General features: G+C 60.6%; 58 protein-coding genes and 2 pseudogenes (1 of these 60 only partly in view). 24 read left to right on the top strand and 36 right to left on the bottom strand.

Annotated elements, in window-relative coordinates:
- Positions 1-64: 64 nt before the first annotated feature.
- Together AX724_RS08065 and AX724_RS24720 are read left to right on the top strand one after the other, a co-directional pair.
- Positions 65-928: an MFS transporter gene (locus tag AX724_RS08065; protein ID WP_082733440.1), complete on the top strand. Its 864-nt coding sequence runs from the start codon at positions 65-67 to the stop codon at positions 926-928.
- Positions 929-1,079: 151 nt separating this feature from the next.
- Complete coding sequence (locus AX724_RS24720; protein ID WP_082733441.1) at positions 1,080-1,298, top strand: transposase; 219 nt, start codon at positions 1,080-1,082, stop codon at positions 1,296-1,298.
- 12 nt (positions 1,299-1,310) lie between these two features.
- Here AX724_RS24720 and AX724_RS08075 read toward each other — a convergent pair whose 3' ends face one another.
- The 12 genes from AX724_RS08075 to AX724_RS08130 all read right to left on the bottom strand — a co-directional run bounded on the left by AX724_RS08075 (position 1,311) and on the right by AX724_RS08130 (position 15,057).
- Positions 1,311-2,411 carry an FUSC family protein gene (locus AX724_RS08075; protein WP_066765205.1) on the bottom strand — a complete coding sequence of 367 codons (1,101 nt, stop codon included), beginning with the start codon at positions 2,409-2,411 and terminating at the stop codon, positions 1,311-1,313.
- Between the two features lie 30 nt (positions 2,412-2,441).
- Positions 2,442-3,344: a LysR family transcriptional regulator gene (locus AX724_RS08080; RefSeq protein ID WP_066765206.1), complete on the bottom strand. Its 903-nt coding sequence runs from the start codon at positions 3,342-3,344 to the stop codon at positions 2,442-2,444.
- 112 nt (positions 3,345-3,456) lie between these two features.
- Positions 3,457-5,625 carry an outer membrane protein assembly factor BamB family protein gene (locus AX724_RS08085; protein WP_066765208.1) on the bottom strand — a complete coding sequence of 723 codons (2,169 nt, stop codon included), beginning with the start codon at positions 5,623-5,625 and terminating at the stop codon, positions 3,457-3,459.
- Positions 5,626-5,650: 25 nt separating this feature from the next.
- The gene (locus tag AX724_RS08090; RefSeq protein ID WP_231736574.1) at positions 5,651-6,994 is read right to left on the bottom strand and encodes a carbohydrate porin; all 1,344 of its coding nucleotides are present in this window, start codon (positions 6,992-6,994) and stop codon (positions 5,651-5,653) included.
- Between the two features lie 35 nt (positions 6,995-7,029).
- Positions 7,030-9,453: a membrane-bound PQQ-dependent dehydrogenase, glucose/quinate/shikimate family gene (locus AX724_RS08095; protein WP_231736576.1), complete on the bottom strand. Its 2,424-nt coding sequence runs from the start codon at positions 9,451-9,453 to the stop codon at positions 7,030-7,032.
- Entirely contained in the window at positions 9,453-10,073 is a 621-nt protein-coding gene (locus AX724_RS08100) for an alpha/beta hydrolase (RefSeq protein WP_066765211.1), read from the bottom strand. The genes AX724_RS08095 and AX724_RS08100 overlap by 1 nt, the downstream gene beginning before the upstream one ends.
- Positions 10,070-11,059: a glutathione S-transferase family protein gene (locus AX724_RS08105; RefSeq protein WP_066765212.1), complete on the bottom strand. Its 990-nt coding sequence runs from the start codon at positions 11,057-11,059 to the stop codon at positions 10,070-10,072. Before AX724_RS08105 ends, AX724_RS08100 begins: the two co-directional genes overlap by 4 nt.
- A gap of 14 nt (positions 11,060-11,073) precedes the next feature.
- On the bottom strand, positions 11,074-11,844 hold the full coding sequence (locus AX724_RS08110; RefSeq protein WP_066765213.1) for an isochorismatase family protein: 771 nt from the start codon (positions 11,842-11,844) through the stop codon (positions 11,074-11,076).
- 49 nt (positions 11,845-11,893) lie between these two features.
- Positions 11,894-12,310: a DoxX family protein gene (locus AX724_RS08115; RefSeq protein ID WP_066765215.1), complete on the bottom strand. Its 417-nt coding sequence runs from the start codon at positions 12,308-12,310 to the stop codon at positions 11,894-11,896.
- Between the two features lie 151 nt (positions 12,311-12,461).
- Positions 12,462-13,079, bottom strand: coding sequence for a UbiX family flavin prenyltransferase (locus AX724_RS08120; RefSeq protein ID WP_066765216.1), 618 nt, complete (start codon positions 13,077-13,079; stop codon positions 12,462-12,464).
- Positions 13,076-14,638: a UbiD family decarboxylase gene (locus AX724_RS08125; protein WP_082733443.1), complete on the bottom strand. Its 1,563-nt coding sequence runs from the start codon at positions 14,636-14,638 to the stop codon at positions 13,076-13,078. The genes AX724_RS08120 and AX724_RS08125 overlap by 4 nt, the downstream gene beginning before the upstream one ends.
- A 17-nt stretch (positions 14,639-14,655) precedes the next feature.
- Positions 14,656-15,057: an SRPBCC family protein gene (locus AX724_RS08130; RefSeq protein ID WP_066765218.1), complete on the bottom strand. Its 402-nt coding sequence runs from the start codon at positions 15,055-15,057 to the stop codon at positions 14,656-14,658.
- Positions 15,058-15,237: 180 nt separating this feature from the next.
- On the opposite strand from AX724_RS08130, the gene AX724_RS08135 reads away from it, so the two are divergent.
- Positions 15,238-16,164, top strand: coding sequence for a LysR family transcriptional regulator (locus AX724_RS08135; RefSeq protein ID WP_066765220.1), 927 nt, complete (start codon positions 15,238-15,240; stop codon positions 16,162-16,164).
- 45 nt (positions 16,165-16,209) lie between these two features.
- Here AX724_RS08135 and AX724_RS08140 read toward each other — a convergent pair whose 3' ends face one another.
- Positions 16,210-17,103 (bottom strand): LysR family transcriptional regulator, encoded by an 894-nt coding sequence (locus tag AX724_RS08140; RefSeq protein WP_082733445.1) that lies wholly within the window; start codon positions 17,101-17,103, stop codon positions 16,210-16,212.
- Between the two features lie 113 nt (positions 17,104-17,216).
- Between AX724_RS08140 and AX724_RS08145 the strand changes: the two genes are divergently transcribed.
- The 5 genes and pseudogenes from AX724_RS08145 to AX724_RS08170 all read left to right on the top strand — a co-directional run bounded on the left by AX724_RS08145 (position 17,217) and on the right by AX724_RS08170 (position 21,169).
- Positions 17,217-17,990 (top strand): DODA-type extradiol aromatic ring-opening family dioxygenase, encoded by a 774-nt coding sequence (locus AX724_RS08145; RefSeq protein ID WP_066765223.1) that lies wholly within the window; start codon positions 17,217-17,219, stop codon positions 17,988-17,990.
- Between the two features lie 22 nt (positions 17,991-18,012).
- On the top strand, positions 18,013-18,600 hold the full coding sequence (locus AX724_RS08150) for an FMN-dependent NADH-azoreductase (RefSeq protein WP_066765225.1): 588 nt from the start codon (positions 18,013-18,015) through the stop codon (positions 18,598-18,600).
- 29 nt (positions 18,601-18,629) lie between these two features.
- Positions 18,630-19,247, top strand: coding sequence for a YceI family protein (locus AX724_RS08155; protein WP_066765227.1), 618 nt, complete (start codon positions 18,630-18,632; stop codon positions 19,245-19,247).
- Positions 19,248-19,357: 110 nt separating this feature from the next.
- Positions 19,358-20,053 (top strand): annotated as a pseudogene (locus tag AX724_RS08160) (dienelactone hydrolase family protein).
- A 420-nt stretch (positions 20,054-20,473) separates the two neighbouring features.
- Complete coding sequence (locus AX724_RS08170; protein ID WP_066765231.1) at positions 20,474-21,169, top strand: alpha/beta fold hydrolase; 696 nt, start codon at positions 20,474-20,476, stop codon at positions 21,167-21,169.
- Between the two features lie 430 nt (positions 21,170-21,599).
- Here the strand turns inward: AX724_RS08170 and AX724_RS08175 are convergent, their stop codons facing one another.
- On the bottom strand, positions 21,600-22,313 hold the full coding sequence (locus AX724_RS08175) for an alpha/beta fold hydrolase (protein ID WP_066765236.1): 714 nt from the start codon (positions 22,311-22,313) through the stop codon (positions 21,600-21,602).
- Between the two features lie 88 nt (positions 22,314-22,401).
- Positions 22,402-23,286 (bottom strand): transporter, encoded by an 885-nt coding sequence (locus tag AX724_RS08180; protein WP_066765237.1) that lies wholly within the window; start codon positions 23,284-23,286, stop codon positions 22,402-22,404.
- 403 nt (positions 23,287-23,689) lie between these two features.
- Here AX724_RS08180 and AX724_RS08185 point away from each other — a divergent pair, with 403 nt between their 5' ends.
- On the top strand, positions 23,690-25,306 hold the full coding sequence (locus AX724_RS08185) for a GMC family oxidoreductase (protein WP_066765238.1): 1,617 nt from the start codon (positions 23,690-23,692) through the stop codon (positions 25,304-25,306).
- A gap of 102 nt (positions 25,307-25,408) precedes the next feature.
- Here the strand turns inward: AX724_RS08185 and AX724_RS08190 are convergent, their stop codons facing one another.
- The 13 genes from AX724_RS08190 to AX724_RS08250 all read right to left on the bottom strand — a co-directional run bounded on the left by AX724_RS08190 (position 25,409) and on the right by AX724_RS08250 (position 37,717).
- Complete coding sequence (locus tag AX724_RS08190; protein ID WP_066765240.1) at positions 25,409-26,368, bottom strand: alpha/beta hydrolase; 960 nt, start codon at positions 26,366-26,368, stop codon at positions 25,409-25,411.
- Between the two features lie 102 nt (positions 26,369-26,470).
- Positions 26,471-27,679 (bottom strand): 3-oxoadipyl-CoA thiolase, encoded by a 1,209-nt coding sequence (gene pcaF, locus AX724_RS08195; RefSeq protein ID WP_066765242.1) that lies wholly within the window; start codon positions 27,677-27,679, stop codon positions 26,471-26,473.
- A 12-nt stretch (positions 27,680-27,691) separates the two neighbouring features.
- Entirely contained in the window at positions 27,692-28,345 is a 654-nt protein-coding gene (locus tag AX724_RS08200) for a 3-oxoacid CoA-transferase subunit B (RefSeq protein WP_066765243.1), read from the bottom strand.
- A gap of 14 nt (positions 28,346-28,359) precedes the next feature.
- Positions 28,360-29,049, bottom strand: a complete 690-nt coding sequence (locus tag AX724_RS08205; RefSeq protein WP_066765245.1) for a 3-oxoacid CoA-transferase subunit A — start codon at positions 29,047-29,049, stop codon at positions 28,360-28,362.
- A gap of 74 nt (positions 29,050-29,123) precedes the next feature.
- The gene (locus AX724_RS08210) at positions 29,124-30,587 is read right to left on the bottom strand and encodes a benzaldehyde dehydrogenase (RefSeq protein ID WP_066765247.1); all 1,464 of its coding nucleotides are present in this window, start codon (positions 30,585-30,587) and stop codon (positions 29,124-29,126) included.
- Positions 30,584-31,432, bottom strand: coding sequence for a 3-oxoadipate enol-lactonase (gene pcaD / locus AX724_RS08215; protein ID WP_082733446.1), 849 nt, complete (start codon positions 31,430-31,432; stop codon positions 30,584-30,586). The genes AX724_RS08210 and pcaD overlap by 4 nt, the downstream gene beginning before the upstream one ends.
- 130 nt (positions 31,433-31,562) lie before the next feature.
- Positions 31,563-32,339, bottom strand: a complete 777-nt coding sequence (gene benD / locus AX724_RS08220; RefSeq protein ID WP_197421511.1) for a benzoate diol dehydrogenase BenD — start codon at positions 32,337-32,339, stop codon at positions 31,563-31,565.
- The gene (gene benC / locus AX724_RS08225; protein ID WP_066765249.1) at positions 32,336-33,358 is read right to left on the bottom strand and encodes a benzoate 1,2-dioxygenase electron transfer component BenC; all 1,023 of its coding nucleotides are present in this window, start codon (positions 33,356-33,358) and stop codon (positions 32,336-32,338) included. Before benC ends, benD begins: the two co-directional genes overlap by 4 nt.
- A gap of 32 nt (positions 33,359-33,390) precedes the next feature.
- Complete coding sequence (gene benB, locus AX724_RS08230) at positions 33,391-33,897, bottom strand: benzoate 1,2-dioxygenase small subunit (protein WP_066765251.1); 507 nt, start codon at positions 33,895-33,897, stop codon at positions 33,391-33,393.
- Positions 33,894-35,273, bottom strand: a complete 1,380-nt coding sequence (locus AX724_RS08235) for a Rieske 2Fe-2S domain-containing protein (protein WP_066765252.1) — start codon at positions 35,271-35,273, stop codon at positions 33,894-33,896. The genes benB and AX724_RS08235 overlap by 4 nt, the downstream gene beginning before the upstream one ends.
- Before the next feature lie 27 nt (positions 35,274-35,300).
- A complete protein-coding gene (locus tag AX724_RS08240; protein WP_066765253.1) occupies positions 35,301-36,212 on the bottom strand; it encodes a dioxygenase family protein in 912 nt (303 codons plus the stop codon).
- Positions 36,213-36,265: 53 nt separating this feature from the next.
- Entirely contained in the window at positions 36,266-36,556 is a 291-nt protein-coding gene (gene catC, locus AX724_RS08245; protein WP_066765254.1) for a muconolactone Delta-isomerase, read from the bottom strand.
- Between the two features lie 3 nt (positions 36,557-36,559).
- On the bottom strand, positions 36,560-37,717 hold the full coding sequence (locus tag AX724_RS08250) for a muconate/chloromuconate family cycloisomerase (protein ID WP_066765345.1): 1,158 nt from the start codon (positions 37,715-37,717) through the stop codon (positions 36,560-36,562).
- Between the two features lie 111 nt (positions 37,718-37,828).
- Between AX724_RS08250 and AX724_RS08255 the strand changes: the two genes are divergently transcribed.
- The 4 genes from AX724_RS08255 to AX724_RS24425 all read left to right on the top strand — a co-directional run bounded on the left by AX724_RS08255 (position 37,829) and on the right by AX724_RS24425 (position 40,937).
- Positions 37,829-38,761 (top strand): LysR family transcriptional regulator, encoded by a 933-nt coding sequence (locus tag AX724_RS08255; protein ID WP_066765256.1) that lies wholly within the window; start codon positions 37,829-37,831, stop codon positions 38,759-38,761.
- 223 nt (positions 38,762-38,984) lie between these two features.
- On the top strand, positions 38,985-40,139 hold the full coding sequence (locus AX724_RS08260) for an NAD(P)-dependent alcohol dehydrogenase (RefSeq protein ID WP_269454131.1): 1,155 nt from the start codon (positions 38,985-38,987) through the stop codon (positions 40,137-40,139).
- A 137-nt stretch (positions 40,140-40,276) separates the two neighbouring features.
- Positions 40,277-40,552: an FAD-dependent oxidoreductase gene (locus tag AX724_RS24420; protein WP_231736588.1), complete on the top strand. Its 276-nt coding sequence runs from the start codon at positions 40,277-40,279 to the stop codon at positions 40,550-40,552.
- 130 nt (positions 40,553-40,682) lie between these two features.
- A complete protein-coding gene (locus AX724_RS24425) occupies positions 40,683-40,937 on the top strand; it encodes an oxidoreductase C-terminal domain-containing protein (RefSeq protein WP_231736577.1) in 255 nt (84 codons plus the stop codon).
- A gap of 83 nt (positions 40,938-41,020) precedes the next feature.
- Here the strand turns inward: AX724_RS24425 and AX724_RS08270 are convergent, their stop codons facing one another.
- Positions 41,021-41,875 carry an SDR family oxidoreductase gene (locus AX724_RS08270; protein ID WP_066765263.1) on the bottom strand — a complete coding sequence of 285 codons (855 nt, stop codon included), beginning with the start codon at positions 41,873-41,875 and terminating at the stop codon, positions 41,021-41,023.
- A gap of 86 nt (positions 41,876-41,961) precedes the next feature.
- Here AX724_RS08270 and AX724_RS08275 point away from each other — a divergent pair, with 86 nt between their 5' ends.
- The 3 genes from AX724_RS08275 (at position 41,962) to AX724_RS23980 (ending at position 43,098) form a co-directional block, all read left to right on the top strand.
- Positions 41,962-42,450 carry a winged helix-turn-helix transcriptional regulator gene (locus AX724_RS08275; RefSeq protein ID WP_231736579.1) on the top strand — a complete coding sequence of 163 codons (489 nt, stop codon included), beginning with the start codon at positions 41,962-41,964 and terminating at the stop codon, positions 42,448-42,450.
- A gap of 70 nt (positions 42,451-42,520) precedes the next feature.
- Positions 42,521-42,820 (top strand): YHS domain-containing protein, encoded by a 300-nt coding sequence (locus AX724_RS22735; RefSeq protein ID WP_082733447.1) that lies wholly within the window; start codon positions 42,521-42,523, stop codon positions 42,818-42,820.
- A gap of 110 nt (positions 42,821-42,930) precedes the next feature.
- Complete coding sequence (locus AX724_RS23980) at positions 42,931-43,098, top strand: hypothetical protein (protein WP_197421512.1); 168 nt, start codon at positions 42,931-42,933, stop codon at positions 43,096-43,098.
- 61 nt (positions 43,099-43,159) lie between these two features.
- Here AX724_RS23980 and AX724_RS08280 read toward each other — a convergent pair whose 3' ends face one another.
- Complete coding sequence (locus AX724_RS08280; protein WP_066765265.1) at positions 43,160-44,122, bottom strand: helix-turn-helix domain-containing protein; 963 nt, start codon at positions 44,120-44,122, stop codon at positions 43,160-43,162.
- A gap of 281 nt (positions 44,123-44,403) precedes the next feature.
- Here AX724_RS08280 and AX724_RS08285 point away from each other — a divergent pair, with 281 nt between their 5' ends.
- The 6 genes from AX724_RS08285 (at position 44,404) to AX724_RS08310 (ending at position 51,432) form a co-directional block, all read left to right on the top strand.
- A complete protein-coding gene (locus tag AX724_RS08285; RefSeq protein ID WP_197421513.1) occupies positions 44,404-45,981 on the top strand; it encodes a phytoene desaturase family protein in 1,578 nt (525 codons plus the stop codon).
- The gene (locus AX724_RS08290; RefSeq protein ID WP_156448024.1) at positions 45,978-46,256 is read left to right on the top strand and encodes a hypothetical protein; all 279 of its coding nucleotides are present in this window, start codon (positions 45,978-45,980) and stop codon (positions 46,254-46,256) included. The genes AX724_RS08285 and AX724_RS08290 overlap by 4 nt, the downstream gene beginning before the upstream one ends.
- On the top strand, positions 46,253-47,344 hold the full coding sequence (locus AX724_RS08295; protein WP_066765270.1) for a Zn-dependent alcohol dehydrogenase: 1,092 nt from the start codon (positions 46,253-46,255) through the stop codon (positions 47,342-47,344). Before AX724_RS08290 ends, AX724_RS08295 begins: the two co-directional genes overlap by 4 nt.
- A 59-nt stretch (positions 47,345-47,403) precedes the next feature.
- Positions 47,404-48,852, top strand: coding sequence for a coniferyl aldehyde dehydrogenase (locus AX724_RS08300; RefSeq protein ID WP_066765272.1), 1,449 nt, complete (start codon positions 47,404-47,406; stop codon positions 48,850-48,852).
- Positions 48,853-48,968: 116 nt separating this feature from the next.
- A complete protein-coding gene (locus AX724_RS08305; RefSeq protein WP_156448025.1) occupies positions 48,969-50,303 on the top strand; it encodes an NAD(P)/FAD-dependent oxidoreductase in 1,335 nt (444 codons plus the stop codon).
- Between the two features lie 121 nt (positions 50,304-50,424).
- Positions 50,425-51,432, top strand: a complete 1,008-nt coding sequence (locus AX724_RS08310; protein ID WP_066765274.1) for a zinc-dependent alcohol dehydrogenase family protein — start codon at positions 50,425-50,427, stop codon at positions 51,430-51,432.
- 140 nt (positions 51,433-51,572) lie between these two features.
- Here AX724_RS08310 and AX724_RS08315 read toward each other — a convergent pair whose 3' ends face one another.
- Together AX724_RS08315 and AX724_RS08320 are read right to left on the bottom strand one after the other, a co-directional pair.
- Complete coding sequence (locus AX724_RS08315; protein WP_066765346.1) at positions 51,573-52,259, bottom strand: alpha/beta fold hydrolase; 687 nt, start codon at positions 52,257-52,259, stop codon at positions 51,573-51,575.
- A gap of 165 nt (positions 52,260-52,424) precedes the next feature.
- Positions 52,425-52,625, bottom strand: coding sequence for a DUF2274 domain-containing protein (locus tag AX724_RS08320; RefSeq protein WP_066765277.1), 201 nt, complete (start codon positions 52,623-52,625; stop codon positions 52,425-52,427).
- Between the two features lie 612 nt (positions 52,626-53,237).
- Here AX724_RS08320 and AX724_RS08325 point away from each other — a divergent pair.
- A complete protein-coding gene (locus AX724_RS08325; RefSeq protein WP_066765279.1) occupies positions 53,238-53,477 on the top strand; it encodes a hypothetical protein in 240 nt (79 codons plus the stop codon).
- Between the two features lie 29 nt (positions 53,478-53,506).
- Here AX724_RS08325 and AX724_RS22745 read toward each other — a convergent pair whose 3' ends face one another.
- Both AX724_RS22745 and AX724_RS08330 read right to left on the bottom strand, forming a co-directional pair.
- The gene (locus tag AX724_RS22745) at positions 53,507-53,680 is read right to left on the bottom strand and encodes a helix-turn-helix domain-containing protein (RefSeq protein ID WP_082733448.1); all 174 of its coding nucleotides are present in this window, start codon (positions 53,678-53,680) and stop codon (positions 53,507-53,509) included.
- A 9-nt stretch (positions 53,681-53,689) separates the two neighbouring features.
- The gene (locus AX724_RS08330; protein ID WP_066765284.1) at positions 53,690-54,655 is read right to left on the bottom strand and encodes an SDR family NAD(P)-dependent oxidoreductase; all 966 of its coding nucleotides are present in this window, start codon (positions 54,653-54,655) and stop codon (positions 53,690-53,692) included.
- 140 nt (positions 54,656-54,795) lie between these two features.
- Here AX724_RS08330 and AX724_RS08335 point away from each other — a divergent pair, with 140 nt between their 5' ends.
- On the top strand, positions 54,796-55,671 hold the full coding sequence (locus AX724_RS08335; RefSeq protein WP_269454132.1) for an AraC family transcriptional regulator: 876 nt from the start codon (positions 54,796-54,798) through the stop codon (positions 55,669-55,671).
- A 153-nt stretch (positions 55,672-55,824) separates the two neighbouring features.
- On the opposite strand, the gene AX724_RS08340 is transcribed toward AX724_RS08335, so the two are convergent.
- Complete coding sequence (locus AX724_RS08340) at positions 55,825-56,235, bottom strand: MFS transporter (RefSeq protein ID WP_066765286.1); 411 nt, start codon at positions 56,233-56,235, stop codon at positions 55,825-55,827.
- A gap of 28 nt (positions 56,236-56,263) precedes the next feature.
- Positions 56,264-56,379: pseudogene (locus AX724_RS08345) on the bottom strand (IS21 family transposase) (its annotated part continues 371 nt past the right edge of the window); the annotation flags it as partial.

A 56,379-nucleotide genomic window follows, 5' to 3' on the forward strand; every position in this document is an offset into this window, starting at 1 on the left:
ACCGACACATCAAACCCGGCACGCCCCAGTGCAGCGGGCTCATGAATAAGCCGGGCTAAGTGAAATTGCCACCAAGGGACGGCGCGGCTTTTTTGGATCGCTGCAATATACAACAATCATCGCCGGTCAGTTATTGGCCCTGCTCACTATCATAATCCTGCAGCAACTGCTGAGCGCGACGCAGCTCTCCGAATGGGGCTGGCGCATCCCCTTCTTAATGGGGGCGATGGGCGCAGTGGTCGTATTCTACCTTCGCCGGGGCATGGTCGAAACAGCTTCGAAGAAAAGTATGAACCGCGAAGGCGCGGGCACGCTTGGCGCGCTTATGCAGCACAAGCGCGCAGTGGTTCTCACGCTTATCTTTACGATCGGTGGATCCCTATACTTCTACACTTTCACCACCTACATGCAGAAATTCCTGGTTCTCTCAGGCGTGGTCGATACGCGCACCGCCAGTGTGGTGATGGGCATCTCCCTGGTCGTTTTCATGGTGATGCAGCCGATCTTCGGTGCATTGAGCGACCGCTTGGGAATCCGCACACATATGCGGGTGTTCACAGGTCTGGCGGCTATCTTTGTCGTGCCGATCCTCTTTGGCATTCAAGCTAGCCGGGATCCTTGGATTGCAGGCATGCTGGTTGTCGCAGGTCTGACCATCGCAGCCTTTTACACCCCGATCGCGGGGCTGTTGAAAGCAGACATGTTCCCCGTGGAGATTCGAGCATTGGGCGTAGGTTTCCCATACGCTATAGGTAATGCCCTGTTCGGGGGAACGGCCGAATATGTTGCTTTGCGACTAAGAGAGGCGAACATCGAGAGCACATATTTCTATTATGTGGCGGTCGTATGCGTTATCGCCTTCATCGCTGCACTGGTAATGCCCGATCTGCGTAAGAAAGGATATCTCGACGGTGCAGGGCAAGTCTGACCAGGTGGAGTTGCCGTTCCCAGTTTGGAGTCGATGGACTTGGACAAGTGCCCGCGGTGAAATTAGATGACGTTACTTTTCACAGAAAGCGGGTGACCTGCTCTCCGGAAATCATGGCATGGTAAGTTAGCTCGACAGATGACGACGAGGGATGTGGCGAGGCCGCTTTGCCGAGGATCAGATCAGTGGCGTGTTGCGCGAGCACGAGGCTGGCGTGAAGACTGCGGAGCTATGCCGGAAGCACAGCATCCACCCCATCAGTTCAGAGCGATATCGAAGCTGGGTAATCGGCAATCTGCAGCGCCACGCTAACGCCTTCGGCTTATCCCTCCAGCAGCTGCCGCCAAAACCAGAGATAGCTGCTTCTTAGGAAGGAAGATGATCACGCGTTCCGACTCTCAGCGAGACGGGCCGCGAGATCGTGAAAATCCTGCCGCATCCTGCGCAGCGTGTAAGCGAGGCCAAAGACGCGCCCGACCGTATCGAAGGGCATGCCGCGAGCGACGTCCGAGTGCTGCAGGCTCACAAAGGCGGTCTCGAAGACGTCGGCGGCGTCCGCTTCATGATCTGACGCTATGGTGCTGTTGTCCGCCATGGCGTCCGCACAGGCCCGCGCGAAACGCGCCTGCGAGTACAGCATCTCCGCAGCCGCAATCCCTACGGCATCCCGGACAGGCAGAGGGAAAGGGTGCTCGAGCAGGCCTCCCATCTGCGAGATGGAGTTGCGCAGGCGCCACAAGGTGCGGGGAATGGCGTCGGAGACATCGTCGCGGACCAGCCCCAGCTTTTTCTCGCGCTGGGCATCGACGAAAATTGTCTCGGCCACCATCAGCGATTTGCGCAAGGCGATATTGGCCTCGGACACCGACAGCGCCTCGCCGCTCTCAAGGGCGATGCCCTGGGCATCGAGCAGATCGGCCATGGCACCCAGTACGGCGCGGAACCGCTCGATCATCCTGTTGCGTGAGCGGACAGGCAGGACGAAGCGGCTCGCCAGCACCCCGGCAACGCCGCCCAACGAGATTTCGATGATGCGATCCACCACGAAGGCGCCTACCGGAAAATCGGGCGTGCGCGTGAGCAACACTATAGCGGCAGTAAGAGCGGCACCGCGCATGCGCGGTTGACGCACCGCCCCGAAGGTTAGAACTCCCGACACGAGGACCAGGGAAAGACCTGTCGCCAGCGGGGTGTGTGGCATCGCCAACACCACCAGGCCACCCAGGACTGCCCCCGCGATCGTCGCGATCAGGCGATCGATTGCGGCGCCTGCGGTGGCGCCTGCCGACCCTTGCATCACGATAAGTAGGGTGAAGATCGCCCAGGCGCCTTGCCGCAGCCCGAGATACTCGACGATTCCATAGGTGACCAGGCAGGCCACCATGACGCGGATCGCTTGTGCGATCGCTGGCGAGAGAGAGGGAGCCGGCTTTGTGTCGCGCAGAAGTCCGGCTGACACTTCAGGACGATGCAAATGGGGCATGGACTTCTTTCACGGGCGAGACAGTGTTGTTCACGGTGATGGCCTGCTGCCGAAGGAGGACACCAGGAAATCGATCAGCACGCGCACCTTGAGCGCGAGCTGACGCGCAGGCGGATATATGGCGTAGATGGTGAAGGTCGCGTCTTCCCAGTCTGGCAACAAGCGCACGACACGCCCGGCCTCCAGGCTGTCCTGCGCGATGAAGTCGGGCACGATGCCTACGCCGAGACCCGCCTCGATCGCGGTCAGGCAGGCTTCGCCATCGGAGACCCGCATCACCGGCGCGACGACAGTGACCTGCGTCTTACCGCTGTCCGGCTCGCGAAACCGCCAGTTGAGCGGTTCGCGGAAATTGGTGTCGATGATGCAGTCGTGATGGTGGATATCCTTGGGCTGGGATAAGGGCTCCCGGCTTTCGAGATAGGCTGGCGCGGCGAGCAGCAGGTTGCGCGCCTCGTGTAGCTTGCGGGCGATCAGGCTGCTGTCGGCAGGGCGTCCGACCCGCACGGCGATGTCATAGCCGTCATGGATCAGGTCGCGAGCGTCGTCGGAAAGATCGATGTCGAGTTCGATCTCACTATAGTTCCGTGCAAAATCGACGAGCAGCGGCATCAGTCGCAACTTGCCGAAGGACAAGGGGATCGTGAGCCGCAGCCGGCCGCGCGGCGTTCCCGAGGAGGTACGCACCGAGGCATCGAGTTCATCGATATCCTCGACCAGGGTCTTCATCCGCGCATGATAGGCCATGCCGATTTCGGTCAGCGACAGGGCGCGGGTCGTACGGCGCAAAAGCTGGACGCCAAGATTCTGCTCGAGCTTCTGAACCAGCTTTGACGCCTGTCCACTGCTGATCCCGAGCTTTTGTGCGGCCCCAGCAAAACTGCCTGCTTCGACGACGGTCAGAAAGGCCCGGTCGCATTCCAGTCTGTTCATCGATCCTCCCTTCTGCTTCCAGGCACCAGGTCCGGGCTTGCATCATTTCATTCGAATGGTCGGCGAGCCGCCATGAACCATCGTCCATAACAGCCCGCCAACCCTTATGGCATCAGGTGACGATGATCTTGCCGGTATTCTGCGGGTAAAGCGGGTCGTTGAAGAAATATTCGCCCGGACTGTCGAGCCGGTGCGAGGATGACTGCCCTGGCATCAGGACGCCCGTGTCGAAGACCGGATCGAAAAAGGCCGCCGCGCCATGCGCCGATGTGCTGTCCGCCGGGTTCAGGAAGGTCACGGTCGTGCCCGCAGGCACGCGCAGCACCTGGGGCGCCATCGCGTTTTCGGCCGTGAAATTTTCTTTGCCCGCAGGCGCATTGGCTTTCGTATCCCATTGCCGACCCAGCACGACGCGGTTCTGCACCGCAGCGCCCTCGACCGGCGCGGCCAGTATGTCGCGGCGTTTCGCCGGTGCGCGCGGCGCCTTGGCGGGGGGCAGGGTCCCGCCCAGCTTGAACGCCCAGAGATGGTCACCCTTTGGGCTGTCGGCATAGGGGTAATATTGGCCGCCCGCCAGGACCGCGACATATTGTTCGCCGTCAACTTCATAGGTGATCGGGCTGGTATGTACACCCGCGCCCGTCTGGAATGTCCAGAGCGTGCGGCCGTCGCGCGCATCCATGACGTGCAGCAGCCCGTCGGGATGCCCCTGCATCATCAGGCCGCCTGCCGTGGTGACGATATTGTTGCCATGCGCCAGCGCCCATTCGCTTTCCTTGCGCCACACCACCTGATTGGTGCGCGGATCGAAGGTGACGATGCCGCCGGAAAAGGCTTCGCCATAAGGGCGCGACGTGTTGATGCCACCGCCGCGAACATTGGTGTAGCTGGACGAAATCAGCCCATAGCCCACCGTGATCCAGCCCGTATCCGGGTTGAAGGACGGATAGGCCCAGTCCATGCCGCCCGCCGCGCCGGGAAAGATCGATGTCGGCCGGTCCCAGAAAGCGGTGAACAGGCCGCCCGCCCGATAGAATGGCACGGGCCGCGTGGAATTGGCATAGTCGGGCGCCTGATGAACCAGCGCGCCTCCATCCTTGGGGAAGGGCTGGGTCGGCGATGTTTTCTGGCGGGGCTCCTGCGGAACGGGGCGCTCCTCGACGGCGTGGATCGGCTCGCCGGTCACGCGGTCCAGCACGAAATAATGGCCGACCTTGCTGCCATAGATCACCGCCTTGCGCAGCTTGCCGCCGACCTCGATGTCGACCAGCGGCGGCGCCATCACATTGTCATAGTCCCAGATGTCGTGATGGACCGACTGGAAATGCCAGCGGCGCTTGCCCGTCTTTGCATCGATCGCGACGATGCAGTTGGCGAACAGATTGTTGCCCGGCCGCGCCGAGCCATCGGTGCGCGAATAGGGATTGCCGAACGTCCAGTAGACCAGCCCCAGATCCGGGTCGATCGACGGATGAATCCACGGCACCGCGCCGCCGGTCTTCCAGGCGTCGCCACCCTCCCAGCTTTCATGGCCGAACTCGCCGGGACCGGGCACGGTCCAGAAGGTCCAGACGACCTTGCCGGTCGCGGCGTCCAGCGCATAGGCGCGTCCGCGCACGCCGTTGGTGGACCCTTCCATGCCGACATAGATGAGGCCGTCCCAATGGACGATCGCGCCCGCCAGCGTGGCGTCGGGCAGTCCCTTGAACAGGTCGTCGCCGGGCCGGGTGGTGACGAGGTTCGCGCCCTCCTCTTCCGGCGTCAGCAGCGGCGTCTTCCAGACCGGCTTGCCCGTTTTGCGATCCAGCGCATAAACGAAATTGTCGCCCGAGGTGGTGAAGACCTTGTCGCCCGCGACCGCGACGCCGCGCATGTTGGTGGTGCGCTTGCCGACATTGGTTTTCCACAGGGTCGCGCCCGTCTTGCCGTCGACAGCGAAGACATTCTGCTGGGTGGTCTGGACATAGAGCACGCCATCGACCGCCACGATCGAGGATTGCTGGTTCTTCGTCGTGTCGCCGCCTTCCAGCGAGACATGCCAGGCGCCGCCGAGACGCCCGACATTGTCACGGTTGATACGGCTCAGAACCGAATGGTTATGGTTGGCGAGATTGCCGCCGACCTTGGGATAGTCCTTCCCCGCGATGCCAAGACTGGCGGGCTGGGGCTGCGCTTTGCCGACCTGCGATACCGCAGCTTCGCCCTTCGTGGCGGCCAACGCCATCACGCCTGCCGCGCCTAGTCCCGCACTGCCCAGAAAGTGGCGTCTTTTCATGTCCATGTCTTTGTCTCCTGTGCTTGATCTGTCAGAATTGCATCTTGACCTGGCCACCGAGCGCCAGGGCATTCTTGATCGGACGATTGCTGAAGGCGCCGGGGTTGACGATGTACTGAATGTCGGGCCGGACCAGCAGCCAGTGGTTGACCTGCACGCCGTAGCTCAGCTCGATCGCAGTCTCGCCCGAGGGCGGAATCCCAACCCCAACCGGATCGAGCGTATCGACGTAGGTTGCGCGGATGCGCGGGTTGAGGGTCGCGTGGACGAAGCCCAGCCCGAGCGTGTCGGCGTCACGGCCCCTGAACGTGCCGGTCTGGATTAGCCCCAGCGTGTACCAGCGTGTGATCTGTGCCGAGGCGCGCGGGTTCACCGTAAACGCGCCGATCGCGCCCAGCGAGCGCTGACCGCTTTCGCGCACCAGCATCTGGCTTGCCAAAGCATAGAAGCCGACGCGTTCACCCGTGGTGCCGGGCCCCGGCGTGCGCACCGCGTCGGCGGTATCATAGTAGAAGCCGAGCTTGTAGCTGCCCGGTAGCGCCCGGTCGCCGGCACGCTGGCCAGGCGTATATTCCAGCTCTACCGGCAGGATGACGCCGGAGGTGTGGCCGGCAAAAGGCTTGAAGGCATTGGCTTCCTGACCAAGCGCCGGATTGACCTGATAGACACCGGTACGGACCATGAGATCGTGCCGCGCGCGGACACGGAAAGCCGCGCCCCAGCGGGCGTTGGGGTAATTGTACCAGTCGCTATCTCCCGACATTGACAGCGGATGTGCGCAGAAGGCGGCATTGACGAAGGTGCAGCCTGCGGAAATGCCGCCAAGGTCATTACCCATCGCGAAATAGCCGAGGCGCATGTTGATGGCGCCGCCCGCGAAATCCTGTTCCCAGGTGAGTTCGGTCAGCTTGGTATATTGGCCACCATAGGCTTCCTGGATCGGCAGGCGGTTGCCGACGAAGTCCGAGGAGATGCCGTCGCCGCGTCGATCATTGACCGTAAAATGGAATTTTGCGCCTTTCCATCCCGCGATCCGCTCCATGTCGAGATCGAAGCCGACACGGACCTGCTGGGTGTAAGCCGTGCCCTTGCGAAGACCGCCATCGGCGACCGTGAAGCTCTCGGAGACGTAATCGCCCCTGACCGTGATGCCGCCGTCCGCGAGCTTGGGGCGCGGTCCGCCCCAGTCGCCGGTCAGTGTCGTTTGCTCCGCGACCTCAGATCGCTTTTCAGTAGTGGCAACCGGGGGCGCATCTTCAGCCATGGCAGGCTGCGCCATGCCGAACAGGCAGGCCAAGGCGGCAAGCGAGGGGTTGCTGGAGAGTATGTCAATGCTTTTGCGCATAGTGAACCCGATCGCCGGGATGGGCTTCACCCCGGCGCTATTGGAGTTGAAAAGGTCGGTTTCGATCAGGGCAGACGATAGGCGATTACATAATCCCCGCGATCGGGCGACTGGCGCGCACCGCCCGCCGTCACGACGACATATTGCCTGCCCGACTTTGGAGAGCGGAAACTCATCGGACCGCCCTGGCTGCCGACCGGCAGGCGTCCCTTCCACAATTCCCGGCCCGTGCCGCTGTCGAATGCGCGAAGGTAGAAATCCTGCGTGCCGGCGATGAAGACGAGGCCGCCCTGCGTGGTCAGTGTCCCGCCCAGCGTCGGCATGCCGATCGGGATGGGAAGCCCCATGCGGATGCCCATCGGCCCGGTGTCTTTCACCGTGCCTACCGGCACCTGCCATTTGATGGCGCGGGTCTTCATGTCGATCGCGGTCAGCGTGCCGAACGGCGGCGCCTGGCAGGGAATGCCGAGTGCGGAGAGGAAGCGGTTCTTGTTAACCGCATAAGGTGTCCCCTTCATCGGCACCGCCCCCATGCCTGCGTTCACCGCTTCGCCGCCATTGTTCTTCTGGCTCTGGGATTCCGCCGTCTGGGGGATCATCTGCGACCAGAGGCCTAGTCGCATGTCGTTGGCATAGATGGTCTGACTATTGGGATCGACCGACAGACTGCCCCAGTTCATGCCGCCCAGCGATCCGGGGAAGCTGAGCGATTTGTCGGTGCCGGGTGCGGTATAGAGGCCGTCATAGCGCATCGACTTGAAGGCGATGCGGCACAGGAGCTGGTCGAACGGCGTTGCGCCCCACATGTCCGCTTCGGTGAGTGTCTGCGCGCCGATTTGCGGCATGCCGACCGAGCGGGGTTGGGTAAGCGCATAGGGTTCGCCGGGAATATTGGCGGGTTTGACCCGCTGCTCGACCACTTTGGTAAGAGGCTTGCCGGTGCGGCGATCCAGGACATAAATCTGCCCCGCCTTAGTGCCGAACACCAGTGCGGGGACTGGCTTTCCGCCGACCGGGAAGTCGATCAGCGTGGGCGCCATCGGCAGGTCGAAATCCCACAGGTCGTTATGGACGGTCTGGTAATGCCATTTTTCGCGGCCTGTCGTCGCGTCGATAGCCAACATCGACGCGCCATAGCGATGGTCCAGCGGTGTGCGGGGCACGCCATAGACATCGACCGACGAACTGCCCATCGGCGCGAAGACGGTATTGCTCGTCGCGTCATAGGTCATGCCGGCCCAGCTGTTGGGCGTGGAGCGGACATAGGTCCGGCCTGTCGCGGGCGCGGCCTTGTCTTCCGGATTGCCGGGATCGAAGGCCCAGCGCATCTTGCCGGTGATGACGTCGAAGCCGCGCAGCACACCGCCGGGCATGTCGACCTGGACATTGTCGGCAATGCGGCCGCCGACCACGACCGTTGTCCCTGCCAGCGTCGGCGCGGAGGTGAGCTGATATTGCGGATCGGGGGCTGCGCCCAGGCCAGCTTTCAGGTCAACAACGCCGTTGCTGCCGAAATCCGGGCACAGCCTGCCGGTGTCGGCATCGATGGCGATCAGTCGCGCGTCAATCGTATTGACGAAGAGGCGGCGCTGGCAAGGCGCATCCGGCGCCAGCGCCGCGGCCGGAACGGGGGGCGATCCAGGCACCACCGGCTGCTTCAAAGATGCGCGCGCATCGAAATAGGCCAGGCCCCGGCAGCGCTGCCAAATCTGGCTCTTCGCATTGACCATCACCTTCCATTTCTGGCGGCCTGTATCGGCATCGAGGGCGATGACGTCGTTATGCGGCGTGCAGACATAGAGGGTGTCGCCGATCTGGAGCGGTGTGTTCTGGTCTTCCGCGCCGTTGCCGTCGCTCACCGCGACGTCGCCCGTGCGATAGGTCCAGGCCACTGCAAGCTGGTCGACATTGTCCCGATTGATCTGGTCGAGCGCTGCAAAACGGGTGTTGTCGGCGCCATGGCCATAGGCGCTCCAGTCGGACGCCTGGGCACCGCCGCGCAGTGGGAAGAGCGCCGGTTCCATGCCTGCGAAGGCAACAGGAGGGTGAGGCACGAACATGCCCGCGAAGCCCGCCGCGCAGGCCAGCGCGAGCACGCCCCCGATCCCGAAGGACGCGGCATAGGCAGGCGGACGCCCTGCGAAGCGGCGCAGCAGCGGCATGCTGAGCGCCACCACCACTGCGCCCACGCTGATCGCCAGCAGACGCGAGATCAGCGGCCAGAAACTCAAGCCAACCTCCCACAGCGCCCAGAGAAGCGTCGCAGCCCAGATCGCGCCGAAGAGCAGGGCGCCCGCAGGCTTGCGACGGAGGATGAGCAGCCCCGACGCGAGGAGCGCGGCCCCCGCCAGAAGGAAATAGGCGCTGCCGCCCAGCAGGATGAGCTTGCCGCCACCGATCAGGAAGAAGCCGCCCGCCACGAGCAGGATCGTCCCCAACAGGAGAAGCCAAAGTCGCGCCGTCCTTCCGGGCACCATCGCCTTATCCATCATTTGCGTCCTTTATCCGTCAGTCTGCGGGCCAGAAAATCCGCCGCCCGATTTGCGCCATCAGGACTGATCTGGTGGCCAATGCCTCCCAGGTTGCTCACTTCCACGTCGAAGCCCAGCTCGCTGAGCGCCGTCTCGGCTTCCCCGCAAAGCGCGATCGGCATTGTCGGGTCGGCTGTCCCATGCACCAGCAGCACGGGCGTCGCACCGGTGGCCGCCAATGGCGGGGGCGACGCGAAGCGGCCGGAGAAAGCCACGACCGCACCGACCGGCCAGCGCCCGGATGCCACCGCGTCGAGGGCCATGATGGAACCCTGCGAGAAGCCGACCAGCGCCACGCGATCGAGGCGATCGGCGAAGCCTTGTTCGGTGACGACACCCTCGATCATGCGATTGAAGGCGGCACGGGCATCACGCACCCGCTCCGGTCGATTGCCGTCCGTGACGCCCGCCACGCTGAACCATTGCCTCCCGTTGCCGCCGAAGTCGAAAGGAAAGGGACCATCAGGCGCGGCGAAGACCGTCCCGGGCAGGGCATCCTGCCACAGGTCGCCCAGTCCCGCGAGGTCGGCGCCACGGCTACCCACCCCATGCAGGAAAATGACCAGCCTGTCGCTCATGCCATTGCTTCCGCCCGACCGAGGCGGACCGGCGCGACATCGGGAAGATCGGGACCAATGGGCACGATGCCATTGGGATTGAGCGACTTTATCGAATAATAGCCCTGTTTGATGTGATCGATATTTACCGTCTCGCGGATGCCCGGCACCGCCAGCATTGCGCGCAAATGGGTGCTGAGATGCGGATAATCGGCAATGCGGCGCAGGTTGCATTTGAAGAGGCCATGATAGGCCGCATCAAAACGCACCAGTGTCACGAACAGGCGGATGTCGGTTTCGGTGACGCGTTCGCCGAACAGGAACGGGCCATCCTTTTCCAGCCGGCGTTCCAGCGCATCGAGCATGCCGAACACGTCCTGGAATGCTTCTTCATAAGCCAGTTGGGTCGTGGCAAAACCGGCACGATAGACGCCGTTGTTAAGCACCGGATAGATTTTGTCGCTCAGCGCATCGATCGCCGCGCGCAAATCTTCAGGATAGAGATCGACGTCCTGACGGGCGAGTTCGCCAAAACCGCTGTTGAACATGCGCAGGATGTCGGCGGACTCGTTGTTGACGATCGTGCCGCGCTGCTTGTCCCACAACACCGGCACCGTCGCGCGGCCCGTATAATTTGGATCGGCACGGGTGTAGATCTCGTGCATGTACGTGGCGCCGTTGAGCGTATCGCGGTCCGCGCCGGGATAGTCGCCGAACCGCCAGCCCTGGTTGGTGAGCGCGGGCTCGACGGCCGAGACAGAGACCACGTCTTCCAGCCCTTTGAGCTTGCGGGCGATCAACGTGCGCGAGGCCCAGGGGCAGATCAGCGCGACGTAGAGATGATAGCGACCGGCTTCCGCTTGAAACCCAGCTTCGCCAGTCGGACCGGCCGAGCCGTCGGGCGTCACCCAGTTGCGAAAGCCGGAAATCTGGCGGACGAAACCGCCCTTGGCATCTGTTGCCTGGACCGGCTGCCAGTCCTCGGTCCATTTTCCGTCGATAAGCATGGTGCTGTCCCTCCTTACTTCACCAGGCCGAACGGATCGGGCACGACATGACCATTGGCGTTGTTCCAGAAATTCTGGAGCACGAAGCCATATTCGGAGAAGTTCTGGCTGAACGGCTCGAGCATCGCGTTGGCGGTCGGTGACTTCCAATCGGCTTGCAGTTCGCAGGCCAGCGCAAAGGTTGTCACCAGTTCCGCCCCGGCATTGCTCATGCGGGACATGGCGGCATCGGCCTCATACCGGTTCCAGGCGCCGCAGGCATCGACCACGGGGTAGACCGCATAGCCGTCGTTGAGCATCGAAAGCGTCGGCAGCGCGCAGCAGGTTCCGATGGTGACACCCGCAATAATGATGTGCCGGCGGCCGGTCTGCTCGACCAGATCCTCGATCGCCTTGCGGAAGGTCGGGTCCTCGTAGCAGTTGATGATGCCGGTGCGGCGATAGATTGGCTGATCGGCGAAGATCTCCTTGATCTCCGGCAGATTGTCGCCGTTCTGCCACTGGGCGTTGGACGAGGTAATGAGAACCGGCATGTCCAGCGCCTTGGCCGTGCGGGCGAGGCCGATGACATTGCTTTTGAGTTCTGCGAGCGAGCTTGTGTCGCGCATCCCTGCCATCAGGCCGATCTGGTGATCGACAAGCAGGACGATGCTGTTCTGGGCAGTCGGTTTGTCATGGCCGTAACGACCGGCAGCGCGGGCTTCGGCGGCGCTGGCGCGGTTCGGCAGCGCGCCGTCGGTGATCGGGCTGACGATGTCGGCAGGGCGGACGGGAATGTCGGACATGGTAGGTCTTTCGGATTATCGGGCAGGATCGAAAGCGAGGCTGATCGGTTCAGCGATCCGACGTCGCGACAGGCGTGGGGACAATCGTTTTCGCGCCATCGCCGAGCAGGGCGAGGACCAGCAGGCCAACGATCCAGAAAGCGGGATATTCCCAGCCGCCATTTTCATTGTTGAAGAAGAAACCGGCCTTCAGATGGACAGTGGCGATGGCTCCGAGCAGGTCCGGGATCATCACCAGCGCTGCGAGGCGCGGCATGAAGCCCAGGATAAGTGCAAGGCCGCCCACGACTTCCCAGGCAATGGTGACATAGGCAAGCCATTCAGGCAGGCCGAGCGAGGCGAAGAACGCGGCAGTGCCTGCGGGCGTAAAGACGAAAATTTTGAGGCCGGCATGGGCCAGGAACAAGGCGCCCAGCGTCACGCGGAGGAGGAGGGCGGCATAGGGAGCTGTGCGGGTATCGATCATGTCGGGGACTTTCGATGAAGTGTCGTTACGCCGACCGATATGCACTCCGTTTTATTCGATGATAATCCGGGCAGATGCCGCTTCACCTCTTCCATATTGGAAGCAATGCCGACGGCGGGCGTCGGTCGGGAACCCGCCATCGGCATAACTGTCAGGGGGTTATCCTGACGACCGCCGCGCCGGATGGCGCGGCTTCACCTTCTTCTCCCCAGCGAGGCATGTTGGGCATGTCCAGATCGAAGCAATCGAACGCGCGGCCGAGCGCATGATCCACGAGATCGGCGATGGTCTCAGGCTTGGTGTAGAAGGCGGGCACCGGTGGGTGAATGATCCCGCCCATCTCCGTCACCGTGAGCATATTGCGGATATGGCGGGCATGGAGCGGGGCCTCGCGGACCATCAGCACCAGCTTGCGCCGTTCCTTCAGCACGACGTCGGCCGCGCGCGTTAGCAGCGTGGTGGTGACGCCTGACGCGACCTCCGCCAGCGTGCGTACCGAACAGGGCGCGATCAGCATGCCCATCGTTCGGAAGGAGCCGCTCGCGATCGCGGCGCCAACATCCTGGATGGGATAGACATGGTCGGCGAGCGCGTGAAGCTGGTCGCGGGTCATGTCGGTCTCATAGGCGCGCGTCATCTCGCCGGCGCGTGAGACGACAAGGTGGGTTTCCACTCCCATCTCGCGCAATACTTCCAGCGCACGGATGCCGAACTGGATGCCGGTCGCTCCGGTGATGCCGACGATCATCCGTTGCGGGGCGGCGCTCATACCTGTTCCTCCTTTTTCGGGAAGAGCGATGGCGCCCAAAGGCTGGGATCGACATCCTTGAACTGCGCCCGGATGAAATGCTCCTTGAGATGGAACGGAACGGTGCAGTCGAAGATCGTCTTGGTAGTCGTGCCCTTGGCGGTGACACGGGGATCGTAAAATGGTGTCTGCGAGGGATCGAGCACGTGGCCTGCGACGCCCGGCACGCAGATCGTGTCCATGTCGCCCGAATAACGTGTCTGCATCGCCCAGAGCACATCGTCGCTGTCGAACAGGTCGACATCTTCGTCGACCAGGATGACGTTCTTGAGTTCGCGATAAACCGCAAGCGCGATCAGTGCGGCCTGCCGGGTGAGTCCGTCATCGCCGTCACCCCGCTTCTTTACCTGGATGATCGCGAGGAACTTGCCGCCGCCCGAACTGTGCGCATAGACATTCTTGACCAGGCCGGGAATGGCCTGCTCGCATTCGAGATGGATGCTGGCCTCGGTCGGAATGCCGGCCAGGCTCACATGCTCCTCGCCGGGACCGACCAGGGTCTGCAGGATCGGGTTCCGCCGGGTGGTGATCGCCGTCACCTTGATAACCGGCAATGACGGATTGGCGTCGCCCGTATAGCCGGGAAATTCCGGCATGGCCTTGCCAGTCTTTGTATGCTGATCTTCTTCGACCCGCACATCGGGCAGAATCTCGCCCTCGATGATGATCTCCGCCTGCGCGATCGCACGCTGCGGCACGGTCAGGCACTCGACCAGTTCGACCGGCCGTCCGCGCAATCCGCCTGCTACACAAAGTTCATCGAAACCGAAAGGCGTCGTCGGCGCCTCAAATTCGGCGCCGATGTAGATTGCCGGGTCCAGCCCCATGTTGATCGACACCGCGAGCGGCTTTCCCGCCGCCTCTGCCTTCTGGCGGAAGGCATCGATATGCCTGCCGGGCGCGAAGAAGATCGAGAGCTCGTCCTTGCCCTGCACGCAGAGGCGATGGATCGTCACATCGACATTGTCGCGATCGTCGGGGTCGCTGCCAAGGACGAGGCCGAGGCAGAAAAACGGGCCTGCATCCTCTTCGGTATTGGTAGGGGCGGGCAGGATCTTGCGCAGGTCGAAGCCTTCGTCGCTGGCGCGATAGACCACTTCCTGGCAGGGCGCGTCCTTGTTCTCGATCACCACGGGCGGGGTGACGTTGCGGCGCGCCTGCGCCATCTGGATGCCGAGTTCGCGCACCGGTGCGCCGAGCAGATGGCTCACCCGCTCGCGGCTCGCCATCAGGCCGACCAGCACGCGGGACTCCGGGAATCCCTTGATGGCGTTGAAGGTCATGGCCGGGCCAATCCGTGTCGGACGCATCACTGTGCCGCCCGCACCGACATGGCGATAGACACCCGCCAGTTCGGCATGGGGATCGACCTCGCAGTCGGTCTCGATATACTGGCCGGGCAGCGTCTTGAGCAGTTCGATCGCGGAACGCAGATCGTTGACCGGCGGTACGTTCCAGCCCTGCGGATGGGGCTCGCCCGGCTGGACGACATGATAGCTGTTGGGCGCTTTCTGGGGCATGGGGGTGTTTCTTTCGTTCAGGTTTTTTCGACGTAGGACTTGAGGTTGGTGAGCGCCTCGCCCCAGTAGGTGTTGCATAGCGCCAGATGGGGATGATCCTCCGCCCAGCCTTCGTCGTTCAGCTCGACGAGCGTGCGGCCATCGGGCAGGTCGGACAGCGTGATCGTCAGTCGCTTGCCGTCCTGGGCGCCCGGGCCCTCGACGCAGGTCTGGACGACACTCTGATCGACTTCGAGATCGTCGGTGCGCCAACCAAAGCGCAGGCCGGGGCGGCGCTCCAGATAGAAGATGTCACCCTTTGAGATCGCGCCGGTGATGGCGCCCAGGTGCCAGCCCGCCATCGCATCGATATCGGTCAGGGCGTGATAAATGCGCGCTCGGGGCGCGGCGATCTTGATCGCGTGTTGCAGTGTAACCACGGAAGAACTCCTCCTCTTTTTGGCAAAGCGGGCGCCGCCTTGGGGGCGCAGCGAGCATGCTGCTTTTAGGTCGCGCGCGTGGGGGGCATCGACAGACTACGGGGAATAAAGTGAGGAATATCGATGTTCAATTATGGATAAATTCGATATCGATAAGGAAATCGTTATCGAGTTGGTCCCATGGATATCAGTGCGCTTCGTTTCTTTCTTGTCGCTGCCGATAAGCAGCATTTTGGCCAGGCGGCCGAGGAACTCGGCATTGCCCAACCCGCGCTGAGCCAGCGTATCAAGGCGCTGGAAACTCGGCTTGGCGTACGGCTGTTCGAGCGGAGCAACCGCGCGGTCCACCTGACTGACGCTGGCAAGGTTTTTGCGCATGAGGCCCGACGCCTGGTCAACGAAGCGGATCGCGCTGTCCGGATGACTCGCGCCGCAGACAAGGGTACGGCCGGCGAACTTCTTATCGGCTACGGAGGCTCGGTGATTTTCGAGCCGGCGGTCTGCGCTCTTCTGCAGTCCTTCAAGGAAACCTATCCGGACGTATCGCTCCTGATGCGCGAATGCAGCGTACAGGAGCAGCTCGACGGACTGAGTGCCGCCCGCCTCGACATTGCCCTCCTGTGGGGACCGATAGGCTTCGGCCATCCGGACCTCGAGGCGCATAGTTTCCGGCGCGCGGGCATGTCGGTGGTGCTGCGGCGCGATCACCCATTGGCCGCGCATGATACCCTCACGCTCGAGAACCTGCGGTCCGAAGCGTTCATCAGTCTCATGGACCCACCCGGTGTCGGAATCGGCCATGTCGTCGACCGCTTGCTGGAGGCCGCCGATCTGTCGCCGCGGATCATCATGCGTGTGAGCAGCCTCATGAGCATTTTCGGGCTGGCGGGATCAGGATTGGGGATCGGGATCGTGCCGGACCTGCCGATCGAGATCATTTCGCCGGCTTTCGTCCAGCGCCCGCTTGTGGACGCTGCGGATTGCAACGAGATCCTGATCGTCACCGCGAAGCGGAGGACATCAAACCTTGCATCCAACTTCATCGACGCAGCCGCGAGCATAAGCCGCGCAGAACAGGACGTCCGGGATCATTCGAAGGGATCCTGAAACCTTCTCCCGCTCGAAGCGGGGCGGGCATGTGTTGGTATCAAGCTATCCGGTGGCCGTTCCGGCAAGAGCCTGCCGCATTTCCGCGAACGCGGCGTCAAGCGCATCGATCACCGCACGTATGCGGGGCATATGGCGCAGATCGGTGTGGACGCCGAGCCAGACTTCGCGGGAAGGGGCCGGACCCGCATTGGTCAAACATGTGAGTCCAGGCATGCGATCAGCTATGATGCAGGGGAGGCAACCCAGGCCCAGGCCTGCCCGGACGGCGCCAGCCTGGGCGCCTCGATCATTGCTGCGAAAGGCAATACGTGCGCCGGGAACCTTTTCGATGAGCCAACGTGGTTCGGGCATATGATCCTGATCGTCAAGCACAGTGACGATGGCGTGAGACCCATGTTCCGTCATGGGGGATCCGTTCCTTCTGAGATAGGCTTGCGATGCATAGAGCATGCTTCCCGCCACTGCCATGCGCCTGCTGACGAGCTCATTGCCCTCAAATCGCGCCATACGGATCGCAATATCCGCCTCCCGGCGCGAGAGGTTGAGCGAGCGCGGGTCACTCAGCACATCGATGGTGATCCCGGGATATCGTTCGTGCAGCTTGCTCACGGCGACCGGAAGCAGAATTTCTGCCATATTTTCGACAGTCGTGATGCGCACCGTTCCTGAAAGAGCGACGTCGCGGCCTTGTACCACACGCTCGATAGCAATGGCTTCGGCCTCCATTCTTTCAGCATTGCCCAGAACAGCCTCGCCGACGGCGGTTAATTCATAGCCGCGGGACGTACGTTGCAGCAGCCGAGCGCCTGCGCGAGATTCAAGCGCTGCAAGGCGCCGGCTCATCGTCGATTGACGTACGCCAAGCGCCCTTGCTGCACCCGAAAGGCTACGGGAGCGGGCAATGGCAAGAAAGCTGTGCAGGTCATCCCAATCCATCTGGCTATCCGATTTCGCATGGATACTATGTCGATTTAACGAATATCCATGCAAATGTCGTCCAACTATCTCGTCATCCGACCTGACGGTGATCCGTCAGTCCGGAGATCAAGATGCAACCGACCCTTTTCCTTTCGCATGGCTCACCGATGATGGCGCTTCAGGACATTCCTGCGCGCCGCTTTCTCGCCGGTTTGCCCGGTGACTTGATGCGCCCGGATGCGATTCTCGTCGTGTCGGCGCATTGGGAGACTGCGGTGCCGAGCCTCACAGCCTCGGCAGCACCTCCGACAATACATGACTTCATGGGCTTTCCGGCAGCTCTTCATGCCATGAGTTACCCCGCGCCCGGGGCGCCTGATCTCGCGGTACGAATTGCGGAAATGCTGGGTAACGCGGGATTGCGCACGGCGCTCGACCAGCGGCGCGGATTGGATCATGGTGCATGGATACCGCTGGTGCTGATGTATCCAGACCATGACATCCCCGTTGTGCAGCTTTCGGTCCAACGCGGACTTGGTCCCGGCCATCACCTTCAGCTCGGGCGCGCCCTGGCCTCACTGAGGCAGGAGAATATTCTTGTCCTCGCGTCGGGTAATTTTACCCATAACTTGCGCGCGCTCCAGCGTACCAATGCCGATGCGGCTCCTGAGTGGGTCGACCGCTTTGCTGAATGGATGGACCAGGCGATTACGGCGGGACGGACCTGCGACCTCGTATCCTATCGCCAGCTCGCACCCTTTGCGGTCGAAAACCATCCGACCGACGAACATATCCTGCCACTTTTCGTAGCGATGGGAGCAGCCGGCGAGAATACCGTCCCGACCCGCATACACAGTTCCACCGATCTCTCGGTGCTGCGCATGGATGCCTACCGTTTCGATTGAAACCGCCAGAAAGGAAACGCCAATGCCCAACATTCTTGCCATCCGCAGTGCAGCCACTGCAGATGCCTCCGTCAGCAACAAGCTGATCGATGCCTATCTTGCCGCCCACCCGGGCAATATTGTTGTCGAGCGTGATCTCGACGCGAACCCGGTCCCCCACGTGACGTCGGCCAGCCTCGCCGGCATCGGTCGACAGGCGCCTGAGGGGGAAGAGTTCGCCGAGGCGCGCGCCCTCCAGGACCAGCTCATCGCAGAGCTTTTTTCCGCAGACATCGTTCTGATCGGTCTGCCGCTTTACAATTTCGGTATGCCTTCGACTCTGAAGGCGTGGTTCGACTATGTTGCTCGGGCAGGCACCACTTTCCAGTATAGCGAAGCTGGCCCTGAAGGACTGGTGAAGGGGAAAAAGGTCATCGTCGCCCATGCTCGCGCAGGCAAATATGACGATGCCGCCGGCTTCCCCTTTGCCATCGCGCATACCGAGGCGCTGCTCAGCTTTCTTGGCATGACCGACGTGGAGGTCGTCATCGCGGAGGGCCTCGCCTTCGGCCCCGAAGCCGCAGAGGCGGCCATCACTGCCGCCACGGCGCAGATCGCCGAACTCGCCTGAACCTCGTTTTGACCTCAAGGAGCCACATCATGCGCCCCACTTTCGCTATCCTTCTTTCCGCTGCGCTGCTTGCTTCCGCCCCTGCTGCGGTCGTCGCCCAGCAGGCCGCCAAGCAGTCGCCCGATGCCGTCGAGGCCGGAACCTACAAGGTGGAGACCCACCACACGCTCGCCGGATTCACGGTCAACCATTTCGGCTTCAGCAATTTCTTCGGCGTGATCCCCGGCGCCACCGGCAGGATGACGCTCAACCCCAAGGCGCTCGCCGCGACGAAGATCGACATCTCGCTGCCGGTGGCCCAGATCTCGACCACCAATGCGGTGCTCGATGGCGAGTTGAAGAGCGCAGAATGGTTCGACGCCGAGCAGTTCCCGGACATCCGTTTCGTCTCGACGAAGGTGGAGCGTACCGGTCCTGCCACCGCGCGGATCTCGGGCAATGTCACCATCCACGGCGTGACCCGGCCGCTGGTGCTTGATGCTCGCTTCCACGGCGCCGGCGTCAACCCGATGGACAAAGCCTATACGGTGGGCTTCGATGCCACCGGCGTGCTCAAGCGCTCTGAGTTCGGCGTCAGCAAATATGTCCCCGCCGTCAGCGACGAGGTCAAGCTGACGATCAGCGCGGCATTTGAAAAGACCAAATAAAGCGCGGATCGCGCCGGCCGTTAAGGCTGGCGCGATCTTCCGATGGGCAGTGGCTTCGACTGAATCTGCAACCGCGCACTCGTATTTAAGACCTGCTCAGGAACTATCCCATGACCAACATTGAAATCCCCACCTTGGAAGGCGAGGGGATGATCCCCGCTTATGTCGTTCGCCCCGAAGGTACGCCGCGCGGAGCAATCGTCGTCCAGCAGGAAATATTCGGTGTAGATGCCGGTATTCGCCAAAAAGCCGACAAATGGGCTGCTTAGGGTTATCTTGCAGTAGCGCCAGATACATTCTGGCGTCAGAAGCCTGGTATAGAGCTGAGCCCCTATGTTGAAGAGGAAGCGCAGCAGGCCATGGAACTTATGTCCGCTCACGACTTCGATCTTGGTACTCGCGATCTCGAGGCAGTCATCCAATGGATACGTCGTGAGGCAGGTGTGCCCAAAGTTGCTCTAGTCGGCTTTTGTATGGGAGGTAGCATCGCCTATATGACTGCAGCGCGTACCGATATCGATGCTTCGGTTGGCTACTATGGCGTGATGATCGACCAAATGCTCGGTGAGAGGGAAGCGATCACTCACCCGCTTATGCTGCATATCCCAACGGCAGACCATTTCGTGGATGCAACTGCGCAGAGAGCGATCCACGAGGGCCTCGACGATCATCCGCATGTTACGCTGTGGGACTATGAAGGTCTCGACCACGGTTTTGCGGCAGAAATCGGTGCGCGTCGTAACGAACTCGGTGCGCAACTGGCCGATAAGCGGACAGCTGATTTTATCGCCCGCTATATCGGCTGAGACATACCGATAACTGTTCGCCCATGCTTCGTTTTCGTGCGAGCTGAGGCAAGGGCGAACGTCTTATTATTGGCAAGCGCTGCGGCTACGGAGTCGGCCTGACTAAAGATTTCCCGCTGTCAGCCAGATGAGACCAGCTATCATTGCCGTTCCCGACATAATTGCCGCCACGAGGAGTGTTACCGCTAGCGCATACCGGAAAGATATCATCCAGCCCCCCCCGGTTCCTGTCTTCTACACCGATCCGAAATCGGTCGGCGACATCGTCGATCATTGCGTTGCGCGTGCGCTGGATTGCTTCGGGATCGATGTGTCCGACCTGAAGCGCGGGGGAAGGTGCTGGGATCTCTTCCTGAATGAGGCGTTGGCAATCCTGTGGCAAAACGGCAGGACAGGGGATTAGACACATAGGATTCTTGAATGGACGTTTTGCTTATTCCCGGTTTCATGCTGGATGCCGATCTTTGGACGGATGTCAGGCCGGGCCTGGAAGCGTTCGGTCGAACCATCGACGTCGACACGACACAGGATACGTCCATCGAAGCCATCGCCCGACGCGCTTTGGTCGGCCGGGATGGGCCGATGATCGTGATCGGCTTCTCGATGGGCGGCTATGTCGCGCGGGAGATCGTCTATCAAGCGCCTGATCGCGTGAAAGGCCTTGCCCTGATCGCTACGTCTGCGCGGGCTGACGATCTCGCTCTGTCCGGTTCGCGCCGAAGCGCGGCAATGGCCACAAGTTCATTCCGGCGCTTGAGTCGCGGGGCGGTTGCCAAGTCACTGTCGCCCGAACACAGGACCGAGGCCATGATCGAGCGCGTCCAGCTGATGAGCGAACGTTTGGGCGGCGACGTGCTGGAACGGCAATCGCAGATCCGGCGTTCAGGAGACATTGCTCGCCTTCACACGATTTCGTGCCCAACTTTGGTCATTGCCGCCGGCGATGATGAATTGCGCACCATCGATGAGAGCGTTGCCCTGAAAGATGGTATAGCGGGCGCGCGGTTCACGATTGTCGAGCATTCGGGTCATCTTATCCCGCTTGAGCAGCCCGCCGCGTTGCTCAAGGCTCTGGCGATGCTGAAGCCAGGCAAAATCCAGGACAATGTCCGTTAGAGCTGATCCTGTTTCGGCGGGGTTCAAGAAACGCACTACGTTATCCGCGGCTGTTTTTCAGTTGATCTCGTGAGAGTGCTGGTGCGCTAGCAGACCACACGCTTGCCGCACTGCGGGGGCAAGCGATCGGGCCGGGGCATGCTCGGCTAGGCGGTTGGAGCAATAATGATGTTATTCGACATAACGATGGCGGAAGCTGAAGGTTACGCTCCAAAAAACGCTGAAGTTGTGAATTATGCCTGCGGCTGCCTATTCAACGCTGTCCTATACTGGTCGTACATCGCACTAGCTCTTTAGCCTTTCAGTAGGCGGCGAAGGCGTTACGGTTCTCGCGGGCCATGGCGGCGGCATTGACGATGGCGTGACCCGCTTCGGAATTTACTCAGCCATGGTTGTCAAATTGCTCCATTGAAGTCACGCCGGTTTAACTTCATGCGGATCTTAGCCATCCGCTCAATAGGTCAGTCGTCTCCTCAGGTTTTTCGAGCGCTGGAAGATGGCCGCAGTCCTTAAAGACATGCATCTGCGCGCCTGATATGTTCGATTGTATCTCAGCTGCTTGACTCGGCGGAGTAATGAGATCTTCAGCGCCAACAGCCACGAGCGTTGGGACGTCGATATGCTTCAGTGTTGGCCTACTATCGAGCCTTGACAGGATTGCCCGCTGCTGACGCACAAAGGCGGCTCCCCCAACCCGCTCCGCCATCGCTTTCACTTTTAACGCGACGGGACTATCTATGTTTTCCGGATGCAGAAGCAAAGGGAGTAGCTTACTGGTTACTCCGCGAAACTTTCCCATCTCGAGAGACTTTATCGCATTATGTCGGGCTTGAGAACGCTCCGAAGTGTCAGGCGCCGCGCTTGTGTCGAGTAGGGCAAGGCGTATCACACGGTCGGGCGCCTGCCGTAAAATCTCGAACGCGACATAGCCGCCCATCGACAGTGCCACCAGAGCGAAGCGCGGTGGCGCTGAAGTCAGCGCGCGGGCAGCCATATCGGTGATACTATCATCGAGTGTCAAATCAGCGATTGATGGCGCGACAATGTCCGAGAGCCCATCTATTTGCGAACGCCATAAATCTGCGTCGCATAGAAGTCCCGGCAAGAATAGGACAGGAATCATAAGAATTTCCGTTTGGATCATGATGGCTGGTGCATTAAATCTGCTGCTCGATAACGACTTCCACGCGAGCGTTCGTGGGTCTTCGTCCTCCGCGATTTCCCATTTCCGGCTAGAAGATTTTGGCGATACGGATCTGAGCTCGTACCGCTTCGCGAAATCCACCTTCCACGTGAACCATGCGTCCGGCGCTTCCTTCGAGTTGGAGACCTGGCGCAACGATTGTTTGAAGAGCGACCCGCACCTGTTGGTTCTCGGTCTTGGTGCCGTTATAGAGCCGGTCGACATATTGGCGGCCTCCCCAATAACCGGCATAACCGAGTGATGCAGACGTCTTAGGTGACAAGGTGTATCGTGCCCAGAGTTGTAGGGAATCCGTCCGGTTCTGCGTCAATGTCTGCCGATCAGTTCCGTAGTCGCTATTGTGACCATACCAGGTCATATCGCCATATGCTTCGATTGCGACGTTTCGCGCGAGTCCCTGAACGACACCGATTTGCATATCGTAAGTGAACCGGTTGCCGCCGATATTTGCAGCTCTGTCATGGCTGTAGCGCCCGGTGGGCATCGATACGATCGGCGAGAATCCAATATACGTTCCGTGTGCCGGGTCGTCATGATGGACGAACCAGATCGTGGCGAACGGCATTACGTCACCGATGCCCGTTGTTCCCTTCAGGCGCTGGCCGGCTGCGTGTCCGTCATAGATGGTGCCGAAAGGGACAATGATCTGCGGATCGACGATGAAGGGCCCGATTTTCATGAAATGAACAAACCGCGCGATACCGATCACAGACTGAAGGTCGGTGCCCCCTTTGACCATGCCCTCGCCGGGAATCTGGAGAGCATCACGATCGGTATAGGTGCCATAGAGCAGCGCCATGTTCGTGCCTGGCTTCAACGCGACATAGTCTCCGGGATCGACGTCCGTTGCCAGTGCAGGGGTGCTTGCCATGGCCCCGATCCAGAAAAACAGTCCGCCCCAAAGCCGCCGCATGCTCGTCCTCCTGAATGATTTAGAGGCTATGATAGGCACTTCAGAGAGCGTTCAGCCAAAACCAAGTTGGTCTGGGGATCATACCTTTCCGGCATTTTGTTTCTTTGATTGACTGCATCATTTAGGCGCTTCGGCGCGAATCTACCGACATAATACCTCCATGATATGGCAGCTGGACTGATATGGTATTTCAATTCGAAAGGCAGGCTTTCTATGCCGTGAGGCGCGCAGCGACATGGCATCACTGACATGCGATGGCTTGCGGGAGATGAAGCCAGGAAGGTCGCTTATCCCGAACCCGGAATATGTCGCCGTCCGCTTTCCCGCCGTCCACCGATAGATCGCCTGCCGCGCCGCTCAAAGCACGGGGTTCGACCGTGGCCAGAATGAGGATCTAAGATATATGGCTCAGGAAACCTACGATATCGTCATCGTCGGAGGAGGCGCTGCGGGGTGCGTCATTGCAGATTATCTCGCCCGCAAGACCGAAGCGACCATTGCGGTGATCGAAGCGGGCGCCATGGACCGGGATCCGATGATCCATATCCCCGCCGGCTATTCCAATATATTGGCGCATGATCGTCATGTCTGGACATATGACACAGTGCCGATTCACGGCTCTGTCCGTCGTTACCGAATGGGGAAGGTCGTTGGAGGAGGCTCATCCGTCAATGCAATGTGCTATGTCCGCGGTCAGAGGCAGGACTTCGATGCCTGGCAGAAAGCTGTCGGCGAGACAGGCGACTGGTCATGGGAGACAATGACCAGGACGTTTATCGAGCAGGAAAAGAATGACACTTTCCACAATGCCCATCACGGCATTGATGGTCATCTGTCGGTTGAGCTTCCACGCGGAATCAACGAACTGAATCGCCGTTGCATGAAGGCGTTTCAGGAATATGGCCTGCGATATAATCCTGACTATAACGGTGATAGTCAGGTGGGTGTGGCTCCAGTACAAAGCAACACCGAAAATGGCAAGCGATGCAGCGCTGCTGTGGCGCACCTCCATCGGCATATCAAAAATGGGCGGGTGACGCTGCTCACGGGCCTGGTCGTGACGAAAGTTCTCCTGGAGGGTGCCCGTGCAGTGGGTGTCCGGACATTGAACAACGGTGTTGAACAGGACATCACAGCCGATCTTGTCATTGTCTCGGCCGGAGCGGTCCAGTCACCTAAAATTTTGATGCATTCCGGTATCGGCCAGAAACAGCAATTGCAGAAGTTCGATATTCCTGTGCATGTCGACCTGCCGGGGGTCGGCGAAAACCTCCATGACCACCCGATCATTCCAGTCACGGCCTATGTGAAGGGAAAAATGGGCTATCAGAATTCCGCCCATGGTTTTGGTTCGCTGGTGGCTGGTGCCCGTTATCTTCTGACCAACGATGGACCGGCGTCCGGCAATGGTATCGAATCCGTTTCCTATTGGGATCCGGAGAATCTGGAAAATGAGGAACCGACGGTCCAGTGCTATCACGAGCCGGTGATCGCGCTCGATGGTCTCAACGCGACAGGCTCAAGGTCAGGGGTCACATTCGCCACCGTTGTGCTGCAACCCAAAAGCCGCGGCTGGGTCCGGCTGGCGGATTCCGACCCCACCTCAATGCCGCTCATCAACCCCAACTTCATCGGTCATGACTACGATCTGAAAGTCGGTATCGAGGCGGTAAAGGCGGTGCGCGAGGTTATGGCGCAGCAATCGCTTGCCGAAATTCTGGAGGAGGAGGTGCTTCCGGGTGTGGACAAGCAGTCTGACGAGCAGATCGGTGATTTCGTCAAAAGCGTAGCCACGACCATGTGGCACCCGGTCGGCACATGCCGGATGGGAACAGACGAAGGCGCTGTGGTCGATGCGAAATTGAAGGTGAAGGGGGTCGAGCGGCTTCACGTCATTGACGCGTCGATCATGCCGACCATCACGAGCGGCAATACCAATGCGCCTACGCAGGCGCTGGCTCTCCATGCGTCGAAGATGCTTGTCGCGACCTACTTCGTTGATCAGGCAGGTCGAGCGTAGCATCGGCAGAAGCTGCCCTGGGTAATTTGCTGGAATGGCCCACAAATCATCCAGGGCAGCGATCTCGGAAAGCGAGACGCCGATCCTTGCTGTCAATTTCCTTCAGGCCGTAAAACGTCCGCGTAGAAATTCACCGGTTTGCTCGAGTGCCAGCCGTGCTGCCGGCAATACACCGGCCATTTCCACGAATCCATGTACCATGCCGGGAAGCTCGATATGTTCGACGTACACCCCCGCCTTCTTCAGTGCTTCGGCGTAGAAACGTCCGTCGTCACGCAAGACATCACATTCCCCAGTAAAAATGAGGGCAGGGGGCAAATCCTTTAGATTCGTCCCGCAAAGCGGCGAAACACGCGGGTCATTGACGAGTTCGCCTGCAAAGGGATCCGCCATGGCATGCATCGCTGCGAGGGTGAGCGGTGGTACATTCGCATTTTCACTGCGAGACGGAAATTGCGAGCTTGCCGGCGAGAGGTCTGTGCAGGGATAGAAAAGCACCTGTGCCACCAGAGGCACGACGCCGTGCAATTGCTGGGTGACTACGGCTGATAGGCTTCCTCCGGCACTGTCGCCGGCAACGGCGAGCCTGCCGGGATCCAGTCCAAGCTCGCCGGCGTGGTCATGAATCCACTGCGTCGCTGCTACTGCGTCGTCCGGCCCCGCCGGGGCAGGATGTTCCGGCGCCAGTCGATATTCCACAGAGACAACCGGGTATCCGCTTTCCTGGGCGAGTCGTCGGCAAACCTTGTCATGGGTTTCGATACTGCCGATGCACCAACCCCCGCCGTGGAAATAGATGGTTGCAGGGGAAGCGTCAGCCGGCTCTTTCGGCAGATACAGTCTTAGCGGAATGTCACCAGCCGATCCTTTGGCGGTGAGATCGAGCGTTCTGGCCACCGGCATGGGATCGCCTCCAAGCAGGGCGCCGATCAGCTTATAAGCCTCCCGCATCTCGCCAAAGGGCAAGGATTCCAAAGGCGGCATGCCGCTCTTTGCCGACGCTTCGAGCACAGCACTCACGTCAGGTGCCAAACGCGTCGGATCAAATTCAGTGTTACCCATTGAACTAACTCCACCAGTACCCGTATCTTGCAAAACCCACCGCTGATCGGCAGGCGCAAGACTGCGGATCCTCCATCATGCTGCATTCATGCCGCTCTGACTTCATACGCGTTCGACAGCGAGCGCGAGGCCCATGCCGACGCCAATACATAGGGTGGCAAGACCTCGCTTGCCGCCGCTGCGTTCGAGTTGGTGAACGAGCGTCATGGCCAGCCTGGCACCGCTCATGCCGAGCGGATGGCCGAGCGCGATCGCGCCGCCGTTCATGTTGACCTGCTGTGCGTCATCCGGGAGACCAAGCTGCCGCAACACCGCGAGACTTTGGCTGGCAAATGCCTCGTTGAGCTCAATCGCGTCGAAATCCTCGATTCGCAGGCGAAGCCGCTCCAACAGCTTTCTCGTCGCGGGGACAGGGCCAATGCCCATGACGCGGGGCTCAACGCCGGCAGCGGCCATACCGAGGATGCGGGCGCGAGGCACAAGATCGTGGATCAGGGCAGTAGCCTCATTCGCGATGATCATCGCGGCGGCGCCGTCGTTGATGCCCGACGCATTGCCCGCCGTCACCGTGCCATCACTGCCGAACAGCGGCTTGAGCTTGCGCAGCGTTTCGATTGTAGTGTCGGGCCGCGGATGTTCGTCGAGCGTCACTTCAATCGTTTCGCCTTTTCGCCCACCTGGTACGGCGACCGGGATGATCTCTTCGGCATGGAATCCGTTGGCTTGCGCGGCTGCTGTGCGTTGCTGGCTGCGCAGAGCAAATTCGTCCTGATCCGCACGGGAGATATTGTAATCCGCCGCGACATTCTCGCCCGTACGCGGCATCGTCTCCGAGCCGTAAAGCGCATCGAGAGCCGGGTTGACGAAGCGCCAGCCCATGGTCGTGTCCTCGATCTTCTGACTGCGGCCGAAAGCGCTGTCCGCCTTGCCCATCACGAAGGGCGCGCGTGTCATGCCTTCGACGCCGCCGGCAACGGCAAGATCCATTTCGCCGGTCCGGATCGCGCGAGCTGCGGCACCCACCGCTTCGAGACCGGAAGCGCACAGACGATTAAGGGTAACACCCGGAACGACAGGGGGCAGGCCAGCCAGCAACAGGCTCATCCGTGCGACATTGCGGTTGTCCTCACCCGCCTGGTTGGCGCAGCCATAAAAAACTTCTTCGATCGCAGTCGGATCGAGGCCCGGATTGCGGGCGAGCAGGGCCCGGATCGGCAGGGCGCCGAGATCGTCTGCACGCACCCTAGCGAGCACGCCGCCATAGCGGCCGATCGGAGTTCTGACGGCATCGCAGATGAAAGCTTCGCTCATGACCGATGCTCCTTATGCCGCGACGTCGAATGGAGCGGTCAGCTTCAGTCCGGTCAGTTGGCGAACGTCCTCTAAGGAAACGCCGTCCGTCAATTCGAGAACCGAAGCACCCTTCGATCCCACGGCGAATACGCCAAGATCGGTATAGACGCGCGAGACACAGCCGAGACCGGTGAGCGGATAGGTGCAGGTTTCGACCAGCTTGCTCTGGCCTCGTCTGGTGAGCAGCTCCATCATGACGAACGTCTGCTTGGCGCCGATCGCGAGGTCCATCGCGCCGCCCACCGCTGGGATCGCGCCCGGTTCGCCGGTGTGCCAGTTGGCGAGGTCGCCCCTGACCGAGACCTGGAAGGCGCCGAGCACGCAGATATCGAGATGGCCGCCGCGCATCATCGCGAAACTGTCGGCATGGTGGAAGAAGCAACCACCGGTGAGCAGGGTCACAGGCTGTTTTCCCGCATTGATCAGTTCGGGATCTTCCGATCCTTTCGCGGGGGAGGGGCCCATGCCGAGCAGGCCATTCTCGCTTTGGAGAATGATCTCACGGTCCGCTGGAAGGTAATCGGCGACCTTGGTGGGCAGGCCGATCCCGAGGTTGACATAGGCGCCTTCGGGTATGTCCCTGGCGACACGGGCGGCCATTTGGTCGCGGTTGAGGCGGTTCATGGACATGTCCTCGCTCAGGCAACGGCCTGCAATGGAATGGAGGGACTGATCGCGACGACACGCTGGACGAAAATGCCGGGCGTCACGATGACTTCAGGGTCGAGATCGCCAAGCGGAACGATCGCGGAGACCTGGACGACCGTCGTTTTGGCCGCCATCGCCATGATCGGGCCGAAATTGCGTGCTGTCTTGCGATAGACGAGATTGCCCCAGCGATCACCCTGATGCGCCTTGATCAGCGCGAAGTCAGCATGGATCGGATATTCGAGCACATAGTCGCGACCATCGATGGTGCGAGTTTCCTTGCCCTCGGCCAGCAGCGTTCCGTATCCGGTCGGGGTGAAAATGCCGCCCAGGCCTGAGCCGGCCGCCTGAATACGGGCGGCGAGATTGCCTTGCGGCACGAGTTCCAGCTCGATCTTGCCGGCACGATAGGCTGCATCGAAATGCTGCGAGTCCGATTGGCGGGGAAATGAGCAGATGATCTTTTTCACCCGCCCTTCGCGGATGAGTGCGGCGACTCCCTGCTCGCCATTGCCGGCATTGTTGTTGACGATGGTCAGCTCCCGGGCGCCATGATCGATGAGTGCGTCGATGAGTTCATCCGGCATTCCGGCCGTACCGAAGCCACCGATCATGACGGTCGCGCCGTCCTCAATGTCCGATATGGCCGCCGCAGCCGTCTCCACGCTTTTGTCGATCATGGGCACCTCTTTTCAGTTCTGTTCATCGGCTCCCGACCAGGCCTGAGTTGATCGGGAACATCACAACCATCATGTCAAAACGGGTAGGCGGGCGGCGTGCCCTTGATCGTCATCCACTGCCATTCCGTGAAGAGATCCCAATTGGCAGGACCACCGATCGAGGTGCCGTTGCCGGAGGCGCCAACGCCGCCGAAGGGGTTGACCACATCGTCATTCACCGTCTGGTCATTGATATGGAGCAGGCCGCAGTTAAGCCGTTCGCCAAGCGCGATCGCGCGGGCGACATCCTTCGACACCACTGCCGCCGAAAGCCCATATTCAGTGTTGTTGGCGAGCTGGACCGCCTCATCATCGGTTTCGAAAGGCACAAGCACCGCCACAGGACCGAAAACCTCCTCGCTATAGGCGGACATGGCGGGCGTAACGTCACGCAGTACGGTCGGGGCGAGAAACAGCCCTTCGGTCGTACCGCCCGCGAGCAAGGTAGCCCCTTGCGCGACCGACTGCTCGATCACCGACTTCGCATGATCGAGTTGCTGCTGATTGATAAGCGGGCCGAGCGCCACAGTGCCACTCATCGGATCGCCTACGGGAAGCGCTTTGGCCTTCTCTGCGAGCCTTGCCGAGAATTCCTCGATGATCGACTTGTGTACCAGGACGCGCCCTGCCGACATGCAGATCTGACCCTGATGGAGATAGACACCCCATGCGGCATTCTTGAGCGCCAGTTCCATGTCGGCGTCGTCGAGGATGATGAGCGAGTTCTTGCCACCAAGCTCCAGCGAGACCTTCTTGAGATGCTTGCTCGCATTCTGTCCGACCATGCGGCCCGCGTTGGTTGATCCGGTGAACTGGATCATCGCGATATTGTCATCGCTGCACAGGGCTTCGCCAGCATCGCCACGACCGGCCAGGACATGGAGAACACCGGCTGGAAGACCTGCCAGTTCGAAGAGGCGCGCGATCACGAAGCCGCCGCAGATTGTGGTGCGGGGATCGGGTTTCAGCACCACCGCGTTCCCCACGGCAAGCGCAGGGGCGACTGCCCGCATCGCCAGATAGAGTGGGAAGTTGAACGGCGCGATGATGCCGACCACGCCAAGTGGACGGCGCTTGGCCAGGCTGGTACGCCCGGTCTCGCTGGGCAGGACGAGACCTTGCGCCTCATAGGGCATGGCACCGGCAATCTGGATCGCCTTCAATGAAAGCGTCAACTCGAACTCAGCCTTGGCCCGGACCGAACCGCTTTCGCGCATGATCCATTCGACGATTTCGTCCCAATGTTCATGCCCGGCGGCGACGGCTTTCGGGAAGACCGCGGCGCGTTCGTCCGGCTTCGCTGCCGCCCAGCCTTGCTGGGCCTTGCGTGCGGCCGCTGCAGCGACCGCGATGCCGGCGGCATCGGTCATGCCCACTTTGCCGATGACCTTTCCGGTTGCCGGCTCCGACACCTCCGAGACCGACGCAATGGCGGTCCATCCTCCATCGAACACCCGGCCGCTCAAATGTTCGTCGGTCAGGAATTTTGTCGTCGTCATGATGCTTCTCCGGTAATCGACGTGGCTCGCGGCGGACGGGTGCCCGTCGTGTCCGGCGCGCCGCCCTTCGGCGCGTCGAGGAAAGAGGTGATGGCGCGTGCGAGTGCCTCGGGCGCTTCGAGTGGGGCAAGATGGGCAGCATCGAGGTGAACAACCTGTGCGCCATCGATAGCCTCGACGATATGTTCGCCATGGCCAGTAAAGGGGGTCGACGTGTCGAGATCGCCCGCCACGACCAAGGTCGGGACATGGATCGATTCGAGCTGCCAATAAATATCCATGTCGCGGATCGCTGCTGCACAGCCGGCATAGCCTTCGGGCGCCATCAACCTCAGGCCTTCCGCAATCCTGGCGCTTGCGTCGGGGTCGGTTTCGCGGAAACCGGGCGACAGAAAGCGTCCCAAGGCGAGATCGAGAATGGCGGCTGTGCCTTCTTCTCGCACAATGTTCACGCGAGCGGCCCAGGCGCCCTGGTCCATCGTCGCCGAGGTGCAGATCGGAATAAGGGCACTGACCCGATCGGCATGGGCGAGGGCAAGCTCCATCGCGATCATCCCGCCCAGCGAAACTCCGGCGATGGCAGCCTGGCCTATGCCGGCATCGTCGAGAACCGCGATCACATCATCTGCCAGGCTGTCCAGGCTGTAGTCGCCGGACGGGGCGTCAGAACGGCCATGGCCGCGCGTGTCCATCCGCAGGACATGAAATCCCGCAAGACGAGGCACCACGCGATCCCACAGGTGCAGATCCGTACCGATTGAATTGAGGAGCAACAGGGGACGTCCGGCGCGGTCGCCATCGCTTTCCCAATGAAGCCTGATACCGTCTCTCACCGTCGTCGGCATCGTTTAACCCTCCTGCCCAATAGCGCGGCACATGCCGGACGTCAGCGGCGGCAGCCCGGATCTGGTGGCAGATGCTTTGGCAAAAGACGCCGGAATGGCTTTGATCCTGGGAGCGGCCTTGCGCATGGTTCTATCCCAGATCTCCGCCCGCGACCGGGAGCACGCTGCCGGTCACATAGCTTGCCTCATCGGAAGCCAGGAACAGGATGGGGGCCACCTGCTCGTCGATAGTTCCATAACGCTTCAGGAAGCTGGATTCGACAACCTGCTCGACCACTTCGGCCATCCAGGTCTTTTCCTGATCATTGTCGCCATCGGGGTTGCGCGGCACGCGCCTTGCGGGCGCTTCGGTCCCGCCCGGCGCGGTGGCGACCACCCGGATATCCTTCGCGGCATATTCCATCGCGAGGCTCTGGGTCAGCGCGTTCACGCCCCCTTTGGCCGCGGAATAGGGCGCGCGATGGATGCCGCGTGTCGCGTTGGACGACACATTGACGATGGTACCATGGCCTGCCTTCAGAAAATGCGGCAGCACCGCATGACAGGACCAGAGCGTGGGCAGAAGCGAGCGGCGGATCTCCGCCTCGATCTGCTCCGGTTCGAAGGCATCGTAGGGACGCATGCGGATTGCGCCGCCGACATTGTTGATGAGGATGTCGATCCGTCCGAAGATCCGAATGGCTTCGGCCATGGCTGCCACAGCGCCTTCATGCGTCTCCAGATCGCAGCGAAACCCCAGGCACGAGTAGCCCGCTTCCATCGCCACTTCGTCCACGAAGTCCGCGCGGTCCGCCAACAGAACCTGCCCCCCTTCGGCTGCGGCGCGCAGCGCTACAGATCGGCCGATACCCTGAGCGGCACCGGTCACGACCAGCACCCTGTCCTTGAAGCGATCAGTGAAAATCATGCCGGCACCGCTTCGGTCGAGGCGAATTTTTCGTAATAGAAATTGACCGGCGTCACGCCCCGATCGCGCAAGGTTCCACGGACAGCCTCGACCATCGGTGGAGGGCCGCAGAGATAGACGTCGACGTCGCCGCCATGGAAATATTCCTCGCCGATATGGTCGGTCACATGCCCCTTGAGCACATTGTCACTTTCCGGGTGGCTGACGCAGGTTGCATAGGAAAATTTGGGGAGGCGCTCGGTGAAGGATTCGAGCTTCTTGAGTTCAACCAGTCCCTTTTCGAACGATACCCCGTAGACCAGATGAATCGGTTGATCCGTGCCGTGGTCCGCTAACACTTCCAGCATGGAGAGAATCGGCGCGAGGCCGGTGCCCCCTGCAAGCATCAACACCGGGCGCGTCGCGGCACGCAGGAAAAAGCTGCCGTTCGGGCCGACAAACCGCATATGGTCACCGGGCTGTGCCTTGTTTGCCAGCCATCCGCTCATCAGGCCTTTAGGCACATTGCGGATCACGAAACCCGCTTCTGCGGCCCCCGGCTTCGAACTGAAAGAATAGGAGCGATGTTCTTCGGTGCCGGGGACGAACAGATTGACATACTGGCCAGGAAGAAAAGCCAGTGCCTCCGGATTGTCGAGGGTGAGCGTGAGAATAATCGTGTCCTCGCTCGCCAGTTCGACTGCCTTCACCGTCGCGCCATGTTCAACGGGCACGATTTTGCAGGCGGTGGATGGCACCGGCACCTGGATCACGCAATCGGAAGAGGGCACCATCTGGCAGGTGAGGACCAGGCCTTCGTCCGCCTCCTCGGCGGTCAGGGCATCGTCGATATAATCGTCGCCCAGGTCATACTCGCCTTGTTCGCAGCGGCATTTGCAGGTGCCGCACACGCCGTCGGAGCAATCCATCGGAAGATTGACCTTCTGGCGATAGGCAGCGTCGAGGACTTTCTCCCCTTCCTTGCATTCGACGATCCTGGTGGCGCCATCCTCGAAGTTGAGCGCGATACGATAAGACATGGATTTCTCTCCGGGGCACCCCGGCACCGCTATCAGACGTGATAGATATCGATGACCTGGTGGATATAATCGCTTTTCAGAACGATCTTTTTATTGACGATCAGGGGAGCATCCCCACGGGTGTCGAGCGTGTAGAAGCTTGTGCCGAAGAAGCTGTCGGTCTTCTTGTAGCGGTGACTGAGCGTATGCCAGTTGAAGCGCAGATCGATCGCTCCCTCGCGAATATCGAGGAGCTCGACATTCGAGATATTATGGCTTGTCCGGGGTTCAGGCGTGCTGGCGCTCGATCGCTCGGTCTTGATCCGAAAGACGCGATCCTCAAGCCCGTCGCGGTTGGGATAATAGATCAGCGAGATGTGACGCTGGGGATCTTCGACCAACTGATCGTCATCGTCCCATGCCGGCATCCAGTATGTCACATGAGGCGAATAGAGAGACAACCATTCGTCCCATTCGCGATCATCCAGCAGCCGGGCTTCACGATAGAGGAAGGCCTTGACCTGTTCGAGGTTGAGCAAACAGTCAGCAGTGATCGTCATGCAACCACTCCCAGCTTCGGACGACGAACGATCTGTTCACCATCTCCCCCACCATCGGGCGTCAGTGCTTCACGCAGCGTCTGGGCCCAATATTCGTGCTGGCGCACGAAAAGGCCCTCGTCCTCGCTACGCTCCCCGCTCAGCAACGGCTTGAGGCCGAGGCGCTTTGCATTCTCGTCCGGTCCCTCCACCCAGTGGGTCGCCCCACGGCTGAGGTCGTTCCAGAGGGTATCTGCGCCGGCATAACCCGTCTGACAGGCGCGGAATTCCTCCAGATCATCCGGCGTTCCCATGCCGGAGACGTTGAAGAAATCCTCATATTGCCGGATGCGGATCGCGCGCTCGCTGTCGGATTCACCGCGCGGGGCGAAGCAGTAGATGGTCACTTCGGTCTGATCGACGCTGATCGGCCGCACGACCCGGATCTGGGTCGAGAACTGGTCCATCAGATAGACGTTGGGATAGATGCCGAGATTGCGGGTCTGGCCCACAATATAGTCGGCGCGCTCCTTGCCAAGGCGTGCTTCCAGTTCTTCCTTGTGATTGTGAATGGGCCGAACCTCGGGATTGAGGAGGTTGGTCCACAGCAGGATATGGCCGTTCTCGAAACTGTAGACGCCACCCACGCTTTTCGACCAGCCATTGGCGTCGACCGCCTTGGTGCCGTCATTGTCGTAATTGCGATGGCTCATCGTGGCGGCATAGTTCCAATGGACGGAACTGACGTGATAGCCGTCGGCGCCATTCTCCATCTGGAGTTTCCAGTTACCATCATAGATATAGGAGGAGTTGCCGCGCACCACCTCGATGCCGTCCGGGCAGGAATCGACGATCTGGTCGATCACGTCCCGGGCTCCGCCGAGATGCTCTTCCAGCGATGCCACGTCGGGATTGAGGCTCCCGAACAGGAAACCCCGGTAATTGCCGAACCGCGCGACCTTCGTCAGGTCGTGTGAGCCTTCGGTATCGAAGGACGCCGGATAGTCGCCATATTTGCCGTCTTTGACCTTCAAGAGCTTGCCCGCATTGTTAAAGGTCCAGCCATGGAACGGGCAGGTGAAGCTGCCCTTGTTGCCATGTTTGCGGCGGCACAGCATCGCGCCACGATGCGCGCAGGCGTTGATCATCGCATGGAGTTCACCCGTTTTGTCGCGCGTGACGACGACCGGCTGCCTCCCGATCCAGGTGGTGAAATAGTCGTTATTCTCCGGGATCTGGCTTTCATGAGCCAGGAACACCCAATTGCCTTCGAAGATGTGCTTCATCTCGACATCGAACATCTCCGGGTCGGTGAAGATGTCACGACGGCACTGAAACAGCCCACGTTCCTTGTCATCGACCACGGAGGTCTCGATACGGTCCAGAAGATCGGTCATTTAATCCTCTCCTGTCTTGTTTGGCGTTCAGGCGGCTTCTTTTTCCGCTTCCGCGGAAGCGCGCCGACGGCTCGAGAGATGCTCTTCTTCCCTGTCAGCGGAGTGCTGAAGGTGGAAGTCGAAGGCGATATAGGCAGTGTCGCCCTGACGCTGCGGGACGGGCAGCAGTCCTTCGCGGGTGCCGAAAGCGAAGTCGTCCGCGGCGAACGGGTCGTCGCCGAAATTGATCTGCGTCGTCAGCGTGCGGTAGCCGGGCGCCTCGACGAAGAAATGGACATGCGCAGGGCGATGGCCGTGGCGGCCCAGCGCTTTCATCAGCACGTCGGTCGCGCCGCCCGGCGGCACGCTGTAGCCGTTCGGCATCTTGGAGTGAAAGGCATAGCGGCCATCCGCACCGATCTTGATACGTGCGCGGTTATTGAAGGGCGTCTGTTCGTGCGTCGGGTCGAAATGCGAATACCAGCCTTGCGAATTGGCATGCCAGACATGGAGAATGGCATTCTGCACAGGCTCACCATCCGGCCCGGTAATCTGGCCGTTCACGTAGAGCGTGTCGGTCTCGTCAGGATCCTTGGAAAGGTTGACGTCGCCTTCGGACAAGGGAGCTCCCGCGACATAGAGTGGACCCTCGATCGTGCGCGGCGTCCCACCGGTCAGACCGGCTTCGACGTCCTTGGCATCGTTGAACAGGTCGATGAAATGTTCGAGACCCGACCCCGCTACGAGCAGGCCATATTCACCAGCACCGGTCTGCAGGAAGCTTACGGCATTCCAGAACTCGCTTTCGCCGATGTCGTGCTTGATGATGATTTCCGCGCTGGCATCCAGAATGTCGCGGAAGATCGCTTTCAGGCGCGGGTTGCCACCTTCCGCATCGAGACCGGCCGCCTTGTCGAACAGGTTCCGGACTTCAGGGGTTTTTACGAAACTCACATCCATTATCACTCTCCGTCAAATTGGGCTCGCCGCCTGACAAGCCTTCTGGTTACGCGTCAGCGATCGTCCTCGTGCAGCGAGGAGGGGTGCCGGCAGAGCGGCGTCACCTTCATTTTCATGAAGGGAAAGAGAGGCAGCCCGGTCAGGATGTCGTGCAGCTCCGCGTTGCTCTCAACGTCGAAGATACTGACATTTGCGTAGCGTCCGACGACGCGCCAGATGTGACGCCATTTGCCAGCGCTTTGCAGTTCCTGAAACCGGGCCTTTTCTGCGACCTTCAGGCTCTCGGCTTCTACCTTGTCAAAATCGAGGGGGATGCGGACATCCATTTCCACCATGATCAGCATCGGTCAGGCTCCCGCCGACACGACATGGAGGGTGGGCGCCGTTCGATCGCGGCGGAAATGCGCGATCTTGTCTTCATCCAGTGCGACGCCCAGGCCGGGGCCGGTCGGCACGCCAACCGAGAAATCGGCATAATCGAGCGGCTCTTCGAGGATCTCCTCGGTAAGCAGGAGCGGACCGAACAATTCGGTGCCCCACGCAAGACGGGGGAAGGTAGCGAACAGATGCGCGGAAGCGACCGTGCCGATGCCCGCCTCGAGCATAGTGCCGCCGTAAAGACCGATGCCGGAGGCTGTGGCGATCGACGCGACTTCATAGGCAGGAAAGAGGCCGCCAGACTGCGCGATCTTGACCGCGAAAACCCGGGCGCCCGCGGTTGCTGCGATCGTAAATGCGGTGCGTGGTCCGTGCAGAGCCTCGTCTGCCATAAGGGGGATGGCGTGGCGAGCGGATAGGCGCGTCATCGCCGCGAATGCGTCCCTGGCAATCGGCTGCTCCACCAGATCGCAGCCGGCATCCGCCAGGAGGCCCATGCCCAAGTCCGCCTGCGCTTCGTCCCAGCCCTGGTTGACATCGACGCGGACGCTGCCGCGGTCACCCAGCGCCTTCTTGATCGCGGCGACATGCGCCACATCCTCGCGTACGCCGCGCTTGCCGATCTTGAGCTTGAAGATGTTGTGCCGCTTCGCCTCGATCATCTGCTCGGCTTCGTCGATGTCACGCGCAGTTTCGCCGCTAGCCAGGGTCCATGCGACCGGAAGGCGGTCCCGGCGACGTCCCCCTCCGATCAGTTCCGATATGGGAAGGCCAAGCCGCTTGCCGGCCGCGTCCAACAGGGCGGTCTCCACCGCGCATTTGGCGATATGGTTGCCAACGACCTGTTGGCCTATCTTCGCCATGGTCTCGCCGACCCGGCTGATGTCGCAGGTTTGGAGAATGGGCGCGATATAGGTGTCGATGGCGAGCTTGATGCCTTCGGGGCTTTCATCGCCATAGCTGAGGCCGCCGATCGTCGTCCCTTCGCCGATCCCCTCCACACCGTCCGGGCCCGCGATCCGGACCAGCACGACGGCCTGGCTGCGCATCGTTGCCATCGCCAGGACGTGGGGGCGGATGGTCGGTACATCGACAATCAGGGTATCAATGCGAGTTGTACGAGTCACCACTCAACCCATCCTCAAATTAGCTTGTTTCGAGGGTTGATTACGGTACGGTTCGAAAAATGGGAAAGATCATTGTGATCTGATCGTTATACCATAGAGGTATGGGCGTGTATGGACCTGCGACAACTGCGCTATTTTGTGACGTTGGCGAATGAACGGAATTTCACGAGAGCGGCGGAACGCCTGCACATCGCGCAGCCGCCACTCAGCCGGCAGATCCAACAGCTCGAAAATGAGATTGGCGCGGAACTGATCGATCGCTCATCACGGCCGTTGCGGCTGACGGGGCCGGGGCGCCTTCTTTATGAGCAGGCGATCCAGGTGCTGGCGCGCGTTGATGAAATGCGTTCGATGATGAGCCGGGAGCTCGTCATCGAGAAGCGCCGTTTCGTTATCGGATTCGTTGCATCGACTATCTACGCGCGCCTGCCGGAACTGATCCGGGAGTTTCGTGCCGCCGCGCCCGAGGTTGAGTTGACATTGCTGGAGCTGGTCAGCCTCGAACAGATCAGCGCACTCAAGGAGGGGCGTATCGACATCGGGTTCGGCCGGGTACGCTTTGAGGATGAGGAGGTACGGCGGACGGTCCTGCGAGAAGAAGAGCTGGTGGCGGCGCTTCCTCTTTCTCATCCGCTGGCAAAAATCCCAGGGCCGGTTTCCCTTGCACAGCTCGCCGAAGAGTCTTTGATCCTGTATCCCCGTGCACCGCGGCCGGGCTATGCCGATCAGGTTCTCGCGCACTTTCACGACAGCGGCCTCGATCCGCATATCCTGCACGAAGCACGGGAACTGCAGATTGCCGTGGGACTGGTGGCAGCCGAGGAGGGGGTCAGTATTGTACCGGTCTCGGTGCAAAAGGCCCGAACCGACGATATCTGCTATAAGCCACTCATCGAGACCGTGACGTCGCCGATCATCATGAGCCATCGCGTTTCGGATACATCGCCGGAACTGGCTCTCATGGCCAATATCATCGTCCGGATGTATGGGATTTGGGGTTATGCCATCCCCAAGGGATTGAAGCGGTTCGGCGCGGCGCATTGAGCCGCTCCACACTCCATTCCGTGAATGAGGGTGGCTTTTCGCTTTCAAGCCCGGAACTTCCCATTTTGCACAGTTACTGAAGCTTATCGGCGCTTGCCAGAGCAAGCTGATAAGCGGCTAAATTTGAGCGGTCGGCCGGGGGGTATGCTGAATAGGTATAAGGACAAGACCGCAAAGGTCTTTTGAAAGACTGGTAAGGCACTCTAAAAGCGTGAGAGAATGAATGGCGTTGTTGATAAGAAATATGACAGGAGAAGCGATGACTGGAAAGCGCAAGATCACCGCCGCAGTGGTTCGCGAGCAGGGCTCGCCTTTCGCGATCGAAGAGGCTCTGATCGATGGCCCCGGGGCCATCGAGGTGCTGGTGCGCATCGTGGCAGTCGGCGTCTGCCACACCGATATCATTGTCCGCGACCAGTATTATCCCGTGCCGTTGCCCGCCGTGCTCGGACATGAGGGATCGGGCGTCGTCGAAGCCGTCGGTCCAGGCGTCACAGCGGTTGCGCCGGGTGATCATGTCGTATTGAGTTTTGCCTCCTGCGGGCAATGCGGGCCATGTATGTCAGGTCATCCTGCGCATTGTGCCGATTTCTTCGCACTCAACTTCGGCGGTGGTCGCAAAGACGGGAGCACTTCGACGTGTGACGCGCATGGTGGTTTGCTGCACGATCATTTTTTTGGCCAATCCTCATTTGGATCCTTCGCAATCGCGTCCGAACGCAACCTGGTCAAGGTTCCCAAAGAGGCGCCGCTTGATCTGCTCGGGCCACTCGGCTGCGGGATCCAGACAGGCGCGGGCGCTGTGTTGCGTGCTATGAAGGTGCCGGCTGGCGCGAGCTTTGCCGCCTTCGGTTCGGGTGCTGTGGGACTCAGCGCCATCATGGCGGCGCGTGTCGCTGGTGCGACCAGCATCATTGCGGTCGACGTGACGGAGAGCCGACTCAATCTCGCGAAGGATCTTGGCGCCACTCATGTCGTCAACAGCCGGAAGGCGGACCCTGTAGCGGCAATCCAGGAAATTACCGGCGGCGGCGCCGACTTCACTCTCGAAAGCAGCGGTCGCCCCGATGTGCTTCGCCAGGCTATCGACGCGCTGGGGATACAGGGCACTTGCGGCATCGTTGGGGCTCCCAAGCTTGGGACGGAGGCGAGTTTCGACGTCAACATGGTGATGGTGCCCGGCAAGCGCATCATGGGGATCGTGGAGGGCGACGTAGTGCCGCAGACCTTTATCCCCCAACTCGTAGATCTCCATGCCCAGGGCCGGTTTCCGTTCGACAAACTTGTAACATTTTACGACTTCGCCGACATCAACAAAGCCGTCGCCGATAGCGAAAGCGGTATCACGATAAAGCCGATCCTTCGTATGTCCTCGTGATGCAACCGATCTTGCCTGACAGCAGGCGAAGTGCTGACGGTCACGCCTCTGGAAGCCCTGCCTCGTGTCCTGGCGCGCGTAGTGGGACCGGAATTGTCGGCCCTCTACTAAGCTGAGCATCGCGCGCCCGGCGTCATCTGCGGACCGGCGCACAGGTTGCGGCTCTTGTCGGAGGTCAAGGGTGTGTCAGCAGCGTTTGCGTTGCCGACGAATCGATCATAACGGCAGATATGGTGATCGCCGGCATCAGTATCATTCCTGCGGACGAGCCGCTGATCGCGACCGGCACGAGACGTGCCAACGGCATCGACGTTGATGCGAGTTGCCGAACGAGCCTCACCAAGATCTACGCCATCGTCGACTGCGCAGCGCATGTGAACAGCTTTGCCGACGCTGCGACGATCCGGCTGTAATCTGTCCAGAATGCCGATGATATGGCGAAGATGACTGCCCAGGCGCTTCTGAGAGAAGCGTGGTCCTGTCATGCCGTGTCATGCCGTGCCGTGCCGTGCCGTTCCGTGCTGTGGTTCTGCCCAAACCAATATGCCTCAAGGTCCAGACTGTCGGGCTATCCACCGGTTTGACGTGACGGTCCTGTGCGGCGATCCCCCCTCACGCAGTTTCACGGTCATCTATCTAATAATGGGCCGGGTCGCCCTGGACTGCGTCAATCCGGTCAAAGACTATGTGCAGGGCAAGGCGCTGGTTAACAGCTGTGCACGGCTGGCCTCCGCGCTCCTTGCCGATACGACCATTGCGCTCAAGAACATGACGACAGGCGAGGCGGTTCCGGGCTGAGGCCAATTTAGGAAGGCATCAGACGCAATTCCGGATTCTCACCGTTGTCTCGTATTGGCGAGCTGCCTGACCACCCCCGTACCTCATGCCAAGGACTTAAGAGCTTCAGCGACGCTGACCGAGAGCGGGATGGTCGGGCGATCGATCAGCTTCGAAAGCTGCTTGTCATCGTCGAACAATGCGTCCTGAGAAGCGCTGACATCCCAGCCAGCGATCGTTTTCGCCAGCGCTTCTGGCAAGCCGGCCCCGGTAAGAGCTTTTGCATATTCAGCTTCCGTCAGGTTCTTGTAGGGAATGTCCTTGCCGCTTTGCTTCGAGATTTCGGCAGCAAGGTCGTTGAGCGTCCAGGCGGTGTCGCCCGCCAGCTCGTAGGTCTTCCCTTCATGCCCCTCGCTGGTCAGAATCGCGACTGCGGCTTCGGCATAGTCGAGACGCGGCGCGGAGGAAATTTTTCCGTCACCGGCGCTGCCGATGAAGGCCCCCCCGGCCAGCGCGCCGCCGATAGAGCCGGTGTAATTCTCCGTGTACCAGCCGTTGCGCAGGATCGTATGGCCGATGCCGGAAGCTTTCAACGCCGCTTCCGTCTGCCGGTGCTCTTCGGCGAGGCTGAGCGGTGACGTGTCGGCATGGAGAAGGCTAGTATAGACGATCCGGCTAACCCCGGCCGTTCTGGCGGCATCAATGATGTTTCCGTGTTGCACCACGCGATGGCCGACCTCGCTGGAGGAGATCAGCAGCAGCGTGTCGACCTCGGCCAGAGCTGCTTCCAGTGTTTGCGGTATAGCGTAGTCGGCAGCGCGCACAGCGACGCCGAGATCGGCGGCCTTATCGGGTGAGCGGGCCAGCGCTACGATATCCGTCGATAGGACCTTGGCCTTCAGCTTGTCGATCACGAGGCGGCCGAGATGGCCGGTTGCTCCACTTACGGCGATGATCATTTTGATAACTCCTTGTCGTGCGTTGCTGTCAATCGCATGTATGGCGATGCTAAGGGATAATAAGTACGCACACGAAGGTAAGTTTGATGAAATCGAACATGCTTCCGCACGAAGCTGGTGACGTTGCTGTCGAAAGCCTCTCGGAAAAGATCGAGCGGGGCAACTTGATGGTGGAGGACTGTCCTTCGCGCGAGGTGCTTAAGCACGTGACAAGCCGATGGGGCGTTCTGGTTCTGATCGCCCTGATGCCGGGCACACATCGCTTCAGCGATCTGCGCCGCAAGGTAACAGGCGTCAGCGAACGCATGCTCGCGCAGACGCTGCAATGGCTGGAGAAAGACGGCCTGGTGGACCGCATGGCCTACAAGATCGTGCCGCCGCATGTCGAATATACATTGACACCTTTGGGGCGGGAGGCTGCCACCAGGGTTCGCGATCTGGCGGACTGGATCGAAATCTCGTTTCCGCTGATCTCGCAGCGCTGGAGTGAAAGGCAGCGGGAAGGTTGTTCAATACCACAAGATGGCAGCACCTCAGGCAGAATGAAGGCGAGGCATGACGTCGAACGACCATAACGCGCAGCACAGCGACCAGCACCAACATGACGCTCATCCTCGACCGGAGGATGGGCAACCCGTCTCCTGAATGGAGATCAAACCGTTGACGGCGGCTCATCGGCTGGAGTTCGGCGGACGGACCTTCTGGTTCTGCTCTGCCAATTGCAAGGCTCGCTTCGAGGCGGCGCCCGCCAGATATACCGCCTCAGCAGGTGAAACCCTGTCGCCAAAAAAAGGGGGCATGCATCCAGCCATTCTGCGCATGATCACAGAGAGATGGGGTGATCGAAGCACGGCTGGAAGCGCTCGGGAAAAAATGGGCACCGCGAACACGCCGGATATCCTGAAAGGCTGCGTCAACGCCGCCTTCCGTCGGCGCTTACCATAGTTGCGCATTGAAGCGTTGTACGAGGCGAGTGGCATGAGCCGTCCCATCCTGCATAGGCATTTCCTAGCGATCACTGGCTTCACCCCACTGCAATACCGGAAGGAGCTTCGTTGCAGGCGGCGCACCGCCTGTTGCTTGGCGGCGAACATAATGCCTCTGCCGTCGGCTACGAGCGCGCGTCCCAGTTCCGCCGCGAATATTTACGGCAATTCGGCGCTCCGCCCGCACGGGATGTCCGCCAGTTACGTCGGCGGATTGAGGAGGCTATGGTCAAGTGATTTCCTTATTTTACAGGGGGGGGGGGGAGGAGCGCTTTTGGCCTGTACCGGTTCGGCCGCGTCACTGCATCCGCTTGTCGGTGGCCGCCTGACGGAAGCTGCTAGGCGACATGCCATACCGTCGTGCGAATCGGCGCGCAAAATACCCCGGATCGGCGAATCCGCAGGACCAGGCGATCTCGGCGATCTGCGTCATGCTGCGGTGGTCTACCAGTTTCAAACGCGCGGCTTCCAGGCGCTGGGCCTCGAGTAATGTCAGAAACGTTGTCCTGGCATCGGCAAGTATCTTGTCGAGGTAACGACGTGAGATACCCAGGTCATCTGCGACCTGCTTCGCTGTCAGATCTCTCCGGTCGTACCGATCCCGGATAATCGCGCGGATACGTTTTACCAATTCCGTCTCATGACGTCTTTGCATATGCTCGTGGGGACCCAGAGCAAGAACCAGCAAGCCCGCCATCTGGTCTGCCAGCAGGGCGCGGGGCAGCGGAGCGTTGTCAAGACCATCGGCTGCGATCGCATTCATCATGCTGACCAATGGCAGAACCCACGAACCGCTCGCGTCAACCGCCCGGCCAGCCAAAATAGAAGGCTCGGGCAGCCAGTGTTGCAGCCAGCGATAGTCTATATGAGCCGTCAGGCAATAATGATCGGCCGGGAACAGGATGTCCCAAGGTTGGGCGCAGTCCAGAAGGTACATTGTTCCGGCAGGAAGGTCACAACTCTTGCCGCCTTGCTGCGCATGCGCCACACCGGACCGCAGCAGCATGATGTGAAAATCCCTGTTCCGATCGCGTTCGATCATCGATTGGTTGCGGATAACCCGCTGGGGGCTGACCGTCAGGAAGTTAAGCCCGACCGGCCCCATCTCGTAATGCTGCCAGAGCATTCGATACTGGCCGGACTCGTCGTTTATCCGTGTGCTGCCAATCTCCCGCGAGGTGAGCTCTTCCGTTTCCGCCAAGGCCCGCGAGGTAGAGACTGATGACCACGACCAGTCCGAGCCATTGGAAATCGTCACCATGTGGCAAGTTCCTTCCTCTTTCACACGAGGAAAGCCTCTTGGTGCTACCTCATCCTGCGCAATGGACCTGACCCAGTTTTAATACGCCTTACGGCAGCGGTGCGTCAACGCTGGAAGAAGCAACTCCTCAGTGTAGGGTGCCTTGGCCAGTCTTTGATTCCGGGGCCTGTATGCAGCGTGTGCTCGATCGTCCCGCATATAGTGCTCAAACGTCCTAACCGGTCTTTCAACTGACTATTACCAGTTTCCCAAAGCAACCCTTGCCCTTTGGGAGTAAAATGGTGTCTGAAACATTTGATGTTATTGTCGTCGGCGGCGGTCACAACGGCCTGACCACAGCGGGCTATATTGCTAAGGCGGGTAAATCGGTCCTCGTTCTGGAGGGCAAGCCCTATTTCGGTGGGGGCGTTGCGACGAAGGAGGTAACCGTCCCGGGTTTCAAGCACGATCTGCATTCGTCGGCTCATCTCGGTATTCTCATCAACCCGCTCATCGCCAATGACGAGCTTCAGTTGAAGAGCAAGTACGGCCTGGAATATATCCGTCCCAACGCAGCCTATGCGACGACGTTTACCGATGGCAGCACCCTCATCGGATACAACGATCTCGAGCGCACTCTTGATAACATCGCCTCGACCTGCTCCCGCAGGGACGCCGACGCCTATTACAAGCTGTACCAGGAGAGTTCCGCCTTCGTGCCGATGGCGACCGCACAGATGTTCGTGCCTCCGCCGCCATATGGGGCGTTCATTGCCTTGCTCGATCAGGGGGCGGAAGGTCGCAACATCCTGCACGAACTGGAGAACAGTCCGCTCGGCATTCTGAATGAACGTTTCGAGAGCGATAAACTCAAGATTCACATGATGCGTCTGTTGACCGAACACTTCGTCGATCCCGAGGCAAGAGGTGAAGGTGGTGCTCTGTTCATGTACCCGGCGTTCATCGAGAAATATGGTTTACAGACACCGCGAGGCGGTAGCGGCGCGCTGGTTGATGCGATGGTGCGCCAGTTGAAGGATCACGGAGCAGACCTGCGCACCGATTCCACCGTCGTTAAGGTCCTCACCAGCAATGGCAGGGCGGTTGGCGTGCGTCTTGCGGATGGCGCAGAAATCTTCGCCAAGGAAGCCGTGGTTGGACAGATCCACCCGTTCAATCTGCCGAAGATGCTCGATGAAGGCATTCTCGAAGATCAGACTATGTATGAAATCGATCGCGCGGAAACAGCGCCCTTCTGCTGCGTCACGGCGCACTACGCATTGGACAAGCCGCCGACCTATGCCCATCCGGACATCAATCATGCCTGGCTGCACGGTCTGTGCCCGACATCGCTGGCGGATTACAAGAAAGTGCTGTTTGACGTCCGTAACGGCTACATCCCGACGATTCCCTCGCTGGGCACTATTTCCACGCACGCGGTGGACCCAACCCGTGCACCGGAGGGCAAGTCTACCTTCCTGGTCTGGCGGATCATGCCGTTCAAACTGGCCGACGGTTCTTCCTGGTCTGAACATAAGGCAGAGGTTGAGGAGGAAACGCTGAACCTGGTCGATTCATTCCTGCCGGGACTGAAGGCAAGCGTTATCGGCAAAGCTTTCGACACGCCTGACGACATTGCCGCGTACTCGCCGACCTTCCAGAACGGGGATGTGTCCGGCCTTGCCTCTCCACTGTTTCAAAGTCAGGGGCATCGCCCGACACCGTCATTATCGCAATTCACCGTGCCTGGTGTTGAGGACTTGTACCTGTCAGGTGTGTTCATGCATCCAACCGCAGGTGGCGTCTGCGGTGGCGGCCGGGTTACCGCGGTAAAGCTGTTCGATGACAAGGGCTGGGACTTCGACAAGGTGACGCAATGACGTCACCCGCACCCAATGGCGCTTCAAAAGTGCCCCGCAAGAGTGTCAAGCTGTTCACACTCGACAAGACGATCCTGATGGACGTCGCCTCCGTGGCACCTCATGAGCAAGGTATTCTGATTGAAGGCAAGGTCATGGGCACCATGCCCATGAAAGTCGTCCTCAAGCCCGACGAATTACGAGCCGCTTTGAAGTTCGTAACGCCAGGGCTGATCTGGAAGATCCTGAAGATGCTGTTCAGCCGAGGAAAAAGCAACGCTGGAGGAAAACGATGAAAGCCGCGGTTTTGAACGCAACCGGCAACCGTTTCGAGATCGAGGATATCGACATTGCCGCTCCGATCGGCAGGGAGGTTCTGGTCGAGGTCAAGGCGTCCGGCTTGTGCCATACGGACCTTCATTTTGCCCATAACGACTTCGGCGTCCCTTTGCCTGCCGTCTTCGGTCATGAGCTTGCAGGGATCGTAAAGGCCATTGGGCCGGACGTGCGGGAATTTGCGATCGGCGACCATGTGGCCGCCGCGCTCATTCAATATTGCGGGCATTGCCTCTCCTGCCTGTCGGGCCGCACGTTCCAATGCGACAGTCCTGGAGAATCGCTTCGCGATCCGGCCCTGGGCCAACGCCTCACATATAAGGGTAAGGCAGTTACCCCCGCGTTCGGTACCTCGGCATTTGCCGAGATGTCGCTGGTGCACGAGAACCAGTTGGCGAAGATTCCCAAAGACATTCCATTTCCCCAGGCCTGTATCCTGGGCTGCGGGACGATCACCGGAGCCGGCACCGCTATCAACACGGCAAATGTGCGGCCGGGCGATACGGTTGCCGTGATCGGTGTGGGTGGCGTCGGCCTGAATGCGATATCGGGAGCCAAGCTCGCGGGCGCCACACGGATCATCGCTATCGATCTGCAACCCGCCAAGCTTGAATTGTCCAAGCGGTTCGGCGCTACGGACACCGTCAATTCGGCAGAAACGGACCCTGTCGCTGAAGTCTTGCGCCTGACCGCCGGCGGCGTCGATCACGCTTTCGAAGTGATCGGTCTCAAGGCGACCTCCGAGCAGGCGATTTTGATGACCCGTGTCGGAGGCGGAGCCTATCTGATCGGTGTTCACAAGCCTGGAACAAAGCTTGAAATCCCGCTGATGGAAGCTCTGTTGCCGATGCAGCGCAAGGTACAGGGTGTCATGATGGGGTCGACGAATATCAAGCACGACATTCCGATGTACGCCCAACTCTACCTCGAGGGGCGGCTCAATCTCGACGACCTCGTTTCGCAGGAAATCAACATCTCCCAAATCAACGAGGCTTACGAGGCGCTCAAAGGCGGCACGATCGCCCGCAGCATCATCACCTCATTCTGAGTGCGCAGACCCGCAAGGGCGCGTTGCGCGGCGGCGTTCATGCCGCGAAAGGAAACGCCATGAGTAATCCCGAGACACATTCTCCCGGCATGGAAACCGGTGAGGATGAGATGAAAAACCTCCTCCGGCGTCAGAAGCAGGCCTATCTGTCGGATGGATATCCTGATCTCGCCCTGCGTCTCGATCGCCTTGATCGTCTGGCCTCGCTACTGGCCACAAATAGCGAACATATCGCCAACGCCATTTCGCAAGACTTCGGTAGCCACATCCGCGAAGCCAGCCTTTTTTACGACGTGGTGGCGCTGCTCGAATCGATCAAACACACCAAGGCGCATCTCGCGCACTGGATGGATCCTGAAGTCTATAGCCCGCCCTATCCCGGCACGGCAGCCCATGTAGCGTTCCAGCCGAAAGGCGTCATCGGTGTGGTCAGCCCGTGGAACTTCCCGGTCCAGCTTGCCTTCGGTCCGGTGATCGGTGTCCTCGGCGCGGGCAATCGGGCGATCCTGAAACCGTCGGAATTGACCCCTGTAACCTCCGAGCTCATGCGACAACTGGTTGCCGGCAGCTTTGATGAGCTCGAACTGGCGGTCGTGACGGGTGGACCTGATATCGGTGCTGCTTTCACCGCTCTTCCATTCGATCATCTGGTGTTTACCGGCGGAACGGCGGTGGCTCGGCATGTGGCGCGCGCTGCGGCAGACAATCTGACGCCGCTGACGCTTGAACTGGGCGGAAAGTCGCCGGTGATCATCAGCGGATCGGCGGATTTCGAACTGGCCGTCGGCCGGATCATGGCGGCAAAAACGCTGAATGCCGGGCAAATATGTCTCGCGCCGGATTATGTTTTTGTTCCCCGAGGGCGCGAGGAATCATTTGTCGAAGCCGCCAGTGCCGCGGTCGCAACGATGTTTCCGACGCTGAAACAGAACCCCGATTATACGTCGATCATCAACGAACGCCATTATAATCGCATCACGGGACTGCTGAGCGATGCGAAGGAAAAAGGCGCGACGATCATCGAGATTAATCCGTCCGATGAGGATTTTTCGCAGCAGTCCGCACATCGAGTCCCCCCGACGCTCGTCCTGAATACGACCGCAGAGATGCGGATAAGACATGAGGAAATCTTCGGTCCTGCATTGCCGGTCCTTTCCTACGATCGGATCGATGACGTCATCGATCTGATCAATGCAGATGCCCGACCGCTTGCACTCTACTATTTCGGGCAGGATGCGGAGGAGGAAAAGCATATCCTCGACGCGACGACGTCCGGCGCGGTGACCATCAACGATTGCGTCAGTCATGTTGCGGTGGAGGATTTGCCTTTTGGCGGAATCGGCGACTCCGGCATGGGCAACTACCATGGAAAGTGGGGGTTCCTGAGCTTCAGCCATCCGAAGGCGATCTTTCGGCAAACGGATCGTCAAGAGGGTGACGCGCTGGTGCGTCCACCCTACGGCGAGCCTGTCAGGCAGTTCCTGGAGACGACCATATCAGGGACGTGAGGGCGCTTCGGAGCCTATGCGCGGAGGGAAAAGTCGAGGCCCAAGGCTGTTTCGTATGGCCCTGGACCAACGGCTTCATATCGAGACCTTCGATGTCAGCAGGGAAAGCGGCGGCAATGGTATCGCGCAAGACAATTTCTGCCTCTCCTCACCGTGTTGTCGTCGTCGGCGCAGGCTTCGGCGGGCTCGAGGTCGTCCATCGGCTCAATGGAGCGCCGGTGGACATAACTCTTGTCGATCAGCGCAATCACCATCTTTTCCAGCCGTTGCTTTATCAGGTTGCCACCGCGTCGCTGGCAACATCGGAAATCGCCTGGCCGGTCCGTCATCTTTTGCGCGATCGCTCCGATGTCAGCACACTGCTTGCGAAAGTCGAAGGTATCGACAAGGATCGGCGCCATGTTCTTCTCGATGACGGCTCCTCTGTTGCTTACGACACTCTCGTCCTCGCCACGGGAGCACGCCATGCCTATTTCGGGCATGATGCCTGGGAGAATGTAGCGCCAGGCCTGAAGACGCTGGAGGATGCGACGACGATCCGGCGACGTATTCTGCTGGCATTTGAAAAGGCTGAACGGGAGAGCGATCATCAACGCCGGCAGGCGTTGCAGACCTTCGTCGTGATCGGTGGCGGCGCCACGGGCGTGGAAATGGCGGGAGCAATCGCCGAACTGGCGCACGATACGCTGGTCCGCGATTTCCGATCGATCGACACGCGCATGACGCGGGTGGTTCTGATAGAGGCCGGTGCGCGCATACTTCCGGCTTTCATCGAAGGGCTGGCGCAATACGCCCATCACTCGCTGGAGAAGCTGGGAGTAGAGGTCGTTCTTGGTGAACCCGTCACGGACTGCTCTGCCGACGGGGTGATTTATGGCGGTGAACGGCTTGCCGCCGCAACCATCGTCTGGGCAGCCGGTGTGCAGGCCTCACCCGCGGCGCGGTGGATCGAGACCGAGGCCGATCGTGCCGGGCGCGTCATCGTCGAGGCGGATCTGACCGTCCCCGGCTTTCCCGAAATCTTTGTTATCGGCGACACGGCTGCCGTGCGGGCACCGGATGGCGGCATGGTCCCCGGCATTGCCCCGGCCGCGAAACAGCAGGGCGGCTATGTTGCGGCGTCCATCCGCCGGCGGGTCGCCGGAAAATCAAGTGCGGCTCCCTTCCGCTATCGCCATCAGGGAAGTCTCGCGACGATCGGCAAGCGCCTCGCCATCATCGATTTCGGATGGATCAGACTGCGCGGAGCGCTCGCCTGGTGGCTATGGGGCCTCGCCCACATCTACTTTCTTATCGGGGTTCGCAATCGCATGAGCGTGGCCTGGAGCTGGCTCTGGATCCATGTGCGTAATCAACGCGGCTCCTTGCTGATTACTCAAAATGAGTCGGTGAAACATGACTGCACCAAACCGCCTTCTTCGGTCGAGGGTCTGTCGGATCGCTCCGCATAGCGCGCTTCGAAATGCGATCGCCGTCAGGCACTATGGCGAGGGTCTCGCCAATCGCACATGCCGGTGCCGGTTAGCGGCGTTCAACCCTCTCCATTTTGGAGAATAGCCGGAAAGGTATCATATGAAAGCTGTCCGTATCGGTGAGGCCGGAGGCATAGATGCGCTCGAAATGGTCAATCTTCCCGATCCCGGTCGGCCCGGTTTTGGTGAAATCCGGGTCCGTATCCACGCCAGTTCGCTGAACTACCATGATTATGGCGTGGTTCGATCCCATGCACCGGCCTTTTCCCGCCGCATTCCTCTGTCCGACGGAGCGGGAGAGGTTGAGGCTGTCGGCAAAGGTGTCACGGAGTTTGCCGTTGGGGATGCGGTGGTCTCCACCTTTTTTCCGTTCTGGAGCGATGGTGGGCCGCGTGTCGGGGATTTCGCTACCGTTCCCGGCGATGGCGTAGACGGTTACGCACGCGAGATTGTCCTGCGTCCGGCTACCTGGTTTACCCATTCGCCGCAGGGCTACAGTCATATCGAAGCCGCGACGCTGACGACCGCGGGCGTCACGGCATGGAGGGCTCTTGCGGGAGATGGACGCCTCAAGGCTGGCGACCGTGTTCTCGTGCTCGGGACCGGCGGGGTCTCGATCTTTGCCTTGCAGATCGCCAAGATAATGGGCGCAACCGTCATTGCCACTTCCTCCTCCGACGAGAAGCTGGAGCGGATCCGGGAACTCGGCGCCGATTGCATGATCAACTACAGGACGGTTCCCGATTGGGGCTCGAAAGTGCTCGATCTGACCGATGGGGAAGGCGTGGATCATGTTATCGAGGTTGGCGGCGGCGGCACGCTCAATCAATCCGTGCGGGCCATCAAGGTGGGTGGACATATTTCGCTGATCGGCGTTCTGACCGGAGTTTCCGGCGAGATCAACACCGCAGCCATTCTCGCCCGTCAGGCGGTGGTGCAAGGTCTGATCGTCGGCAGCCGCCGTCAGCAGCAGGATTTCGTGCGGGCGATCGAGGCGACCGGCCTCAAACCTGTGATCGACCGGACATTCACTTTGGATCAGCTTCCGCAAGCCTTTCGCTATCAGGAAAGCGAGGCGCATTTCGGCAAGATCGGCATCGTGATCTGAACGATCAGATCAGATACAAGGCCACTCTCTCGTTTCATTGACCGCCGCGACAAGGTCTGCTTGTTCGAGCCGCCGCGTAGACCGAGGAGGATGGCTCAAGTCCCGCGCCAAAACATTTTCGCTTTGCATCGCATATACCGTCAACGCTCAAGGAGCCGCTTCAGGGCGACGGAAACGACATCAGGGGTCTCGATTGGCGTCATATGTCCGGCATGCTTGACAATCGCGAGTTTTGCTTGCGGGATGAGCGAGGCCATCTCACGGTGGACATCAGGCCGGGTGAGTTGATCATGTAACCCGCAAAGCACCAGCGTCGGCACCTTGATCGTTCGCAGGATGTCGTGACTGTCCGGCCTCGGGATGAGGCTCTGGCGGATGAAGACCTCCGGTCCCAACCGCGCCGTCATTGCGCGGATACGATCCGCCATCGCTTCATTGCCAAGATTTTCCGGCGCGAGATAGCGTTGCAGGAGCTTCTCTCCGAACCCGTGGAAACGACCGGGATTTCGAGCAAGCGATGTGAAAAAGGCTCGCTCCTCGGCACGTTCCGCACTGTCGGGTTTTATTGTCGTGTCAAGCAGCGCCAGATGCGTTATCCGGTCGGGTGCGATTGCCATTATCTGTTGCGCAACGATACCGCCTAGAGAAAAGCCTGCCAGAGCGAAGGTTTTGCCGCCAGCGTCTAGGACAGCATCCGCCATTTCGGCTAGTGTCTCGGCCTGGGTGATATCGGCGACCACAGGTTCGCATGTTTCGGAAAGCGGATCGATCTGATCGCGCCAGAGTGCAGCATCATTCAGAAGGCCGGGAACAAGTACAAGTCGCAAGCTCTTATCCGTGGTGATTGGGATGAGTGGCAGTGCATGCCGCCACTTGATCGAATGGCAAATGATCAAATCTCAACCGCAGCCGGCACGTGCCAGAAGCCCGCTTGGCAGCCTGAACACGATAACAGCCTGCGACGCAAATCTCGAGGTAGTGTCGCGTGTTCATTATTGCGAGGGCTCTGACTGATCCTTCGCTGGGTGGACGCAGTTGCTTATGTTCCGCCGCACCTTGGCGAAGCCGCGATCCGTGGCAATGAAGCGCTCCAGCATCTGCACGATCAGTCTTGCAGGCTCGATGGGCGCACCGCCGTCGGCCAGCAGAGCGCCCGCTGGCAATCGAACTGCCCGCGCCAGAGCGGCTTTCATCGGCCATGTGTCTCTGCCATTTTTCCTGCCGGGGTCGATCGCCAAGGGCGGACGGCCCAGGGATCAGGCTTCCGGTCAGGCTGCTGCGGCGGCTCCATGATTACGCCGGCATCGAGCGCGAGAACGCGCTTGCCGGGGACAGGCGCCTTCTATCACGCCCCCTGGTCGCGCTGAGCACACGCGCGACAGCGAGTTGCAGGCCATGCGACTCGGGTGTTGCTCAACGGGCCGCAGTGCCGATGGTCTCCTCGAATGGCACCGGATCAGAAGCATCGTTTACAAGATGCGCGAGCCCGCCGGTGAAGAGGCAGAGTGGATTGCGGTCGCCCACGTGATGCGGGTGGTCGCCGTGGCCCACCGCATCAGCGAAGGCCCGCGTGCCGCACGAGGCACGGAGACGATCTGGCAGAGCTTGGCGATGGTGAACTCCGCTTTAGGCGAACTGCGCCTTGGAATCGGTCGGCTTATCAAAGATTTCCGCGCTGGCATCGACGGCATGGCATACGATGGCCAAACGATCCCGGAGGTCGAGGGCTCTCCTAGCGATTCACGACACGCCACTTCCGCCGCACCCTTGCAGCATGGCATATCGCCAATCGCCCATTCGGAATCGTGGCCGGCAAGATCCAGTACAAGCACACCTTCATCGCGATGTTCGAAGGTTATTCCGGCACCAGCCCATCGGCCTTTCGGCAGGAGGTCGAACAGGAACAGGCACTTGGGCAACTCGAACATGTGGTGGACTATTACGAAGAGGCTTTGAAGGCGGACTTTCCCCCCTCCAGCCCTGCAGCGGCGCGGCTGCGCGCCGAGTTCACGCGGATCAGGGAGATCTGCAGGGCAGGATCGTAGACCCGGTCAGGTCAACGTGACGCCGGTTGTCAGACGATGAAGAGCGAGGCCCCCAACTGGTCTTCAAGATCGCGGACACGTTGGCTGATGGCCGATTCTTGGATTCCGAGAGCGCTACTGGCCTTACGAAGACTTTCATGTTCAGTCGCTGCCCCGAAATAGCGGAGTTGGCGAAGCTCAGGATGTTCTCTTCGCTTCACCATTCCGTCGTCTCAAGACCTCACATCATCGATGGATAACCCTGTCAGCTCGACCGACAGGTTCCACAGCCGCTCCGCTACGTCGGAATCGGTGGCATAGGCTTTGACGCCGACGAACGGTTCGCCAGCTTTCTCCGCCCGGACGGCGATGTCGCAATCCTCGCAATAGAGACCGCCAAGCCCATCGAGCCGTGACGATGTCGCCGCCCACACCTGCGTCGCCACGCCCTGGGCGGGCGTCTTGAACGTCGGATCGGCCGGATTGCCGTTGGCATCGAGCCAGCCTTCCGCCGTCATCTCTGTCTGCGTCAGGTGACGCTGGAGCGGCGTGAAGATCTTGCCGGGATGGAGCGAGAAGGCGCGGATGCCGCGATCCCGGCCGATCCGGTCGAGGTGGACCACGAACAGGGCATTCGCCGTCTTCGACTGTCCATAGGCCAGCCACTTGTCATAGCCCCCCGTGAACTGCACGTTGTCCCAGCGCATCGGCGAGGCGTGATGGCCGGCAGAGGAGACGGAAACCACCCGCGCGCCGCCTTCCAGCAACGGCCAGAGCCGGTTCGTCAGCGCGAAGTGCCCCAGATGGTTGGTAGCCAACTGCGCTTCCCATCCCGGCCCGACCCGCGTCTCAGGGCAGGCCATGATGCCGGCATTGTTGATGAGCATGTCGATGTGATGCCCGGACGCGAGGATACGCCTGGCGAACAGATCGACACTGGCGAGGTCACCGAGATCAAGCGCATCCACCGTCACGCCCGGAATATCGCGCGTCGCCATTCGTGCCACTTCCGGGTTCCGCGCCCCGACGATCACCTGCGCGCCGGCCGCCGCCAGCGCCTTCGTCGTTTCCAGCCCGAGGCCGGAATGACCGCCGGTGACGATCGCGCGCTTGCCGGTCAGGTCCATGCCGGCGAGCACATCGGATGCCGTTGTGCGGGCGCCGAAGCCTGAATCCAAAGGGTGTTGGTGGTCTGTCATGTCGCTTCTCCGAGGTCGGGACGCTCGCGCTTGATGCGGGCGCTGGCACTATGGAGAGGATGAGCGATGGCCGCCGAACGATCCATGCTGTATAGTCCGATTATCTTTCGCGATAATACGGATTGGCCGCTTTGGACCCCTTGTCGGATGTTCTTTCCCTGTTGAGACCCAAGACGGCGATCAGCGCCGGTCTCGATGCCGGCGGCGAATGGGCGATCCGGTTCCCCGCCCATGACGGCATCAAGTTCAATACCGTGATGCGAGGCGCCTGCTGGGTCAGTGTGGAAGGAGAAGCCGAACGGATTCGGATCGAAGCCGGAGACTGTTTTCTCCTGACCCGTGGCCGACCGTTCCTGTTCGCCACGGACAACCCGTCGCTGCCCATCGACTCCGCGTCGATCTACGATCACGCAATCGACGGCATCGCGACCTGCAACGGCGGCGGCGATTTCTTCCTGATCGGCGGGCGATTTTCGTTCGAGGGCGATCACGCCGGGCTGCTGTTCGGCGCGCTTCCCGCCATCGTCCATATCCGCGATGCCTCTAGCCAGGCGGCGGTGCTCCGCTGGGCGCTGGAACAACTGGCGCTGGAACTGAAACAGGGATCGCCCGGCGGCGCGTTGATGGCCGATCATCTCGCGCAGATCATGCTGCTTCAGGTGCTGCGGCTCTGGCTCGCCTCCGGCAAGCAATCCGGCTGGCTGGGCGCGCTGGCCGATCAGAGATTGACCCGCGCGCTCGGCGCGATGCACGCCGAGCCGCAACGCCGCTGGACGCTGGTGGAGCTTGCCGGTCTCGCCGGCATGTCGCGCACCACCTTCGCCGAACGCTTCCGCGATGTCGTCGGGCAGACGCCGCTCGACTATCTGTCGGGCTGGCGGATGCGGCTCGGCGTGCATAGTGTGGCCACCATCGGCTTTTCGGTCGGCTATGAATCGGAAGCCGCGTTCAGCACCGCCTTCCGCCGCGTCATGGGCCGCACCCCGATGCAGCACCGGTGCATGGTCATGGCTTGACCTTCTCCGCCACATTACATTTTCCCATTGTCGATAGCCAACCGGCTCTGTGCGGGACTGCCCGCCTGATTTCGCTCGACTACGATCAGATGATCGCCATCGCCACCGCCAGTCCGGCCACCATGGCCGCCAGCAACGGAATTGCCGACAGGCCTAGCCCGGCCGAGAGGGGGCGGCGCTCATCCCCGCACCGATGGCATTGCCGAGATTGAAGGCGCTGATGTTAAGCCTGGAAGCAAGGTTCGGAGCTGAGCTGGCGGCTTCGACCACTATCGCTTGTGTGATCGCGCAGACGGCGAAAGCGAGGACTCCCCACATAGTGACGATCGCGGTCGCGGACCATGGTGTCCCGCCCAGTGCGGCAAAGATCAGCCGTACCGTCGCGACACCGATCAGCACCGCGACGAGGCTGGGTCCCGCCCGCCATTCGGTAAGACGTGCCCCGAGATAATTTTTACCCGTCAGGCCAATGCCAGCCGCCAGCAGAACATAGCCAACACCGCCGTCCGGCACACCGCCGAGGTTCGTCAGGATTGGCGCGATAAAGGTGAAGAAGCCGAACATGCTATTCGAGGCCAGCGTGCTGACAGCCTGCCGCGGGATAGGCCCGCACATAGCAGGCATCACTGTGCGGCAGATCGAGCGCGAAGAAGTAAGCCTTCTGCAGGGCGTCGCCGATCTCCACCAGAGCTTCCCGAAATCGGCCTG

This window comes from Sphingobium sp. CCH11-B1, assembly GCF_001556865.1.
Lineage (GTDB): Bacteria > Pseudomonadota > Alphaproteobacteria > Sphingomonadales > Sphingomonadaceae > Sphingobium.

Coding starts and splice junctions, on each gene's coding strand:
- AX724_RS24720 (WP_082733441.1), top strand. CDS start 1,080: ATGTGGCGAGGCCGCTTTGCCGAGGATCAGATCAGTGGCGTGTTGCGC.
- AX724_RS08075 (WP_066765205.1), bottom strand. CDS start 2,411: ATGCCCCATTTGCATCGTCCTGAAGTGTCAGCCGGACTTCTGCGCGAC.
- AX724_RS08080 (WP_066765206.1), bottom strand. CDS start 3,344: ATGAACAGACTGGAATGCGACCGGGCCTTTCTGACCGTCGTCGAAGCA.
- AX724_RS08085 (WP_066765208.1), bottom strand. CDS start 5,625: ATGGACATGAAAAGACGCCACTTTCTGGGCAGTGCGGGACTAGGCGCG.
- AX724_RS08095 (WP_231736576.1), bottom strand. CDS start 9,453: ATGGATAAGGCGATGGTGCCCGGAAGGACGGCGCGACTTTGGCTTCTC.
- AX724_RS08100 (WP_066765211.1), bottom strand. CDS start 10,073: ATGAGCGACAGGCTGGTCATTTTCCTGCATGGGGTGGGTAGCCGTGGC.
- AX724_RS08105 (WP_066765212.1), bottom strand. CDS start 11,059: ATGCTTATCGACGGAAAATGGACCGAGGACTGGCAGCCGGTCCAGGCA.
- AX724_RS08110 (WP_066765213.1), bottom strand. CDS start 11,844: ATGTCCGACATTCCCGTCCGCCCTGCCGACATCGTCAGCCCGATCACC.
- AX724_RS08115 (WP_066765215.1), bottom strand. CDS start 12,310: ATGATCGATACCCGCACAGCTCCCTATGCCGCCCTCCTCCTCCGCGTG.
- AX724_RS08120 (WP_066765216.1), bottom strand. CDS start 13,079: ATGAGCGCCGCCCCGCAACGGATGATCGTCGGCATCACCGGAGCGACC.
- AX724_RS08125 (WP_082733443.1), bottom strand. CDS start 14,638: ATGCCCCAGAAAGCGCCCAACAGCTATCATGTCGTCCAGCCGGGCGAG.
- AX724_RS08135 (WP_066765220.1), top strand. CDS start 15,238: ATGGATATCAGTGCGCTTCGTTTCTTTCTTGTCGCTGCCGATAAGCAG.
- AX724_RS08140 (WP_082733445.1), bottom strand. CDS start 17,103: ATGGATTGGGATGACCTGCACAGCTTTCTTGCCATTGCCCGCTCCCGT.
- AX724_RS08145 (WP_066765223.1), top strand. CDS start 17,217: ATGCAACCGACCCTTTTCCTTTCGCATGGCTCACCGATGATGGCGCTT.
- AX724_RS08150 (WP_066765225.1), top strand. CDS start 18,013: ATGCCCAACATTCTTGCCATCCGCAGTGCAGCCACTGCAGATGCCTCC.
- AX724_RS08155 (WP_066765227.1), top strand. CDS start 18,630: ATGCGCCCCACTTTCGCTATCCTTCTTTCCGCTGCGCTGCTTGCTTCC.
- AX724_RS08170 (WP_066765231.1), top strand. CDS start 20,474: ATGGACGTTTTGCTTATTCCCGGTTTCATGCTGGATGCCGATCTTTGG.
- AX724_RS08175 (WP_066765236.1), bottom strand. CDS start 22,313: ATGATCCAAACGGAAATTCTTATGATTCCTGTCCTATTCTTGCCGGGA.
- AX724_RS08180 (WP_066765237.1), bottom strand. CDS start 23,286: ATGCGGCGGCTTTGGGGCGGACTGTTTTTCTGGATCGGGGCCATGGCA.
- AX724_RS08185 (WP_066765238.1), top strand. CDS start 23,690: ATGGCTCAGGAAACCTACGATATCGTCATCGTCGGAGGAGGCGCTGCG.
- AX724_RS08190 (WP_066765240.1), bottom strand. CDS start 26,368: ATGGGTAACACTGAATTTGATCCGACGCGTTTGGCACCTGACGTGAGT.
- pcaF (WP_066765242.1), bottom strand. CDS start 27,679: ATGAGCGAAGCTTTCATCTGCGATGCCGTCAGAACTCCGATCGGCCGC.
- AX724_RS08200 (WP_066765243.1), bottom strand. CDS start 28,345: ATGAACCGCCTCAACCGCGACCAAATGGCCGCCCGTGTCGCCAGGGAC.
- AX724_RS08205 (WP_066765245.1), bottom strand. CDS start 29,049: ATGATCGACAAAAGCGTGGAGACGGCTGCGGCGGCCATATCGGACATT.
- AX724_RS08210 (WP_066765247.1), bottom strand. CDS start 30,587: ATGACGACGACAAAATTCCTGACCGACGAACATTTGAGCGGCCGGGTG.
- pcaD (WP_082733446.1), bottom strand. CDS start 31,432: ATGCCGACGACGGTGAGAGACGGTATCAGGCTTCATTGGGAAAGCGAT.
- benD (WP_197421511.1), bottom strand. CDS start 32,339: ATGATTTTCACTGATCGCTTCAAGGACAGGGTGCTGGTCGTGACCGGT.
- benC (WP_066765249.1), bottom strand. CDS start 33,358: ATGTCTTATCGTATCGCGCTCAACTTCGAGGATGGCGCCACCAGGATC.
- benB (WP_066765251.1), bottom strand. CDS start 33,897: ATGACGATCACTGCTGACTGTTTGCTCAACCTCGAACAGGTCAAGGCC.
- AX724_RS08235 (WP_066765252.1), bottom strand. CDS start 35,273: ATGACCGATCTTCTGGACCGTATCGAGACCTCCGTGGTCGATGACAAG.
- AX724_RS08240 (WP_066765253.1), bottom strand. CDS start 36,212: ATGGATGTGAGTTTCGTAAAAACCCCTGAAGTCCGGAACCTGTTCGAC.
- catC (WP_066765254.1), bottom strand. CDS start 36,556: ATGCTGATCATGGTGGAAATGGATGTCCGCATCCCCCTCGATTTTGAC.
- AX724_RS08255 (WP_066765256.1), top strand. CDS start 37,829: ATGGACCTGCGACAACTGCGCTATTTTGTGACGTTGGCGAATGAACGG.
- AX724_RS08260 (WP_269454131.1), top strand. CDS start 38,985: ATGGCGTTGTTGATAAGAAATATGACAGGAGAAGCGATGACTGGAAAG.
- AX724_RS24425 (WP_231736577.1), top strand. CDS start 40,683: ATGCCTCAAGGTCCAGACTGTCGGGCTATCCACCGGTTTGACGTGACG.
- AX724_RS08270 (WP_066765263.1), bottom strand. CDS start 41,875: ATGATCATCGCCGTAAGTGGAGCAACCGGCCATCTCGGCCGCCTCGTG.
- AX724_RS08275 (WP_231736579.1), top strand. CDS start 41,962: ATGAAATCGAACATGCTTCCGCACGAAGCTGGTGACGTTGCTGTCGAA.
- AX724_RS22735 (WP_082733447.1), top strand. CDS start 42,521: ATGGAGATCAAACCGTTGACGGCGGCTCATCGGCTGGAGTTCGGCGGA.
- AX724_RS08280 (WP_066765265.1), bottom strand. CDS start 44,122: ATGGTGACGATTTCCAATGGCTCGGACTGGTCGTGGTCATCAGTCTCT.
- AX724_RS08290 (WP_156448024.1), top strand. CDS start 45,978: ATGACGTCACCCGCACCCAATGGCGCTTCAAAAGTGCCCCGCAAGAGT.
- AX724_RS08295 (WP_066765270.1), top strand. CDS start 46,253: ATGAAAGCCGCGGTTTTGAACGCAACCGGCAACCGTTTCGAGATCGAG.
- AX724_RS08300 (WP_066765272.1), top strand. CDS start 47,404: ATGAGTAATCCCGAGACACATTCTCCCGGCATGGAAACCGGTGAGGAT.
- AX724_RS08305 (WP_156448025.1), top strand. CDS start 48,969: ATGGTATCGCGCAAGACAATTTCTGCCTCTCCTCACCGTGTTGTCGTC.
- AX724_RS08310 (WP_066765274.1), top strand. CDS start 50,425: ATGAAAGCTGTCCGTATCGGTGAGGCCGGAGGCATAGATGCGCTCGAA.
- AX724_RS08320 (WP_066765277.1), bottom strand. CDS start 52,625: ATGAAAGCCGCTCTGGCGCGGGCAGTTCGATTGCCAGCGGGCGCTCTG.
- AX724_RS22745 (WP_082733448.1), bottom strand. CDS start 53,680: ATGGTGAAGCGAAGAGAACATCCTGAGCTTCGCCAACTCCGCTATTTC.
- AX724_RS08330 (WP_066765284.1), bottom strand. CDS start 54,655: ATGACAGACCACCAACACCCTTTGGATTCAGGCTTCGGCGCCCGCACA.
- AX724_RS08340 (WP_066765286.1), bottom strand. CDS start 56,235: ATGTTCGGCTTCTTCACCTTTATCGCGCCAATCCTGACGAACCTCGGC.